We start from the raw sequence: 54,830 nt of genomic DNA on the forward strand, positions 1-54,830 counted from the left end.
GGCTGGCTGGGGGTGCGCAGCGGCGCCGGCCTGACGGGCGCCTTGGCTGCAGGCGGCGGAGATACGGGCGCGGGGGCCTCAGGCTTGGCGGCGCCCGGCGGCCCGGCCTGCTGCAGCCAGATCTCGCCCGGCTGCGGCGGCGAATTGCGGGTGCGCGCCGGCGGCTGCCAGACCGGCTGACGCCGCGCCGATACGGCTTCGATGCCCTTGTGGCGGGGCACGTAATCGGTCGAGCCCGGCACGGCGGTATGCGTGGCGCCGAGGTGGGTGGTCTCCCAGCTGTCCGGCTCGCGCGCGGTGCGGGCGGGCGTGCGCAGGGGCGCCATGTCGGCCTCGTCCGGCTCAGGCAAGCTGGGCTTGCGCAGGAACAGGCTGCGCCAGGTTTCGCCAAACACCATTGGCGCGGCCAGGGCCAGCACGCCCAGCATCAGCAGCAGGCTGGCGCTCCAGCCAAGCATGCCGGAAACCAGGGTGCCCAGCGCGCGCCCGGCGCTGCCGCCCGACGTGCTGCCCGCCATGCCGCCCTCGCCCGCCGCGCCTGTCAGCGCTTCGAGCGAGGCGCTTGCACACAGCACGATCAACGTGCCCAGCCATACCCGCAGCGTGCCGCGTCCACTGAAGAACCGGCGCTCGCCGGCGAGCAGGCGCGCCACCTGGCGCCACACCAGCGGCACAAGCCACAAGGTCGAAAATCCGAACCAGCCAAAACCCATTATCGAAACGCCATCATCAAATACCTCGGGCGACGATTGTAGCGGGTCTGGGCGCGGCGTTTCCGCCCAAGATGGCACGCGCAACGGAATATCGCCTGTTTTCCAGCACCAGGCGCCCTTCCCCGCCACGCGAACCACGCGCGCTGGCGTCGGCATCCGCCCGTACGATGGCGTGCCCGCGGCGCGGCATGTGCGCTAATATGGACGAAGCCTGCCTCGAATCCACTCGGCCGTTCTCATCGGCCGATTTCCATCGCCCCAATCCCGAGCCAACCATGCAGACGCGCTACGCCGGACTGTCCGCCCTGGTGGTCGATGACCACCCGTTCCAGTTGCTGGCGGCGGAACAGTTGCTGACCCAGCTGGGCGTGAGCGACGTGCATTGCGCCGCCGACGGCCGCATCGCGCTGGACCTGCTGGCCGCGCGCAAGGTCGACCTCGTGCTCTGCGATATCGAGATGCCGGGGCTCAACGGGCCCGGCATGATGGACGAGCTGACCCGGCGCAAGGACCACGCCTTCGCCGGCGCCCAGCCCCTGTGGGTATGGGTGTCCGCGCTGCAGGACGACATCATCGATTCCCACGTGAGCCTGGCCGATTCAGTTGGGCTCGCCCATGTGCGCGCGGTGCGCAAGCCGATCTCGGCGGTGGTGCTGGAAGAAATCCTGCAGGATGCGCTGGAGCGCGACCTCACCGCCGAAGCCCCGGCTGCCGCGCCAAGCCAGCCGGACGACCGCGACCTGCTGGCAGCGATGCAGACGCCCGGCGCCATTTTCATCATGCTGCAACCGCAGTTCAGGATCAGCACCGGCGCACTGGCCGGCGCGGAAGCGCTTTGCCGCTGGCGCCATCCGACCATGGGGCTGATCCGGCCCGACCTCTTCATCCCGAGGCTCGAGGCGCTGGGCGAGGCCGATGCCATCTTCCAGTTGGCGGGCCAGCAATGCCTGTCGGTGCAGCGCCAGTTGCTGGCGCGCGGCGTGCGCATCCCGCTGAGCATCAATGCTTCAGCGCAGACGCTGTGCCGGCCCGGCGTGCTCGACGCCTTCGACGCCATGGTGGAAGCTAGCGGCATGCCGCGCCAGTTGCTGAATATCGAATTGACCGAGGGCTACCCGGTAAACGACACCCGTGCCCTGTCGATTGCGCTGAACCGCCTGCGCCTGCTTGGCTACGGCGTGGCCATCGACGATTTCGGGATCGGCATCGCCACCCTCAAGCTGCTGGCGGACCTGCCCTTCACCCAGATCAAGCTCGACCGCTCGTTCGTGGTGGCGGTGCCGGGCAACAGCCAGCGCGCGGCGATCTGCCGCAACGTCATCAACCTCGCGCGCGACCTCAAGCTGGAATGCGTGGCCGAGGGCATTGAAACCCCGGCGCAGCGCGACGCGCTGCAAGCCCTGGGCTGCGACCTTGGCCAGGGTTACCTGTGGTCCCCCGCCCTGCCGCCCGACATGTTTGTGGCCGAAACGCTGGGCCGCTGGACGCCCTGAGGGCGCCCCGCAGCGCTGCGGGCAGCTACGCTAGTTCCACTTGCCATTGATGCCGCCTACGCTCAGGCGCCCCGCGCCCAGCAGTGCGACCGCGATGGCGCCGCCCAGGAACATCGCTTGCAGCTCCAGCGCCCAGCCACCGGTGTCCGCCAGCATAGCTAGCTGCTTCATATGCACCAGGCCCACCGCCACCAGCATATTGACGACCACGATCAGCGCGGCGACCCGGGCCCACAAGCCGAGGATTAGCAGGACCGGCGCCACCACCTCGCCGATGTAGACACCATAGGCCAGCGCCGGAGGCAGTCCGGCCTGCGTCACCACCTGCGTCACGAACCCCGGCCCGGCGATGAGCTTGGAGATCCCGTGCAGCAGGACCAGCACGCCAAGCACGATCCGCAATACCGCCTTGCCCAGGTCCTGCGATGGCTGAGAACCACTCATGGTCGTCACTCCTTGTCCGGATCAGAAAACGAAAGCGCGAATGTGCCGCCTGGAGCCGAAGCGCCTCTGGCTCCACGCGCGACATGCATATTTACCTTAGTGCGCCGCGCCGTGAAGGTAAAGGCACAAGTTGCGCGCACGTCTCAGATCTGGCCGATGGGCCGGTGCATGCCCGGCTGGCGCAGCGGCTGCATGCCCGCCTTCCAAGCCGTTTCGGGCAGGATGTCGGCAAGGAAATCCAGGAAGCGCCGCAGCGCCGGCGGCATGCCCTTGCGCGAGGGAAAGACCGCGTGCAGCGTCCCGACCGGCATGATCCACTGCGGCAGCAGCACCTCCAGCTCCCCGGTCTCGATGGCATCGCGGCAGAACATGCGCGGCAGCATCGCCACGCCCACGCCCGCGATGGCCGCCGCGCGCAGCAAGGCGAATTCGTCGGTGACCAGGCGCGGGTCGTAGGGCACGTAGATCGATTGCCCGGTATTGCAGGTCAGCGTCCAGACATGCTTGCCGTCGTGCGGCTTCTGGTTGACGCCGGGCATGCCGTCCAGCGCCTCGGGCGTGCGCGGGCGGCCGATGCTGTCCAGCAACGCCGGGCTGGCTACCAGCATGAGCGGGCTCTCGCCGTAGGTGCGCACCACCAGCGACGAGTCGTCCATCACCTCGCGCACCCGCAGCGCCAGGTCGAAGCCTTCGGCGATCACGTCCACGCGGCGGTTGGTGGCTTCCAGTTCGATGCGCACGCCGGGGTTGGCCTGCATGAAATGCCCGATGGCGGGCGCCAGCAGGTTCTGGGCAATCGCCACGGGGCAACTCACGCGCAGGGTGCCTCCGGGTTGGTCACGAGCCTGCTCGATCACTTCACGCGCCGCTTCCGCCTCCGCCAGCATGGCGCGGCAGCGCTCGTAGTAGGCCTCGCCGATGGGCGTCACGCGCACCTGCCGGGTGGTCCGGCGCAACAATTGCACCCCCAGGTCGCGCTCCAGCTGGGCAATGCGCCGGCTTAGCCGTGACTTCGGCACGCCACTGGCACGGCTCGCGGCCGAGAAACTGCCGTGCTGGACCACCTGGGCAAACAGCGAAAGGTCGTTCAGGTCTTGCATGGGTCATCCTTGGGGAAAGGAGCGCGCCAGGGTAGCAGCTCGGCTTGCGTTCTGCCCCTGGAACAATAAGTTCTATTTTGCCCCACTACCGGCATCAATGGCAGACCGCTATCTTTCATTCATCCAACCCGAACCCCAGTGGAGATGAACATGAAGATCTTGCAAATCGACTCGAGCGTACTTGGCGGCCATTCCGCTTCCCGTAGCCTGACCGCCAAGGTGGTTGCCGACCTGCGCGCCAAGCACCCTGAAGCCACCCTGACCGTGCGCGACCTGGACCAGGACGCACCGGCGCACCTGTCCGGCGCGCTGCTGCCCGTGCTGGGCGGCCCGAAGGACGGCCTCAACGCCGTGCAGGAGAGCGAGCTGCAACGCACCGAAGCCTTCCTCAAGGAATTCCTCGAAGCCGATGTGCTGGTCGTCGGTGTGCCGCAATACAACTTCGGCATCCCCAGCCAGCTCAAGTCCTGGATCGACCGCATCGCCCAGGCTGGCCGCACCTTCAAGTACACCGAGACCGGCCCGGTCGGCCTGGCCGGCGGCAAGCGCGTGATCGTGGTTTCGTCGCGCGGCGGCGTGCGCCAGGACGCCAACGCCCTGGACCTGCATGAACAGACCGTGGACGTGGTGTTCCGCTTCCTGGGCATGACCGACATCACGTACGTGCGCGCCCACGGCCTGGCAATGGGCCCCGAAGCCCGCGAAGCCAGCCTGGTCGCCGCCAACGGCGCCGTGGCAGCCCTGGCAGCCTGATCGCGGCGCGGCGGCCTCGCGCCGCACCGCCGAAGCGCAAAACGTCCGCCCACAGTCATGCCGGCGGGCGTTTTGCGCTTGAGCCCGCGTGTCTTGCAGCGCCGCGCCCTGCTACGGATTCTTGTAGGCGCGAGCCTGCTATGCCCACCGCGCGATCGGGTCTATGATGGTTCCGAACGCCTTAGCGGTTTCGGTGCATGTCCATCCAGGGGGAAGCCCGCGCGGCCTTGTTGTGCAGGCCTGGGTCGGAACCTGTCCGCAATCCACACGCCACGGCCAGCCGCAGCCCAAAGCGGCATCCGCGGCAGATGCATAGTCCGATCCGGGAGCCCGCATGTCCTCTGCCCTGCTGCCTGCCAGCGCCGTGCATCCGCCGCACGAGCCAGCCCTGCTGTCCAAGTACCGCCACGTACGCGCGGCCACCGAGGCCATGGTCGCCGACATCACCGACGCCGACGCCACGGTGCAGTCCATGGACGACGCCAGCCCCGCCAAATGGCATCTGGCGCATACCACCTGGTTCTTCGAGGAGTTCGTGCTGACGGCGCGTATCCCGGACTACGAGCCGCTGGATCCGCAGTATCGCTACCTGTTCAACTCCTACTACGAATCCGTCGGCGCCCGCCACCCGCGGCCACGCCGCGGCCTGCTGTCGCGGCCGTCGCTCGACGAGATCCTGGCTTACCGCGAGGCCGTCGACGAAACCATGCTGGGGCTGCTGACCAGCGCGCAGACCGATGCCGAGGCGGCGCTGATCGAGCTTGGCCTGAACCACGAGCAACAGCACCAGGAGCTGCTGCTGACCGACATCCTGCATCTGTTCGCACAAAACCCGCTGAAGCCGGCCTTCGCGCCGGAGCTGCTGGCGCCCGTGATCGCCGATCCGCGCCCGGCTGCGGAATGGATCCGCTTTGCCGGCGGCGTGGTCGCCATCGGCCATGACCGCGACGGCTTTGCCTTCGATTGCGAAGGCCCGCGCCACAACGTGCTGCTGCAGCCGTACCAGCTGTGCTCGCACCCGGTCAGCAACCACCAGTGGTTCGAATTTATCGAGGATGGCGCCTACCGTACCGCCGGGCTATGGCTGTCGGATGGATGGCGCTGGGTGTGCGAACAGGGCATCGAGGCGCCGCTGTACTGGGAGGAGCGCGAAGGCACCTGGTGGCAAATGAGCCTGCGCGGCATGCAGCCGGTGGATCCGGACAGCCCGGTCACGCATATCAGCTTCTATGAGGCCGATGCCTTTGCCCGCTGGGCCGAGCGCCGCCTGCCCACCGAGGCGGAATGGGAGCACGCCGTGCGCAACCTGCCGGCTACCGGGAATTTTGTCGAGGGACGCGTGCTTCGGCCCCTGCCCGATCGCCAGAATACGTCCGGCGTGTTGCGGCAGATGTTTGGCGACGTGTGGGAATGGACTGCCAGCCCCTTCCAGCCCTACCCGGGCTTCCGGCCTAGCGCCGGCGCCGTGGGGGAATACAACGGCAAGTTCATGTGCAGCCAGATGGTGCTGCGCGGCGGTTCCTGCGTCACGCCGGAATCGCATATCCGCGCCAGCTACCGCAATTTCTTCTACCCGCACCAGCGCTGGCAGTTCACCGGCGTGCGTCTGGCCGACGACGCTTGAAAGCCTGAACGCGTGGGCGCTTGGGCAAGAACCAAGCAAAAACGCGCCGGGTTTTAGCCCGGCGCGTCAGCTTGATGACAAAGCCGGATCTGCGTTGTCGTGCTCCCCTCTCCCACTTGTGGGAGAGGGGTTGGGGGAGAGGGCGGGCGCTCGTCACGCCTGCGTGCTGGAAAACACCTCGGGCTTCGCTTCAAGTGGCTCCTAGCTAAGCCACCCCTCTCCCCCTGAGGGGAGAGGGAGAAACAGCCGTCGTCATAGCGCGCGGCTTTGGCCCGTTCGGCGGCTTCGGCTAATGCATCAGGTTTGTCAGCAGTCTGACGCGCCGGGTTTTAGCCCGGCGCGTTCTCTTTATCTCAGTTCCAGCCCTTTTGCGGAGGCTGCGAGCTTAACGGCGTCTGCGGATACAGCTTCTGCCAGCGCGACCTCAGTCCGTCCGCGATCTCCTTCTGGTGATAGCGCTCGGCAAAGTCGATCACGGTCATGCCCTGCTGGTTCTTCAGCCGCATGTCGGCGCCTTCTTCAAGCAGCAGCTTGACCGTCTCGATATGCCCGCCGCGCGCCGCCATCATCAGCGGCGTGCTGCCGTTGGGGCTTTCCGCGTCGATATAGGCAGCATGGTCGACCAGGAACTTGACGATCTCATTGTTGCCGTTGGTCGCCGCGTAATGCAGCGGCGTCCAGCCGGTCTTGTTGATCTCGACCTCCATCTGGTCGACCATCAGCTTGACCAGGCCCAGCTCGTTCTGCAGGCTGGCCATCATCAGCGGTGTCTCGCCGGCCGCATTGGCCTTGTCGAAATCGATGTCCTTCGCGCGGATCAGCGCCTCCGCCACCTTCAGCGACTTCTCGCGCAACGCCACCACCAGCATGGGATTGCCCTTGGCATCCACCAGGTTGGGATTGACCCCGCGCGCCAGTATCTTCTGGGCGGCCTTGACGTCATCGAACTCCACCGCATGGCGCATATCGTCGACAGGCGTGGCCCAGGCCATGGTGCCTGCCAGCATGGCGGCGACAGCGGCGAGGTGTCGGACAGATTTCATGTTAAGCATGAGATTTCCTATCTATATGCTTGAAAAGACGGAAGAAATTATCCGATGTACGTTCCGCCAGTTCCTCAACCGGGATGCCGCGCAGGTTGGCGATGAACTCGCCCACGTGGCGCACCCAGGCCGGCTGGTTGGTCTTGCCGCGGTATGGCACGGGCGCCAGGTACGGCGAATCGGTCTCGATCAACATGCGGTCCAGCGGAATCTTGCGCGCGGTTTCCTGCAACTCCACCGCGTTCTTGAAGGTGACGATGCCGGAGAACGAGATGTGGAAACCCTGATCCAGCGATTGCCGGGCGACCTCCCAGTTCTCGGTGAAACAATGCATCACCCCGCCGGCTTCGCCCGCGCTTTCCTCGCGCATCACGCGCAGGGTGTCTTCGGCAGACGAACGGGTATGGATGATCAGGGGCTTGCCAGTCTGCCGCGCGGCGCGGATATGGGTGCGGAAACGCTCCCGCTGCCACTCCATGTCGACGATGCTGCGGCCTTCGAGCCGGTAATAGTCGAGCCCGGTCTCGCCGGTGCCGACCACCCGCGGATGCGCCGACAGCGCCAGCAGGCGCTCCAGCGTGGGCTCCTCGCCCTCCTCGTAGTCGGGATGCACGCCGACGGTGGCATACAGGTGCGGATGCTGCTCGGCGAGTGCCAGCACGCGCGGGAAGTCTTCCAGCGTGACCGAGATGCACAGGGCATGCGTCACCTGGTTGGCGCGCATGTTCTCCAGCAATTCGGGCAGGCGCTCGGCCAGTTCGGGGAAATCTAGATGGCAGTGGGAATCGACAAACATGGGGGCGGTTTCCGGAGAGAGACGCCGCCGCGGGGGGGCGCCACCCGCCATTGTATATGGTCGTGCCAGCGCGCCAGCCGCATGGCCGCGCCTGGCTCGCGTGCGGTCCTACTCAGCCGGCTTCGTCAGATGCCGGCCAAGGATGATCAGGTCGCGCTCGACCCCATCGAGCACGGCCACGCGCGGCAGGTTGCCCCAGCGCTCGAAGCCGAGCGAGGCGAACAGGGCCAGGCTGGGCGCGTTATGGCCAAAGACGAAGCCCAGCAACGTATTGACCCCGATCTGCGGCGCATGCGCGATGGCCTGCTGCAGCAGGTAGCGCCCCAGGCCCTGCCCGCGGCGGGTGGCGTCCAGGTAGATCGAGACTTCGGCGGTGGCGCCGTAGGCCGGGCGTCCGTAGAAGTCGGAAAAACTGAGCCACCCGGCCATGCGCCCTTCACCGTCCTCGGCCACCCACAAGGGACGTCGCTCCGGCTGATGCTCGTCGAACCAGGCCTGGCGCGATTCCACCGCCACGGGCTCGGTGTCCGCCGTGACCATGCGCGAAGCGACGGTGCTGTTGTAGATGGCGACGATGTTGGCCAGGTCGCGCTGCAGCGCGGGACGGACGGTAAAGGCGGTATCACGCATTGTTGAATTTCTTCTAGGACAGACTAAACAAGTCTTGGTAAAAAACCAGCTACATCAATGACTTAAAACACAGAGCCAAGGTCAGCTATAACGTCTGGCTGGGCCGGCCGGACTCAATGGTCTTGCCCAGGATCTCTTCCACCGCGCGGCGCAGGTTGCGGCCGTTGTCGTCATCCGGCAGGTGAATCCCGATGCCGGGCGTCTTGTTGGGCGTGCCAACCGGGGTAATCCATGCCACCTGGCCGGCGATCTGGTACTTCTGCGGCCGGTCCAGCAGCGAGAGCACCAGGAAGACCTGCTCGCCCAGTCGAAAGGGCCGGTTGCTCGGGACAAAGATCCCGCCGCGATGCAGGAAAGGCATGTAGGCCGCGTAGAGGCCCGCCTGGTCCTTGATCGACAACGAAAGCACGTTGGGCCGGGAAGCTGCGCCCGGGACCGTCGGTGCCCCGATGCCGCCGGCGGCGGCCAAGCCTGCGGCCCCGGGAACGCTGGCGCCCCGTGCCCCTGTCACGTCTGTGTTCATCACTGACCCCTTGTTACTGACTTTTGGCCTTCAGGCCATATTGGACTTGTTCAACGAATTCGACTTACTGAAACAACTGCCGGTATTCCAGAAACACGGACTCCATCACCAGGCGAGCCGCCAGCGGATGGTTCTCGCTGCGGCGGTGGCCCACCAGCCGCGTAGAGAACGCCTGCAACCGGTGTGCATCCGTAGCCTGTGCGCAACGCGCCAGGGCAGCCTGCTCGCGCGGAAAATAACGCGGCCCTGGGGTTGCGGCCAAGCGGGCCGACAGCAGATCGTACGTCCAGCGCTGCAGGATGCCAAGCACCGACGGTACCGGCAGCTTCTGCACCTGCTCGGCCGCCGCCAGCGCATCGAAGCCGGCGCCCGCGCCAAGCTGGCTCACCAGCCAGCGCTGCATCGGCTGCTCCTCGGCCTCGGCGGCATGCAGCGCGGTCAGCGGCGAGCCGCCGGCCAGCGCCAGCTGCGCCTCGGCATCCCCCACGCCCTGGCTGCTCAGCCAGCGCATGGCAGCGTCGGCCGTAGGCCGTTGTACGGAAAACTGGCGGCAGCGCGACAGGATGGTGGGCAGCACGCGGTCCAGCCGGTCGGTCACCAGCAGGAACACGGTGGACGGCGGCGGCTCCTCCAGCGTCTTGAGCAAGGCGTTGGCGCCTTCATGCTGCAAGGCGTCGAGCGGATAGACCACCACCAGGCGCCGCCCGGCGCGGTGCGTGCCGATGCCGACCGTTTCGATCAGGGCCCGCACCTGCTCCATGCGGATAACCTTGCTGGGCGCTTTCTTCTTGCCGCTTTCATCCGTCTCCGCGTCGCCCGCCGCCTCCATGGCCTCCGGGCGCACCACGCTGAAGTCCGGATGGTTGCCCTGGCTGAACCAGTGGCAAGCGGAGCATGTGCCACAAGGCTGGCCATCGGGGCGCGGCGTCTCGCACAGCAGCCCCTGGGCAAAATGCAGCGCCAGGTCGCGCTTGCCGATGCCTTGCTGGCCGTGAATGAGCAAGGCATGCGGGAGCCGCTCGCGCAGCGCGTTCAGCCGTTGCCAGTCTTCTTTCTGCCAGGGATAAAGCATGCGGATCAGTGAGTTAGGGTTGAAACTTGGTGTGACTACGCAGGTAGCGCGAGCGACAGGTGACGGCGGGTTCGGCCAGCCCCACCATGATCACGATTCTCGAATAATGCTGCCAATTCAAAGTGTTGCAAGGATTTTCTCAAGCTCTACCTGAATCTCGGGAATGCTCCTGGTGGCGTCGATGACCCGGAAACGCTGCGGGGACTCCGCCGCGCGGCGCAGGTACTCCTGCCGCGTGCGCTCGAAGAAGGCGCGCGATTCGGCCTCGAACTTGTCGGGCTCGCGGGCGCCGGCCAGGCGCGCGCTGGCGGTTTCCAGCGGCACGTCGAACAGCAGCGTGAGATCGGGCTGCAGGCCATCCTGCACCCAGGTTTCCAGCACTTCGAGCCGTGCGCGCGGCAGGCCCCGGCCACCGCCCTGGTAGGCAAAGGTGGCATCGGTGAAGCGGTCGGAAACCACCCAGTCGCCGCGCGTCAGAGCGGGTTCGATGACCTCGGCAATATGTTCGCGGCGGGCGGCGAACATCAGCAAGGCCTCTGTTTCAAGGTGCATCTTGCGATGCAGCAGCAACTGCCGCAGATCCTCGCCAAGCGGGGTGCCGCCGGGCTCGCGGGTGGTGACCACGGGTGCGATGCCCGCCAGGCGGGCGCGCAGGCGCTCCGCCACCCATTCCACGTGGGTGCTCTTGCCGGCACCGTCGATGCCTTCGAATGTGATGAATTTTCCGCGCATGGGGAGACTTATTTACCGCGCTGGTATTTATCTACCGCGCGATTGTGTTCGGGAAGCGAGTTGGAGAAATGGCTGCTGCCGTCGCCGCGCGCCACGAAATACAGTGCGTCGGACGGGGCCGGCGCGGTGGCGGCGGCCAGCGAGGCCAGCCCGGGCAATGCGATCGGGGTGGGCGGCAGGCCGTTGCGTGTGTAGGTATTGTAAGGGGTGTCGGCCTGCAGGTCGCGCTTGCGGATATTGCCCTCGAACGCTTCACCCATGCCGTAGATCACCGTGGGATCGGTCTGCAGCATCATGCCCTTCTTGAGCCGGTTGACGAACACGGCGGCAATCAGCGCTCGCTCGGCCTGCTGGCCGGTTTCCTTCTCCACGATCGAGGCCATGATCAGCGCATCATAAGGCGACTTGTACGGCAGGTCGGGCGCCCTGGCGTTCCAGGCGTCCGTCAGCCGGCGCTGCATGGCGCGATAGGCATGCTTGTACAGTTCGAGATCGCTGCTGCCACGGGCGAACAGGTAGGTGTCGGGGAAGAACAGGCCCTCCGGCCCCGGCTCGGGCGCGCCGATGGCCTTCATCAATTCCGCGTCCGACAGGCTGCGGCTATCGTGCTTGAGCGCCGGGTGCGCATCCACGGCGGCGCGCATCTTGCGGAATTCCCAGCCTTCGATGACGGTCAGCACATAGTGGTTGACCTCGCCCCGGGCGATCTTGCCGATCACCGACAGCGGCGTAGCGCTATTGTCGAACTCGTAGCCGCCAGCCTTGAGGTCGGCGCCGTGGCCGGTAAGCCGCACCAGCAGCGCAAACAGGCGAGGGTCCATCTGCACACCGCCGCGCTGGATCTGGCGGCCAACGCTGGCCACGCTGGAGTTGGGCTTGATCACCACCTCGATGGGCGAGGCAGTCAGCGTGAGCGGACGATTGGCCCACCAGGCAAAGGCGCCGGCGGCGGCAATCGTAAAAATCACGGCGACCAGCACCAGCCGCAGGAAAAGACGTTTCATGTAAAAGAGAGAGTAGCGGCGCACAATGCACCGCGGCAAAGCCGGGCTCACCCAGTGTTGACCAGGGGCATCCCGGCTGAAATGGCGACGGCCTCATATAATACCGGGAGCCTTGCACCTTTAGCCGCTTGTAGCTCCTTGCACCTTCCATCCGGCGCATCCGTGCGCCCCTTGCTTGCGATACCTGCCATGAATGCCCCTGCCCCAGACCGTGCCACCCAGTTCGAAGCCGTGCGTCAAAGCGGAGTCGTCTGCCGCCCCGCGCACCTGGGCCTGATCCGGGTTGCCGGCGAAGACGCTGGCAGTTTCCTGCATACCCAGCTGACCAATGCCGTGGACGACCTGGCCGCCGGCACCGCCCGCCTGGCCGGCTACTGCTCGCCCAAGGGCCGGCTGCTGGCCAGCTTCCTCATATGGCGTGACGAGGAAGGCATCGTCCTGCAGCTGTCCGCCGACCTGCAGCCCGCTATCCAGAAGCGCTTGTCGATGTTCGTGCTGCGCGCCAAGGCCAAGCTGTCCGATCTCACGCCGGCCCGCGCCGTGCTGGGCGTGGCGGGCGCCAGTGGCGCTGCCGCCCTGCAGGCGGCAGGCCTGCCCGCCCCGGCCGAGCCCTGGGACAGCGCCGCGGCTGCCAGCGCCACCGTGATCCGGCTGCCCGACGGCGCCGGCCTGCCGCGCTGGCAGGTGGTGCTGCCGGCCGAACAGGCCGACGAAGTCCAGGCTGCGCTGTCGGCACAACTGGTGCCGGTGGATGCCGTGGTGTGGGACTGGCTGGAAGTACAGGCCGGCGTGCCGCGCATCGCCGTTGCCACGCAGGAGCAGTTCGTGCCACAGATGATCAACCTGGAGCTGGTCGGCGGCGTGAGCTTTCGCAAGGGCTGCTATCCGGGCCAGGAAATCGTCGCGCGCAGCCAGTACCGCGGCACGCTCAAGCGCCGCATGTGGCTGATCCACGGCGAAGGCGAGGTGCCGGCCGCGGCCACCGAGATCTTCCGCCCCGAGGATCCTGAGCAGCCCTGCGGCATGTTGGTCAATGCCGCCGCCGCGCCGCAAGGCGGCTGGGACGGCCTGGCCGAACTGAAGATCGATGCGGCGGGTGGCGCCCTGCACCTGGGCAGCGCTACCGGCAGCCCGGTGCGCGTGGGCGAGCTGCCCTACGCGGTCCCGTTCGGCGACGCCGCCTGAATCCCTGGCAATAGCCATACTGGGAATAGCCATGAGCGACCATCTTTACGTCTATTTCCGGGTACCGGAAGCCCGTGCCGATGAGGCCATTGCGCACTGGCACCGCTGGATGGAGACCGTTGCCGAAGCGAGCGGAATTGGTGGTACGCTCTTACGCAGGCCCGAGGCGCGCGACGGCATGCAGACCTGGATGGAAGCCTACGCCGATGTGCCGCCAGCCTTCGACCAGTTGCTCGATGGGCTTTGGCGGCAGAGCGGGCTGCAGCAGTGGATCAGCGGCGAGCGGCAGGTGGAGCGTTTTGTCGATATCGACCAGCTCTGATGGTGGCCGTGGAACGGCCCCGCCGCAGTGGTCCCCGAATGACGAAACCGACGATCGAATCGCAGACAATGCAGTGAATGTGGCAACCGCAGTGAATGCAGCAAAGGAAGCGCTATGTGCTTGATTCTGGTGGCCTGGCAATCGCACCCGGACTATGCCCTGGTGGTGGCCGGCAACCGCGACGAGTTCTACGCCCGCCCGGCGTCGCCCGTGCATTGGTGGGAAGACGCCCCCCAGGTGCTGGCCGGCCGCGACCTGGCGGAAGTGATCGGAGAGCCGGGCACCTGGATGGGCCTGGCCGGCGACGGCCGCTTTGCCGCCCTGACCAACTACCGCGCCCCTTCCGAAAAACGCACCGATGCCCGCTCGCGCGGCGAGCTGGTGGCCGGGTTCCTGCGTGGCGACAGCGACCCCCAATCCTATCTGTCCGGGCTGACGCCCCGTAGCGGCGTCTACAACGGATTCAACCTGCTGGCGTGTGACCTGCGCGAGCTCTGGTGGTACAGCAACCGTGGCGCATCGCCCTATCCGCAGCGCCTCAAGCCCGGCATCTACGGCCTGTCCAACGCCTTGCTGGATACGCCATGGCCCAAGGTGCGCAGCCGCGTCGGCGCGCTCGCCGAGACTCTGGCCGCCGATACCGGCTTGGCCGGCGCCAGCATCGAGCCCTATCTGGACCTGCTGGCCAACGATCGCCAGGCCTTGGATTGCGAACTCCCGCGCACGGGGGTGACCCCGGAGTGGGAGAAGCTGCTGTCCTCCGCCTTCATCCGCTCGCCCAGCTATGGCACCCGCGCCAGCACCGTGCTGCGCGTGCGCCATGATGGCCGCTTCGAGCTCAGCGAACGCAGCTTCGACGCCAACGGCCGCACCGGCGAGGTGTCCTACCGCGGCCACCTGCGGGTGGCGCGCGACGCCGGCTCGATCCCCACGCCGCGCTAGGGCGGCTGGCTCAATACTGCTGGGCCGCCAAACCGGTCGGGCGCAATGCCACGTTCAGCGCCCGGATCGCGGCGGGGTCATTGCGCACGGCCAGCAGCCATGCATCGTCGAAATGCCCGATCTCCAGCAGTTGCATGCCGTGCGGCGCCAGTTCGCGGTTGACGTGCGCCAGGTAGAGGGCGGCGGGCTCCATATCGAAATTGTTGTCGTCACCGCCTAGCGGAATGCCGTCTTCGTCGTAGAGATCGTCGACGTCGATGGCCGAGACGCCGGCCGCGCGCAGCGTCGCGAGGCGCGCCACGGCTTGCACGCCCAGCGTGCTGAAATCCCGCCAGTCGACTTTCACCAGGCAATGCTCCGCGAGCCAGGGCTGCAGCCATGCGGACAGCAGGTCTTCGCCGGCTGGAGGCTCGCCCGGCGGGGCGCGGTCGAGGTCCAGGGCCGGCGTGGCATCGGCCAGGGCCTGGAGCAGGCGGGAACGGATTTCTGACATGGACGGGATCAACGCGAATAGCGGCGGCAAAAACAAAGACCGCGATGGTACAGCGTAGACGGCTGACCGCAAGCCCCGCGTGCCGCGGCTTCAGGCCGCAGCCGCCAGCCTGGCCGGCAACGCGGCCCGAACCGCCTCGCACACGATGCCTGCCAGCCGGGTGGCAGGCGCCTCCAGCTCAGCATCCTTGCGGTAGAGCGCCAGTGCCAGCGAGGGCAGCTCGGGCAGCCCACCCTCGCCCGGCTCCCAAGCCCTCACGGACGGCGGCAAGCCCATGCCTGTGCGGATGGTCAGCCCCAGCCCGGCCGCCGCCCCGGCCCACAGGCCGCCCAGGCTCGCGCTGCTGAAAGCCACCCGCCAGGCCATGCCGGCGCGGTCCAGCGCGGCGGTGCCGGCCGTGCGGAAACGGCACGGCGCCTCGAACGCCACCAAGGGCAGCGGGCCGCTGCCTTGCCACGGCGCGCGCGCGGCGGCAGGCCCGATCCAGCGCATCGGCAACATCGCCACCTGTTCCACATGCGGCATCCGCACGCCGTCGTCCCACGCCAGCGCCAGGTCCAGCCGGCCGGCGGCCACGCTGTCCAGCAGCTCGGTATTGCGCGCCACGCGTGCCTCGATCTTCACCTTGGGATGCGCACGGGCGAACCGGCCCAGCACCTCGGGCAGCAGCACTTCGCCAAAATCCTGCTGCAAGCCGAACCGCACCCAGCCCTCCAACGCCACGCCGTGCACGGCGGCGGCGGCCTCGTCGTTAAGCTCCAGCAGCCTGCGTGCATAGGCCAGCATGGTCTCGCCCGCCTCCGTCAGCGCCAGTCTCCGCCCGGCTTTGCGAAAGATCGCCGTGCCCGCCTGCTCCTCCAGCTTCTTGAGCTGCGCACTGACCGCCGAGGTGGAGCGGCCCAGCCGGTCGGCGGCCCGCGCATAGCTGCCAAGCTCCATGCCCACCACGAAGCTGCGCAGCACATCGAGGTCGAAGTTCACAGCTGCCATTGCAAACCGTCCTGTTATTTGGGATGTTTAATCAATAATTATCTGATATTCAGGATTATTCTGGAGCGGCAGAATCCGTGCGTCAAGGCCTGCATGTGCCGCTTTCCCAAGGATGATCCCGTGCCCCGCGTTCCCGCCCCGCTCCCGTTTGCCGCTATGCCTGGCCCTGCCGGCGCAGCCCTCGCCCCACGCCACGGCCCGGGTCACCGCTGGAAAGTACTGGCCCTCGGCGTCGCGGCCAATGCCAGCTTTGCCGCCGCGTTCTCGGGCATTCCCACCACCGCGGTGCTGATGCGCGCCAGCTACCGGATCAGCGATGGCGAGCTGGGTTTTTGCCTGGGCATGATGGGGCTTGGCATTGCGGTAAGCGAAGTGCCGTGGGGCTTGCTGACCGACCGCTGGGGCGACCGCCGCGTGCTGCTGACCGGCCTGGTGGCCACCGCGCTGTGGCTGGTGCTGATGGCGGCGTTCGTGGCGCCGCTGCCGGGCCATATCCCGGGCAACGCCGTGCTGGCGCTGGGCTTGCTGATGCTGGGCCTGCTGGGTGGCAGCGTCAACGGCTCCAGCGGCCGCGCCGTGATGGCGTGGTTCCGCGAAGGCGAACGGGGCCTTGCGATGAGCATCCGCCAGACCGCGGTGCCCGCCGGTGGCGGGATTGGCGCGCTGACGCTGCCGATGCTGGCGCAGTCCTTTGGCTTTGCCGCGGTCTACGGCACACTGGCCGTGCTCTGCGGCGTCACCGTCGTATTTGCCTGGCGCTGGATGCACGAGCCGCCGGCCGGCCCGGCGCGCGCCACGTTGCCCGCAAGCGGTGCGCCCGGCAAGGCGAGCCCCGGCCCGTTGAGAAGTGCGCAGGTCTGGAGGCTGGTCAGCGGCATGGGCTTGATGTGCGTGCCGCAAGTGGCCGTGCTGACCTTCGCGACGATCTTCCTGCACGATTTCAGCCACATTGGCATTGCCGCGGCGGGCATGGCCGTGGCGGCGGTCCAGGTAGGCGCCGCCGTCATGCGGGTATGGAGCGGCCGCTGGACGGATCGCCACGGCAACCGCCGCGCCTATATGCGCGCTTGCAGCTTGCTGACCTTGCTTGTGTTCGCCACGCTGGCGGGGCTGACCTGGCTGTGCGCAGCCGCACCGGGCTGGCATGCCGTGCTTACGCCGGTGCTGATGGCTTGCCTGGTGCTGGGCGGCATCTGCACTTCGGCCTGGCATGGCGTGGCCTTCACCGAGCTGGCGACGATCGCAGGTGCCAGCCGCGCGGGTACCGCGCTCGGGCTGGGCAATACCTTTGCGTTCTCGGGCTTCTTCCTGGTGCCGCTGGCGATTCCCGTAGTAGCCGCCGGCTATGGCTGGGCGGCAGTATGGCTGGCGGCCAGCGCAAGCGCGCTATTGGCGCGGCCCTTGTTTGCGCGGCAGGTCCACGCCTGACGACAAGCCGGCCATCGCATTCAACGCAGCGATTTGCGCATCTCTACGTGAGGAATGCCGGCCTCTTCAAACTCGTCGCCGACCTGCTCGAAGCCCACTCGCGCGTAGAACGGGGCCGCATAGCTCTGCGCATTGAGCACCAGCTCGGGGTAGCCAAGCGCCGCAGCCTTGGCCATCAGGGCGTCCAGCACCATGGCGCCGACGCCGCTGCCGCGCGCGGACTTGAGCACCGCCATGCGGCCGATGTGGCCATCCGGCAGCAGGCGGCCGGTGGCCAGCGCGCTGCCGTCCTCGGCCAGCGCCAGGGCGTGCCAGCTCGGCTCATCCCATTCGTCCCATTCCAGCTCCACCGGCACGCCCTGCTCTTCGACGAAGACGGCATAGCGGATGGCGCGCGCGGTTTCGCGTGCTTCGGACCAGGGGGCGAGGCGGATGGTGATTGTCATAGGTGTTCGGTACGAAAGCGCAAAGCGGTGAAAAAAACAGCCAGGGAAGCGACCGTCATGATACTCCGGCCACAACGTGGGCAAGCGATACCAACAATTGCTGCAATGCCGCATAAATGAAGGGATAGGGGTAATTACCGATCGGCATTCCTCCCGGCAAATTTGTATGATGACCATATTACCTAATCACCTGAGGCCTCCCGTGTTCCAGAAAGTCCCGGCCCGAGCCCTGACAGACACCGTTGCTGAACAGCTGCTGGAGAAGATCGAGAACGGCGCCTTCGGCCGTGGCGACAAGCTGCCCACGGAGGCGGTGCTGTCCGAGGAATTCGGCGTCAGCCGCACCGTGATCCGCGAAGCCATCGCGCGGCTGCGCCACGAAGGCGTGGTGGAATCGCGCCAGGGCAGCGGCGTGTTCGTTACCGAGCAGGCCGGCATCCGGCCGCTGCGGATCGACTACACCGATGTGGCCACGCTGGAATCCGTGCTGCACATCGTGGAATTGCGCCGCGCCATCGAGGCTGAGGTGGCGGCCCAGGCGGCGCGCGACCGCACCGATGCCAGCATGATGGCCATCGACGCTGCGCTGGCGCGCATCGACGCCGAGGAAGCCGCCGGCGGCGATGGCGTGGCTGCCGACGTGGCCTTTCACCGGACCATCGCGGAGGCCACCGGCAATCCGTTCTTTCTCAAGACGCTGGCGTTCCTGAGCCAGTACCTGGAAACCGCTACCCGTGTGACCCGTACCAACGAGGCGCGCCGCGCGGATTTCTCGCGCCAGGTGCGCGAGGAACACCAGGCCATCGTGGCCGCCATCCGCGCCGGCGACGCGCTGGCCGCGCGCAACGCGGCCGAGACCCATATGTACAACGCGGCTCGGCGCCTGTCCCATGGCGGGCAGCCCGACACCGCCACCGACCTTGCCGACGCGCCCGCGCGCGGCCTCTCCCACTGATCCACTGATCCACTGATCACCGCCCTCCCGGCAGGAGTCTTCATGAGCAAATCAATTGGCGTCATCGGCCTCGGCGCGATGGGCAACGGCGTAGCGCACAGCCTGCTGCGCGCCGGTTTCAAGGTACATGCCTGCGACCTGCGGCCCGACGTGCTGCAGCGCTTTGCCGATGCGGGCGGCATCCCCTGCGCCAGCCCGGCCGAACTCGGCGGCAAATGCGATGTGGTGGTGACGCTGGTGGTCAACGCCGCGCAGACCGAGGCCGTGCTGTTCGGCGAACAAGGCGCGGCAAGCGGCCTGCGCCCCGGCACCCTGGTGATCGCCAGCGCGACCGTGCCGCCGAGTTTTGCCGAAGCACTGGGCAAGCGGCTGGGCGAGCGCGGCATCCTGCTGCTGGACGCACCGGTTTCCGGCGGCGCCGCTCGCGCCGCCAGCGGCGAAATGACCATGATGACTTCCGGGCCGGCCGAAGCCTATGCGCTGGCCGAGGATGTGCTGGCCGCCATGGCCGGCAAGGTCTACCGCCTGGGCGACGCGCATGGCGCCGGCTCCAAGGTCAAGATCATCAACCAGTTGCTGGCCGGCGTGCATATCGCCGCGGCGGCCGAAGCCATGGCGCTGGGCCTGCGTGAAGGCGTGGATGCCGATGCCCTGTTCGAGGTCATCACCCACAGCGCGGGCAACTCGTGGATGTTCGAGAACCGCGTGCCGCATATCCTGTCGGGCGACTACACGCCGCTGTCCGCGGTCGATATCTTCGTCAAGGACCTCGGCCTGGTGCTCGATACCGCGCGCACCAGCAAATTCCCGTTGCCGCTGTCGGCCGCTGCGCACCAGATGTTCATGATGGCGTCCAGCGCGGGACACGGCGGCGAGGACGATTCCGCGGTGATCAAGATCTTCCCCGGCATCGAACTGCCGGCAAAAAAGGCCGAGTAAGGAAAGCCAGGATGACTGCACAGAACCCTTCCCCGCGCGCCCTGCTCGGCTGCATCGCCGACGACTTTACCGGCGCCACCGACCTGGCCAACACGCTGGTGCGCAACGGCATGCGCACCGTGCAGACCATCGGCGTGCCGGCCGGCGGCGAGGCGCTGCCGGGCGTGGAGCAAGCCGATGCGCTGGTGGTCGCGCTCAAGTCGCGCACCATCCCCGCCGCTGACGCCATCGCGCAATCGCTGGCCGCGCTGCGCTGGCTGCAAGCCCAGGGCTGCCGCCAGTTCTTCTTCAAGTACTGCTCCACCTTCGACTCCACCGATGCCGGCAATATCGGCCCGGTGGCCGAGGCCCTGCTGGCGGCGCTTGGCAGCAACTTCACCATCGCCTGCCCGGCATTCCCGGAGAACGGCCGCACCATCTTCCGCGGCCACCTGTTCGTGGGCGATGTACTGCTCAACGAATCGGGCATGGAGAACCACCCGCTCACGCCGATGCATGACGCCAACCTGGTCCGCGTGCTGCAGCGCCAAAGCCAGGCCAAGGTTGGCCTGCTGCGCTACGACGCCGTGGCGCGCGGCAGCGACGCGGCCCGCCAGGCCATTGCCGCCTTGCGCGGCGATGGCGTGAAACTGGCGATTGCCGATGCCGTGAGCGATGCCGACCTGCATACGCTGGGCGAGGCGTGCGCCGACCTGCCGCTGCTCACCGGCGGCTCCGGCCTGGCACTCGGCCTGCCCGCCAATTTCCGCCGCGCCGGCGTGCTGCCGCAACGCGCGGATGCCGACAGCGTGGCGCCCGTAGCCGGCCCGGCCGTGGTGCTGGCCGGCAGCGCGTCCAAGGCGACCAATGCGCAGGTGGCGCAGTGGCTCGTGGCCAAGCGCCCCGCCCTGCGCATCGACCCGCTCGCGCTGGCGCAAGGCGCGCCCGTGGTTGAGGAGGCGCTCGCCCTGGCGAGTTCCCAGGCGGAGCCGGTGCTGTTCTACGCCACCACCACGCCTGAGGAGGTCAAGTCGGTGCAGGCCGCGCTGGGCGTAGAGCGTGCCGGCCATCTGGTCGAGCAGGCGCTGGCGGACATCGCTGGCGCCTTGAAAGCACGCGGCACGCGCCGCTTCGTGGTGGCCGGCGGCGAAACCTCGGGGGCTGTGGTGCAGGCGCTGGGCGTGCAAGCCTTGCGCATCGGCACGCAGATCGCGCCGGGCGTGCCCGCCACCGTCACGCTGGAAGCACGGCCGCTGGCGCTGGCGCTCAAGTCCGGCAACTTCGGCGGCGTGGACTTTTTTGATGAGGCCCTGCGCCAGCTTGGAGGTGAAGCATGAGCACCGAAGCCAGCCTGCGCGAAGAGATCTGCCGCATCGGCGCCAGCCTCTACCAGCGCGGCTACACCGTCGGCAGCGCCGGCAATATCAGCGCGCGCATGGAGGACGGCTGGCTGATCACGCCGACCGATGCGTGCCTGGGCATGCTGGACCCGGCCGCCATCGCCAAGGTGGACAGTGGCGGCAACTGGGTGGCCGGCGACAAGCCGTCCAAGACGCTGACCCTGCACCGCGCCATCTATGACAACAACCCGCAGGCCAACGGCGTGGTGCACACGCACTCCACCCACCTGGTGGCGCTGAGCCTGGCGGGCGCATGGCAACCGGACGATGTGCTGCCGCCGATCACGCCTTACTACGTGATGAAGGTCGGGCATATCCCGTTGATTCCCTACCATCGCCCGGGCGACCCGGCGGTGGCGGCGCGTGTTGCCCAGCTGGCCGCTGAAGTGCGCGGCGTGCTGCTCGCGCGCCTTGGCCCGGTGGTGTGGGAGGCCACCGTCTCGCGCGCGGCCTTCGCGCTCGAGGAACTCGAAGAAACCGCCAAGCTCTGGCTGATGCTCAAGGACAAGCCTGACCCGCTCGACGAGCAAGCGCTGGCCGAACTGCGCGATACGTTCAAGGCGCGCTGGTAGGGACTCAGGCATGTAGCCAAGACACAGCCCAGAAAAGCAGAAACAAAAGCAAAGCAGAACCGCCCGCCGCACGCCCTCGCTAACGCCTGGGCCGCGGCAAGGGCAGCGTTCGCCCAGGGCTTGCCGCTAACAACGGAAACAAGCCGGAACCAAGCCGAAATACGGAGACAACCATGAATACATCCACCCAGGCCGCGCTAGCCGGCGCCGGCCAAAACATCGACCGCGACATAGAAAAGCGCGCCTACAGCAAGGTGTTCTGGCGCATCATGCCGTTCCTGATGCTGTGCTACGTCATCGCTTACCTGGACCGCGTCAACGTGGGCTTCGCCAAGCTGCAGATGGCGCAGGACCTGGCGTTCTCCGAAACCGTGTTCGGCCTTGGCGCGGGGCTGTTCTTCATCGGCTACTTCCTGTTCGAAGTGCCCAGCAACCTGCTGATGCACAAGATCGGCGCGCGTATCTGGATCGCGCGGATCATGATCACGTGGGGCATCATCTCGGCGCTGTTCGTGTTCGTGAAGACGCCCACCACCTTCTACATCATGCGCTTCCTGCTCGGCCTGGCCGAGGCGGGCTTCTATCCCGGCGTGATCCTCTACCTGACCTACTGGTATCCCGCCAACCGGCGCGCCAAGATGATCGCGCTGTTCATGTCGGGCATCCCCGTGGCCGGCATGTTCGGCAACCCGCTGTCGGGCTGGATCATGGACGCCTTCCATGACTACGGCGGCATGCGTGGCTGGCAATGGATGTTCCTGATCGAAGCCGTGCCCGCGCTGCTGATCGGCATCATCACCGTGTTCGTGCTCAAGAACGGCATCGACCAGGCGCCGTGGCTGGATGCGGACGAGAAGCGCGTGCTCAAGCGCAATATCTCCGAAGACGCGCGCCAGGCCAGCGCCTCGGGCACCGGCCACTCGCTTGGCGCCGTGTTCAAGGACCGCCGCGTCTGGTGGATGTGCCTGATCTACTTCTGCTTTGTCACCGGGCAATATGCGCTGACGTTCTGGATGCCCACCCTGGTCAAGACCAGCGGCGTTACCGGCAACCTCAATATCGGCCTGCTCAGCGCCATCCCGTTTATCTGTGCCATCGTGGTGATGAACTTCCTCGGCCACAGCGCCGACGCCCGCCGCGAGCGCCGCTGGCACCTGATCGTGCCGGCGCTGATGGGCGCCGTGGGCTTTGCCATTGCCGCCTCGTTTACCCACAATACCGTGGTGGCCATCGCCGCGCTGTCCCTGGCCGCCGCCGGCGTGCTGACCTGCGCCCCTCTGTTCTGGTCGCTGCCGACTGCCTTCCTGTCCGGGCTGGCCGCGGCCTCGGGCATTGCGGTGGTGAATTCGGTGGGCAACCTGGCTGGCTTTGTGGCACCGTACATGGTGGGCTACCTGACCGACCTCACCCACAGCACGCAGTCGAGCATGTATGTGCTGTCGGCCATGCTGGTGATCGGCGCCGGGCTGGTCTGGCTGACGCCCGCCAAGCTGGTCAACCGCTGATCCGCCCTTACAAGAACAGCCAAGAACAGCCAACAACAACCTATTCTCCTGGAGCACCGCATGCCGCGTTTTGCCGCCAACCTGTCGATGATGTACACCGAGCACGCCTTCCTGGACCGCTTCGCCGCCGCGGCGGCGGACGGTTTCAAGGCCGTGGAGTACCTCTTCCCGTATGAGCACACTGCTGCCGAAATCCGCGCCCGCCTCGATGCCAATGGCCTGACGCAGGCGCTGTTCAACGCGCCGCCGGGAGACTGGAACGCCGGCGAGCGTGGCATGGCCGCCCTGCCGGGGCGCGAAGCCGAGTTCCGCGATGCCTTCGCCCGTGCGCTGGAATACGCTGCCGTGATCGGCAACAACAAGGTCCACGTGATGGCCGGCCTGGTGCCGGCCGGCGCGGACCACGGGCGTCATCGCGCCTGCTACCTGGAGAACCTGGCGCATGCCGCGCAGGCCGCTGCCGCCCAGGGCGTCACCGTACTGATCGAGCCGATCAATGCGCGCGACATGCCGGGTTACTTCCTCAACCGCCAGGACGACGGACAGGCCATCTGCAAGGAAGTCGGCGCGGCCAACCTGAAGGTGCAGTTCGACTGCTACCACTGCCAGATCGTGGAGGGCGACCTCGCCGTCAAGCTCAAGCGCGATTTTGCCGGCATCGGCCACATCCAGATCGCCGGCGTGCCAGAGCGCCACGAGCCGGACCTGGGCGAGCTGAACTACCCGTACCTGTTCGACGTGATCGACGGCCTGGGCTATGACGGCTGGATCGGCTGCGAATACCGTCCGCGCGCCGGCACCTCGGCGGGTTTGGGCTGGCTCAAGCCTTACCTGAAAGGTTGAAAGGCCGCATCTGCGCCAAGCGAATCCATCAAGCCAAGCGCGCCGCCCACGGCCGCAAAACTGGAAGACGAACATGCAAGTACTGATCACCGGCGGGGCCGGGTTCCTCGGCCTGCAACTGGCCCGCCAACTACTAAAACGCGGCACCCTGGACATCGACGGCAAGCCCGTGGCCATCGCAGGCCTGACGCTGCTCGACGTGGTAGCGCCGCCCCCGCTGGACGACGCGCGCGTGCGCGTGGTCACCGGCGACCTGTCCGATCCCGCGGTACTGGCGCAGGCCATCGATGCGCGCACCGGCGCGGTGTTCCATCTGGCGGCGGTGGTCAGCGGCCAGGCCGAGGCGGATTTTGACCTGGGCATGCGCGTGAACCTGGATGCCGCGCGCGCGTTGCTGGAAACCTGCCGGGCGCTTCACGTGAAACATGGCGTCCGGCCGCGCGTGGTGTTCACCAGTTCGGTAGCCGTGTACGGCGGCATCCTGCCCGCTGTGGTGCAGGACGATACCGCGCTCAATCCGCAATCTTCCTACGGCGCGCAGAAGGCCATCGGCGAGTTGCTGCTGTCGGACTACAGCCGCCGCGGCTTTGTCGACGGCCGCGTGCTGCGGCTGCCGACCATCAGCGTGCGGCCGGGCAAGCCCAATGCCGCCGCATCGTCGTTTGCCAGCGGGATCATCCGCGAGCCGCTGGCAGGCGTTGCCGCCAATTGCCCGGTCTCGCCGGAAACGCCGTTGTGGCTGCTGTCCCCGCGCGGGGCGATTGCCGCGCTGGTGCGGGGCATGGAAATCGATGGCGCCGAATTTGGCCAACGACGCACGGTGAACCTGCCCGGCTTGTCGGTCACGCCTAAGGAAATGGTCGCGGCATTGCGGCGCGTGGCCGGCGACAGCGTGGCGGATCGCGTGAGCTGGGAGCGCGAGGCGCGCATCGAGAATATCGTCGGCACCTGGCCTGCCGCCTGGAATACGGAGCGTGCGCTGGCGCTGGGGTTCCAGGGCGACGCGGATTTCGATGCGGTGATCCGGGCGTATATGGAGGATGCCGGAATAGCGTCGCGTTGAATTTTCAGGCGCATTCGAGCGGCGCTGGCTTGCACGCAGGCCAACGCCGCCGCAGTGAAGGCCTTCAGAAGCCGGGCGGCTCAAGCGTCCGGCTTCACCACTTCATAAGCCGTGATCGTTTCCCGTACCGGCCCCGGAATCGGCGCCGACTTCTGCGTAGCGGGATCCGCGCAGACATAGACGATCTCGCCCGTGACCAGGTGCTCGTCGCCGCGGTACATCTCCACGCGGAACAGCATGCTGGAGCGGCCCAGGCGGGCAATCCGCCCCCGGATCTCCAGCATGTCGTCAAAGCGCGCCGACGCGTGATACTCCAGCGTGGACTTCACCACGAAGATATCCACGCCGTGCGCGTGCAGTACATCCTCCGGATACCGGATCCCCACCGCCCGCCAGTACTCCGTCACGCAGATATCGCAGTAGGTCAGGTAATGCGCATTGAACACGATCGACTGCGGATCCACCTCGGCCCAACGCACCCGCAACGGCATGCTGTGACGGAAATCTTCCTTTGCCATGTCGGCGCTCCCCTTTGATTGCCGCCCAAATATCGGCCCGATATGAAAACGGCGCCGGCCCCGGACAGGGCGGCGCCGGCACTAAGCGGCCAAGCCAGGCTTATTGCGGCTTGTTCAGCCCAAGCTTGTCGATAATGGCCTTCTCTTTCTTGACCGTATCGGCGGCGAAGTGCGCGTATTGCTCGCTGCTCATGTAGAACGGCTCCATGTCGAACTTGGTCAGCGCATCGCGGTAGTTCTGCATTTCCATGGCTTTCTTGAAGCCGTCATGCAGCTTCTTGACGATCTTCGGATCGGTGCCCTTGGGTGCCACCACGCCGAACGGCGAGGTCTGCACGATGCCCAGGCCCAGCTCCTTCAACGTCGGCACATTGGGGAAGCGCGCCGAGCGCTTCTCGCCCCAGGTCGACAGCAGGCGCAGCTTGCCGGACTCCACGTACGGTGCCCAGGCCGGCGTATCCGCCACCGACATCACGTGCCCGCCCAGCAGGGCCTGCATCGATTCCGAGTTGCCCTTGTACGGAATATGCGAGAACTGCACGTTCTGCTTCATGGCCAGTTCTTCCATGGTCAGGTGCAGCGTGGTCATCGAGCCCGGCGAGCCGTAGGTGAGGCGGCCCGGGTTGGCCTTGGCGTAGGCGATGTAGTCCTGCATGGTCTTGATCGGCGAATCCGCCGGGACCACCAGGCCGAACGAGTAGCCGGCCAGGTTGATCACGTAGGACAGGTCCTTGACCGGATCCCAGTTGATCTTGGTGGTGTACGGCAGGCGGTAGACCGGCATGGCTACCTGCGCCAGCGTGTAGCCGTCGGGCTGGGTCGATTGCATCAGCTGGGCGGGCAATACCCCGCCCGCGCCTGGCTTGTTCTCGATGATCACCGGCTGGCCGAGGATCTTGGAGGCGTTTTCCGCCAGCACGCGGAACGGCAGGTCGGTGGAACCGCCCGCGGTGTAGCCGATGATCAGGCGAATCGGCCGTTGCGGGAAATTGTCCGCCTGCGCCAGAGCCGGCGCGCTGGCCAGCCCCAGGGTAGCCGCGGTGGCGGCGAGCGCGCCCGCATGGGCGAGGAAGTGGCGGCGTTGCATGAGTCTGTGTCTCCTATTGCTACTGCTACAAGTAATGCACTACACGTAAAGCCAATGAAATCGGGGGTTCTGCGACCGCTTCGATCCGGCTGCCGGCCCCTGCCGGCGAGCCGCGCTCAGCCGTCGAAGGCAGCGCGCAAGGCGGCGACCGCGTCGCCATGGGCGGCGGCCACCGCCGGGACGAAGCGTCCCAGCTTGAAAAAATCGTGGATCATGCCCGGGTAGTCGGCCACTTGCGCCGGCACCCCCGCAGCGCGCAGCTTGGCCGCGTAGGCCACGCCTTCATCGTGCAGCGGGTCGTAGCCCGCCACGGCGATCCAGGCCGGGCAGCAACCGCGCACGTCGGCACCCGTGCCGCCGCCGTCCAGCGGGGCAAAGCGCCAGTCGTCGCGGCTGGCTTCGCCATCCAGGTATTGCGAGAAGAACCACTGGATCATCGGCGCGGTCAGCAGGTAGCCCTCTGCCAGCGCACGGTGCGACGGCGTGTCCTGGCGCGCGCAGGTGCCGGGATAGATCAGCATTTGCAGGACAGGCCCCAGGCCCAGATCGCGCGCATGCACGGCGCAGGCGCTGGCCAGCGTGCCACCCGCGCTGTCGCCACCCAGGGCGATACGGCTGGCGTCGGCGCCCAGGCGCGACGCCTCGGCGAAGACCCATTCCATGACATCGAACGCGTCGTTCGCCGCATGGGGAAATTTCCACTGCGGACCTAGCCGGTAGTCCACCGACAGCACCATGCAATCCGCTTGCACGCACAGCAGCCGGCTCAGGGGATCATGCGAGTTGACGCTGCCCACGGTGAAACCGCCGCCATGGAAGTACACCAGCAAGGGTAACGGCTCGGCCCAGCTGGCCTCGCGCGGCGCGTACAGCCGCACCGGGATGTCGTAGCCATCGCGCGCGGCCACCGTCAGGTTTTCCACGCTGTGCACGGGCAGCGGTGCAATATCCATGATGGGCGCGCTCTTCTCGTACGCGGTCTTGGCGTCAGCCGGGTCCAGCTCGTGGATGGACGGACGCTTCACGCGCCCGATCAGCTCCAGCAACGCGGCCACCTGCGGGTCGAGCGGCGCCGACGGCATGCCGGGCAAGGCAGGCGCGGGCTGGGCGGGCGCGGCAGTGAAAGCAGGCGGGACAGCGGACATGGACAGTCAGAATCAGTAGCAACGAACCTTCGGCAGCAGCCGAATCTCCAGTGGCGTCAACGCCGCTGGCGTTCGAATTGTGAACGATCGTTCGATTTTAGTATGATTCCAGATGTTTCGGCAGCAAAGCATATGAAATTTCCCTGGGGCTCGTCAGGGCGGCAGGTTTTGCGCGATCATCGACCATCGTCAGAAAAGCCGGAAGCCAGAAGAAATAAAACCCTCATCGACGGAGACAGCATAGATGGCCTTCATTTATTACCTGACCCACATCCACCTGGATTTCGGCACCATCAGCCAGCTCAAGGCAGAGTGCGAGCGCATCGGCATCCGGCGCCCGCTGGTCGTCACCGATAAAGGCGTGGTCGCCGCCGGCGTGGCCCAACAAGCCGTGCAGGCCCTGGGCGGCCTGTCGCACGAGATCTTCGACGAAACCCCCTCGAACCCGACCGAGGCAATGGTCAAGAAGGCCGCGGCGCAATATCGGCAAGGCGGCTGCGACGGGCTGATCGCGGTCGGCGGCGGCTCCTCCATCGACCTGGCCAAGGGCATCGCCATCCTTGCCACCCACCCTGGCGAGCTGACCACCTACGCCACCATCGAAGGCGGCAGCGCCAAGATCACCGAGCGCGCCGCGCCGCTGATCGCCGTGCCGACCACCTCGGGCACGGGCAGCGAAGTGGCGCGCGGTGCCATCATCATCCTGGAAGACGGCCGCAAGCTCGGCTTCCACTCCTGGCACCTGCTGCCGAAGTCCGCCATCTGCGACCCGGGCCTCACGCTCGGCCTGCCGGCCGGCCTGACCGCCGCCACCGGCATGGACGCCATCGCGCATTGCGTGGAAACCTTCCTGGCGCCCGCCTTCAACCCGCCCGCCGACGGCATCGCCCTGGACGGCCTGGAGCGCGGCTGGAAGCACATCGAACGCGCCACCCGCGACGGCCAGGACCGCGACGCACGCCTGAACATGATGAGCGCCTCCATGCAGGGCGCCATGGCCTTCCAGAAAGGACTGGGCTGCGTGCACTCGCTGTCGCACCCGCTCGGCGGCCTCAAGGTGGACGGCAAGACCGGCCTGCACCACGGCACCCTGAACGCGGTGGTGATGCCGGCGGTGCTGCGCTTCAACGCCGACGCGCCCAGCGTGGTGCGCGACAACCGCTACGCCCGCCTGCGCCACGCCATGGGCCTGCCGGAGGGTGCCGACCTGGCCCAGGCCGTGCACGACATGACCGCGCGCCTCGGGCTGCCCACCGGCCTGCGCCAGATGGGCGTCACCGAAGACATGTTCGACAAGGTGATCGCCGGGGCACTGGTCGACCATTGCCACAAGACCAACCCGAAAGAGGCCAGCGCCGCGGATTATCGGCGTATGCTGGCGGAATCCATGTAAGTGCCGCGGCGGGCCGGCAGCACAGGTGCGCGGAACAGCCGGGGCGATCCAGCTTTATCCACCCAGCACGGAGAAGAGGTCATGACAGGGGAACACCTGCAGGTCTTGCACGGAGACATCACCCGCATGGAAGTCGACGCCATCGTCAATGCCGCCAATAGCGGCTTGCTCGGTGGCGGCGGTGTCGACGGCGCCATCCACGGCGCCGGCGGCCCCGCCATCATGGCCGCCTGTCGCGGCATTCGCGAAACCAAGGGCGGCTGCCCCACCGGCCAGGCGGTGATCACCACCGGCGGCCTGCTACCCTCGCCTTACGTCATCCACGCGGTCGGCCCGGTCTGGCAAGGGGGCGACCACGGCGAAGATGCCCTGCTCGCCAGCGCCTACCAGGCCAGCATCGCGCTAGCCGCGCAGCACAAGCTGCGCACCATCGCCTTTCCCAATATCAGCACCGGCATCTACGGTTTCCCGCGCGAGCGCGCCGTGGATATTGCCATCGAAGCGGTACGCAAGGCGCTGGTGGCGGCGCCCACCATCGAGCAGGTCAGTTTTGTCTGCTTTGATGATGAGAACTACCGGCTGTATCGGCAGAGGCTGACTTGAATGGGGGCGGCCTTCGCTGGAGGTATTGCGAAGGCCGCAGCCATGATCGAGGTCGACGGGGAATCGGCATCTTCTTGCGATTTCCCGTTTCTTGTTCATGAAGATCAAGTACTCCGCGCTCAGGCGGCGTCTAATTCGATATGCACACGCCGCCCAAGGGCCGTGGCGATATTCACCAGCGCATCAAGTGAGAACCGGGATACGCGCCCACGCAGCAGGTCATTGATGCGCGGTTGGGTGACCCCCCAATGGCTTGCCGCGTCAGCCTGTTTCCAGTCATTGGACTTGATGATGGCCGCGATCTGCTGCATCAGTTCCGCTCGCGCGCGGAGATTGGCGGCCTGTTGCGGGGTGTCCGCAATGGCGTCCCACACGCTGTCAAACGTTTCGATGTCAGTCATTTGGCACCTCTCATGAGTTCCCCGTATCGGGTCTTGGCCAGATCGATCACGGCATCTTGCTTGGCATCCTCTGGAAACTCTCGCGAGGACTTGAGCGAACCTCCAAGAAATCGGATTGGCGTCATCGCGCAGATATACTGGTTTGGATATAAGAGTGCAAGTCCTTTGCGGCCATGCCTGGGTATGCTGCCTCACCCGCCCTGTTCCGCCCCTGTGCCCGGCCTAATTCCCGACCACCACCCCTTCCAACGCCCACCCCACCGCCGCCTGCGCATGCAACGCCGTGGTATCGAACACCGGCAGCGCCACGTCATCCTGCCCGATCAGCAGCGCAATCTCGGTGCAACCCAGAATCACCCCGCCCACGCCCTGCGCCTGCAAGCCGTCGATAATCCGGCGGTACACCTCGCGCGAGGCGTCACGCACGATGCCGTGGCATAGCTCTTCATAAATGATCCCGTGGACCAGCGCGCGGTCGTCGGCTGCGGGCACCACCACTTCGATGCCGTGCTTGTCCTGCATGCGGCCGCGATAGAAATCCTGCTCCATGGTGAAAGCCGTGCCGAGCAGGCCGACCCGCGGGACGCCGGCGCGGCGCAAGGCCTGCGCGGTGGGATCGACGATGTGGAGGAAGGGAATATCGAGCGCGGCTTCCAGGACCGGGGCCACGCGGTGCATGGTGTTGGTACAGAGCAGCACGAAATCCGCGCCCGCGGCCTGCACTTGCAGGGCGGCCTGCCGCATGGATTCGCCGAGCTCGTCCCAGCGTTGCGCGTGCTGCAGTGCCTTGATCTGCTCGAAGCTGACCGTGACCATGACGCTGCGCCCGTTGTGGTGGCCGCCGAGGCGTTGCTTCATATCCTGGTTGATCAGGCGGTAGTACTCGGCCGAGGATTCCCAGCTCATGCCGCCGATCAGTCCGATCGTCTTCATCTTGACCTTCCTTGCGCACCGGCGCTGTCGAATCAGGTCAATGTAGCAGCAGGCGCCGCCCTGCCCCATGCACAGTGCGGCGGGTTCCGACCGGGCCAGCGCAGGCGCGCGTGCCTGACGCGGCCCGCCATGTCAGATCAAGGCAGGTTCGGGCAGATCAGGGCAAGGCGCTGCGGATCAGCAGGTTGATGCGCTCCGGCTGCTCGTGGATGACCCAGTGCGTGCCGTCCGGGATGCGTTCCAGCCGCATGTCCGGGATGAACTTGTCCAGGCCTTCCAGCAGGCTCTTGGGCAGCGCGGTGTCGCGCTCGCCCCAGATCACCAAGGTCGGCACGCGTACCGTGAAGGCGGCGGGATCCAGCTTGGAGATATCGGGGGGCGTTTCGCCCGGGCCCGGCGGGTGCATGGGCGATGCGCGGTAATAGTTGACGCCGCCGGTCAGCGAGTGAGAGCCGCCAGCGCCGGGCTGCGACCAGGCCGCGTGGTATTTCTCGCGGGTCTCGCCGGTAAACCAGGGCGCGGGCTGCTTGCCCTGTCCATTGAGGAAGCCTTCCAGCTTGGCGAAGCCGTCGGCCGCCAGCGCTTCTTCCGATCCCGGTGCGCGCAGCCAGTTCATATAGGCCGAGGCGGCTTGCTGCTGAGGATCGCTGGTCAGCGCCTTGGCGAATACGTAGGGATGCGGCGAGTTGATGATGACCAGCCGCTCCACCATCTGCGGAAACTGGATGGCCAGGTTCCAGCAGATCGCCCCACCCCAGTCGTGTGCGACCACCACGCAATGCGAGTAGCCCAGCGCGTTGATGAACTGGACGAGGTCCTCCACGATGTGGCGGGGCCGGTAGGCCTCGGCTTCGGCCGGCTTGCTCGACAGGTTGAAGCCGCGCAGGTCCGGCGCCACCGCGAAGTGGGTCTTGCCGAACTCGGCTAGCTGGGCTTCCCACTCATACCAGAACTCGGGGAAGCCATGCACGAACAGCACCAGCGGCTTGCCGCGCTCGCCCGCGCTGGCGTAGTGCAAGCGCGTGCCATTGGGCAAGGTGGCGTACTGCAGATGCCGAATGACTGCAGGTTTGGTCATGAATTCCTCCCTTGCCGCAATGGCTGACTGTCTCTGGTGGACTTGCTGCTGGCCGCCCCAGGGGCGGCTCCCCTCGTTATCCGCGCAAGGCTGCGACGAGCCCGGCGCGCACTTCCGGCTTGTCGGCGAACGGGTCGCTCGGGTTGCGCTGGCTAATGATATCTTCGAAGCGCTGCCGCACGGGATCCAGTTGCTGCGGATGCGAGTAAATATAGAAGCCACCGTCGCGGATGGCGTCGAAGGTGAGCTGCGCGACTTCGGCGGCCGTGACCTTGCCCGAGCTGACCGCTTTGTCCGACATGGCTTGCGACACCAGTTGCGAGCGCGTGGGCGGTGCGTCGTTGGCCAGCCCGGCCGGCCGGTTGCGGCCCGATTGCGTGATGCCGGTCGGCACGAAATACGGGCACAGCACCGAGCAACGCACCTGCTCGCTGACCAGGCTGAGATCCTGGTACAGCGATTCGGACAGGGAAACCACGGCGTGCTTGGAGACGTTGTAGACGCCCATTGCGGGCGGGCTGAGCAAGCCAGCCATGGAGGCCGTATTGACGATATGGCCTTCGAACGACGGGTCCTTGGCCGCGGCCGCCAGCATCAGCGGGGTGAAGATGCGCACGCCATGGATCACGCCGAAGAGGTTGACGCCCAGCACCCATTCCCAGTCGCGCTCGGTGTTTTCCCACATCAGGCCGCCCGCGCCCACGCCGGCGTTGTTGAACAGCAGGTTGACCTGGCCAAAGGCGGCGATGGCGGCATCGGCCAGCGCCTGCACCTGCTCGGCCTTGGACACATCCACGCGCACGCCGATCACCGGCACGCCTTGCGCCTTGAACTCCGCCACGGTGGCGTCCAGTGCATCTTCCTGCACATCGGCCAGCACCAGCTTCATGCCAAGCCCCGCGCCCAGCTTGGCGAATTCCTTGCCGAAGCCCGATGCACCGCCGGTAATCACAGCCACCTTGCCCTGGAATTGCTTCATGTTGTCTGCCTCTCGTTGCTTTCGTTTTATGGGATAGCCTTGCCGCGTGCGGGGCTTAGCCCGCGCGCTGCACTTGATAACCTTGGCGCGGGAAATGCACGTTGACCGCGCCCGCACGCGGATCCTGGCGGCGCAGCGTGGCACGGTGGGCGTCCAGCGCCACCAGCACGCCGGCCACGGGATCGCGCGCGTAGTCCGTTGGCGTCACGGTGACCGCGTCGCCGGCTTCGAAGCCGCTGTCGGCGGCCACCCCGCCCGGCAACGCTGCCGGATCGGCGTGCCGCGCCACCTCCAGCGCCGACTCCGCGCTGACCACCCGCACTGTGCCATGGCCGAAGGCTTTCATGCGCGCATACCAGGCTTGCACCGCCGGATACGCGTCCAGCAGCTTGGCCAGTTCGCTGGCGCGCTGGATAAACCAGACGTTGTGGTATAGCGAAAAATCCGCCACCGACAGCGCGGGGCCGGCCACGTGCGCCACCCCCGCGTTGAACTGCTGCTCGAGCCGACCGAAGGTTTCGTGCAGCAGCGCGATGGCCTCGGGCAAGGGCATGCGCAGCGCATTGGTGTCGCCGCGCATGACCTTGCGGTCCGCGGAGAAAGCCTGGATCTGCGCCGGCGTGAGGTGGCCAAGCATGCTTTGCACGCCGGCCGGCTGGAACAGGTAGGTGACGGCGGCGGTAAACAGCGCGGTGTCGATCCAGCCAGCGACAAGGCGCGTGGTGGCGGCCTGCACGGCGGGATACAGCGGGCACGCGGGCGCCGCGCTGTCGATCACCTCGCAGATCAGGGCGGTGTCGCAATAGATGTCGGCCCCCACCTGCAGGATCGGGGTGCGGCGGTAGCCACCGGTCAGCGCGACCACATCCGGCTTGGGCAGGATCGGCGGGATTTCCACCGCTTGCCACGCCAGGCCCTTGGCGCCCATCAGCAGGCGGATCTTCTCGGAGAACGGCGACGTTGCGTACTGGTGAAGGATTAGGTCTGCCATGGTGTCGGTATCGCTCGTGTTGCCAGCCTGCAGCCAGACTGAAGCCAGACTAAATTCAGCCTGAAATTTTTCTTATGCCTGCTGCCGGTGCGTCGGGCGGATGCCGCCACGCTTCGTAGCAAGGCGCGTGCCTGCAAGTGCTTGTTCCCTACCGCCCCGTTTGCTTCAGCGCCTTGAGCGCCATGTTCTCGACCAGGCGCGGGGCCAGCAGCTTGAGCCACAGGCCAAGCCGGCCCTTGCCGGTCATCACCAGTTCGCGCTTGCGCGCGGCCATGGCCGCCAGCATCTGGCGCGCGCATTCCTGCGCGCTCATGGCGCCGTCCTCGCGCAGCCGGCTCTCGCCCAGCGGGCGACCGTCGGGGCCGAAGCCGTTGATGCGCGTATCGGTCGCCACCACGCCGGGAAACACCACGCATACGTCCACGCCGGAGCCGCGCAGCTCGGCCCGCAGCGCCTCGCAGAACCCCGCCAGCGCGAACTTGCTGGCTGAGTAGGCGGTGCGCCCTGGCACGCCGATCTTGCCGGCCAGGCTTGACACCGCCACCATCAGGCCGCCGCGCTCGCGCAGGTGCGGCAGCGCCTCGCGCGTGCACCACATGGCGCCGAAGTAGTTCACGCGCATGACCTGCTCGTAGTAGCTGTAGTCCGATACTTGCTCAAAGTAGCCGTGGGCGGACACGCCGGCATTGTTGACCAGCACATCGAGCCCGCCGTACTGCGCAACCACCGTGGCCACCAGCCGCCGGCAGTCGAACTCGTCGGACACGTCGACGCGCCACACGCCTACATCGGCTGCCGGGTGCTGGCGGCGGATGCGCTCCGCCAGCGCTTGCAGCATGTCGACACGGCGCGCCGCCAGCGCGAGCCGCGCGCCCTGCTGCGCCAGCAGCAGGGCCAGTTCCGCGCCGATGCCGTCGGAAGCGCCGGTAATCAGCACGACCTTGCCGGTGAATGGTGCAAAGGCGGCCATGACTTCAATCCAGCAGGTCGGGCTGTTCCTTGACGATGCGGGCGTACAGTGGCTGGAACTGGAACCAGCCCGCCTGCGCTGTGCCGACGATCGAGTAAGCCTGGCGTGCGGCAGCGTCGGAGATAACCTTCAGTGGCGCGTTGGTGCGCGCGGCGGCGGCCTCTGCCAGCAGCTGCACCTGGCAAGAGCGCTCCATGGTGATGAACCACCAGGCGGCTTCGTCGACGGTCTTGCCGACCGTCAGCAGGCCATGGTTCTGCAGGATCGCAGCCTTGTTGCTGCCCAGCGCGTTGGCAATGCGCTGGCCTTCGTCGAGCTCCACCACCACGCCACCGAAATCGTCATAGAGGGCATGGTCGTTGTAGAAGGCGCACACGTCCTGTGTCAGCGGATCCAGCGTGCGGCCCAGCGTGGACCAGGCACGGCCATGGGTGCTGTGCGAGTGCGCGGCGGCGACCGCGTCGGCCCGGGTCTGGTGCACGCGCGAATGGATGGCGAAAGCCGCGGCATTGACCGGGTAGTCGCCTTCCACCACGTCGCCGTGGTGGTCGCAGCGAATCAGGTTGGACACCTTGACCTGGCTGAAATGCACGCCGAACGGGTTGACCCAGAACGTATCCGGGAACTCGGGGTCTCGCGCGGTGATGTGGCCAGCCACGCCTTCGTCAAAGCCGAACTTGGAGAACAGGCGGAAGGCCGCGGCCAGCCGCTGCTTGCGGTGCAGGCGCTCCTCGGCCGGCGTATCGAACTTCGGCGGGCGCGGCAGCACGCGGTACTTGGCCTTGACCTCTTCGGACATGCCGGCGGCCATTTCGTCCTGGTCGGCCTGGGGCTTGGTGCTTTCTGCAGGGGCGTTCATGGGGAGTCTCCTATCTCGTAGTTCATACCGCTGGTTTGCTCCCCTCTCCCCCTGAGGGGAGAGGGAGAGGCAGCCGTCGTCATGGCGCGCGGCTCTGGCCCGCTCGGCGGCTTCGGCGCATGCCTCTGGTTAAACCAGCTTGACCAGCTGCTTGCCGAAGTTCTTGCCCTTGAGCAGGCCCATGAAGGCTTCCGGCGCGCTCGCCAGCCCTTGCGCGACGCTCTCGCGGAACTTGAGCTTGCCTTGCGCCACGGCGGTGCCGAGTTCCTGCAGGGCTTGCGGCCACACGTCCATGTGCTCGGACACGATAAAGCCTTCCACGGTCAGGCGCGACACCAGGATCAGCTGTGGGTTCTTCAGAGGCATCGGCTGGCCGTCGTAGCCGGCGATCATGCCGCAGATGGCGATGCGGCCAAACGCGTTCATGCGGGCCAGCACGGTGTCCAGGATCTCGCCGCCGACGTTCTCGAAGTAACCATCCACGCCGTCCGGGGTGGCGTCCTTGAACATCGTGTACAGCGCCTTGCTGTCCTTGGCGGCCTTGTAGTCGATGCAGGCATCGAAGCCAAGCTCATTGACCACGTAGTCGCACTTGTCCTTGCCGCCGGCAAAGCCCACCACGCGGCAGCCCTGGAGCTTGGCCAACTGGCCCACCACGCTGCCGACAGCGCCGGAGGCGGCGCTCACCGCGATGGTCTTGCCGGCCTTCGGCTGGATGATCTTGTTCAGGCCATACCAGGCCGTCACGCCGGGCATGCCGACCGAGCCGAGATAGGCGGACAGCGGGATATGGGTGGTATCGACCTTCTGGATGCCGATGCCGTTGGTGACGCCCATTTCCTGCCAGCCGAACATGCCGACCACCTTGTCGCCGACGGCATACTTGGGGTTCTTGGTCGCCACGATCTCGCCGACCGTGCCGCCGATCATGACTTCGCCCAGCGGCTGCGGCGTGGCGTAGGACTTGCCTTCGTTCATGCGGCCGCGCATATAGGGATCGAGCGACAGGAAGTGGTTGCGGACCAGCACCTCGCCTTCGCCCAGGTCGGGCACGGGCACCTCTTCCAGGCGGAAGTTGTCAGGGGTCACGGCGCCGGTGGGACGCGATGCCAGGACGATGCGCTTGTAGGTGTTCGACATGATGGCTTCCTTACAGTGAAATGGACAAGGACACTCGTCCTTTGTCGTTCGTTGTGGGTGGTTGCTTGTCAGCTAGCTTGTTATTTCATCAACGACAGCGCCAGCGCCCGATACGCGCGATGCGTGACGGGGTCGTTGGCGCCGTTGGCCGCGATGGGATGCGAGGCGTAGCGCACGATGGTGAGCTCCGCCTTGGGATCGACATAAATACGTTGGCCGTGGATGCCCCGTGCCTCGAACACACCATGGTCATCGTTCGAGACCCACCACATCGAGCGATAGCTCCAGCCGGGCAAGGTGGCATAGCCGGCCTTGGCAAACTTGGCAGGATCGCCGCCGCGGCGGATGTCCGCCACCACTTCAGCCGGGATGACCTGCTGGCCGTTGAAGCGTCCGCCGTTGCGCATGGTCTCGCCAAAGCGGGCCAGGTCGCGCAGCGTGGTGTTGAGGCCGCCGCCGCCGGATTCGCTGCCGATGCTGTCCACCATGAAGTAGGCATCGTTCTCCGCGCCCATCTTCTGCCAGACGCGCTCGGAAAGCAGCTTGGCCAGAGACTGCCCGGACACGCGCTTGACGATCCAGGCGAGGACTTCGGCATTGACGGTCTTGTAGGCGAAGGCCTGGTCATGCTCGCCTTCCTTTTTCAAGGTGGCAAGGAATTCGTAGAACGTCTTGGGCCCGGCATAGCCGGGCTCGCGGGGCATCATGCCGCCGGCGCGGCTGTAGTCCCAGACCTCGGCCTTGGGATCGGCGTAGTTTTCCGAGTACTTGACGCCCACCGTCATGTCCATGACTTCGCGCACGGTGGCATCGGAGTAGGCGGTGCCCGCCATCTCCGGCAGGTAGCGCGCGACGGGCGCGGCAGGGTCGAGCTTGCCGTCCGCCACCAGCATGGCGGCCAGCGTGCCGACGAAGGACTTGGTGACCGACATCGCGATGTGCGGGGTATGGTCGTCCAGCGCGCCGAAGTACTTCTCAAAGACCACCCGGCCCTTGTGCATCACCAGGATGCCGTCGGTATAGGTCAGGCCCAGCATGTCGCTGAACGTGCGGCGGGTGCCGTCGGCATCGGTGAAAGGCACGCCGCCGATATCGTGCTCGGCGCGCGGCAAGGCCGACACGGGCCCGCGCCCGTGCCAGACCGACGCGGTCGGGACCAGTTCGCGGATATGCGAAAAGCTCCAGCGGGTGCGCGGAAAGCCGTTGCTGGCAGGGGTGAAGCTGATGATCTTGGCGGCTACGGGGGGGAAGCCCTGCATCCAGCCCGCCGACACGGGATCGGTGGCGGCTGCATCCGGGAACACCGGCGCGGCTGGCGCTGCTACCGGCGCGCTGGCCGAAGGAACAGGTGCATTCTGGGCTTGGCCCGGCTGGTACATGGCAAGGGCTCCTGCGCCGAAGGCGGCAAGCACGGTCAGTTTCAATCGCCGCGTGGCGGCAATCCGTTCAAACAGCATCTTGTCTCCATTTCTTGATTCATAGGTGCTGCGCGCCGCGGGCTCTGGCGGCCCTGCCGGTCTTGGTGGCTAGTATCCCCTCCCTGTCCAGCGCCCCGGCTCAGCCGTCCGCGCCGGTATCCGAAGCGCCGCTCGCCGCCCGCTGCGGCGGCACGCGCTTGACGAACTTGAACGTGCCCGACCCGCGCGACACGGTCTTGCCATCGGCATCGACAATCTCGGCCTCGCAAAAGGCCATCGTGCTGGTGCGGTGCACGCACTGCCCGCGGGCGATGAGCTTGCCGCGGCCAGGGGCCATGAAGGTTGTCTTCATCTCGATGGTCACCACGCCACGGCCGTCGGGATCGGTGGCGCGCCCGGCAATGGCCATGGCCACGTCGAGCAGCGTCATCAGCACGCCGCCGTGGGCCATGTCCCAGCTGTTCTGGTGGCGTGTTTCCAGCGCCAGTTCGATCTCGCTGCCCTCCTTGTCCATGCGCGTGCATTGCACGCCGAGGTCGGCAAGGAAGGGAATCTTGAGGGGAAATCCGTTGGTTTTAGTCATGGTTGCAAATGAGGCGAAGACGGTACGGCTGGCCGGCTGACAAGGAGTAAAGGCCCGCCCTGCAGGGGCCAACCGCATTAGAGCATGGACTTTATACCGCGCTCACGCCGCCATCCACCGCCAGTACCTGGCCGGTGATGTGCTTGCCGGCAGCGCTGGCGAACAGCAGCGCCGCGCCCTTCAGGTCCTCGTCGTCGCCCAGCCGGTGCAGCGGCACCGAGGCGCACATGGCTTCCACGCCCAGGCGGTCCAGCGATCCCTGCGTCATCTTGGAGGGGAAGAAGCCCGGCGCCAGCGCATTCACCGTGATGTTGTGCTCGCCCCACTCGGCCGCCAGCGTGCGGGTGAAGTTCACCACCGCGCCCTTGGAGGTGTTGTAGGCAATGGTTTCCATCGATCCCGGCGGGTTGCCCGCCAGGCCGGCGATGGAGGCCACGTTGATGATGCGGCCGTAGCGGCGCGGGATCATGGACAGCTTGCCGATGCGCTGAGAGAGCAGGAACACGCCGCGGATATTCAGGTTCATCACCTTGTCCCAGGCTTCCACCGGATGGTCCTCGGCGGGCGCGCCCCAGGTGGCCCCGGCGTTGTTGACGAGGATGTCGATGTGGCCGAGCTTGGCCAGGGCCTCGTCGGCCAGGCGCACGATATCCGCGTCGCGGGCGCCGTCGGCGGCGATCCATTCGGCGTCGATGCCAAGCCCCCTCAGGTGGGCTTGCGCCGCTTGCAGCTCGTCGGCCTTGCGCGCCGACAGCACGATGCGCGCGCCCTGCTCGCCAAGCGCTTCGGCGATCTGCAGGCCGAGCCCGCGCGAACCGCCGGTGATCAGTGCGGTCTTGCCCTTCAGGTCGAACAATTGCTGGATGGTGTTCATGGTGTCTCCCGATTTGGTGTGGCGCGCGCAGACAGGTGCGCGCGCCTGATCAACTTGTGCGAGCCGCCGGTCAGAACCAGGCGTCCTGCATGTCCAGCGTAGTGCGGTCGAGCGAGGCCAGCAGGTCAAGCTGCGGACCCACCTTGGGCAGTTCCCAGCGGAAGAAATATTCCGCCGCCGCCAGCTTGCCGCGATAGAAGTCCTGGTCTTCCTGGCTCTTGGCGCCCGCCAGCGCGGCCTGCGCGACCAGTTCCTGCTCCAGCCACGCCCACGACAGCACCACATGGCCGAACGCTTCCAGGTACACCGAGGCGTTGGCCAGCGTCACCTTGGCGTCGCCCGCTGCCCACAGCGCCTGCGTGACTTCCGCCACGCGCTTGACGGCGGCACCCAGCGCCTTTGCGTGGCTGCCCAGCGCGGCATCGCCGCTGGCCAAGGCCCGGCCGATCGTGGCCTGGATCTCCTCGCCAAGAACCTTGAATGCCGCGCCGTCCTTCATCACCACCTTGCGGCCCAGCAGGTCCAGGCCCTGGATGCCATGGGTGCCTTCGTGGATCGGGTTGAGGCGGTTGTCGCGGTAGAACTGCTCGACGTTGTACTCGCGGGTGTAGCCGTAGCCGCCATGCACCTGGATGGCCAGGCTGTTGGCTTCCAGGCACCACTGCGACGGCCAGCTCTTGGCGATGGGCGTGAGGATATCCAGCAGCAGCGCCAGGCGCTCGTGCTCCGCACCCTCGGCGGCACGTTCCTGGTCCACCAGTTGCGCGCAGTACAGGTTGAGCGCCAGCCCGCCTTCCACATAGCTCTTCTGCGCCAGCAGCATGCGGCGGATGTCCGCGTGCTCCACCAGCCGCACTTGCGGGCTGGCCGGATCCTTGCCGCCGGGGCCGATCGGGCGGCCCTGCGGGCGGTTGCGCGCATAGTCCACCGAGTGCAGGTAGCCGGTATAGCCCAGCATCACCGCGCCCAGGCCCACGCCGATGCGGGCCTCGTTCATCATATGGAACATGCAGGCCAGGCCCTTGTGCGGCTCGCCCACCAGGTAGCCGATGGCACCGGCCTTGCCGCCCGGCTTGTACTTCATGCCTTCGCCGAAGTTCAGCAGGCAGTTGGTGGTGCCGCGATAGCCCATCTTGTGGTTCAGGCCGGCCAGTACCACGTCGTTGTGCTCGCCCAGGCTGCCATCGGCATTGACCAGGTACTTGGGCACGATAAACAGCGAGATGCCCTTCACGCCCGGGATCAGCTTGCCGTCCGGGCCTGGGATCTTGGCCAGCACCAGGTGCACGATATTGTCGGACAGCTCATGCTCGCCGGCCGAGATCCACATCTTGTTGCCGCGCAGGCGGTACTGCTGGCCCAGCGGCGATTCGCCCTCGTAGTCGGCGCGCGTGGTGATGTCCGACAGCGACGAGCCGGCCTGCGGCTCGGACAGGCACATGGTGCCGAAGAAGCGCCCTTCCATCTCCGGCTTGACGAAGGTCTCCACCTGCGCCGGCGTGCCGTGCGTGAGCAGCAGGTTGGCGTTGCCGATGGTCAGGAAAGGATAGGAACTGGTGCCGACGTTGGCGCCCTTGAAGTAGGCAAAGCCGGCCTTCTCCACCACCACCGGCAGCTGCATGCCGCCGATGTCGTAGTCCTGCCCGGCCGCCATCAGGCCGGCCTCGCAGAAGGCCTTCAGCGCGGTCTTGACCTCGGGGATGATGGTGACGGTCTCGCCGTCGAAATGCGGCTCGTGCTGGTCGCTCTTCTTGTTGTGCGGCGCGAACAGGTCGGCGGCGATCTTCTCGCAGGTATCGAGCGCGGCGTCGAAGGTCTCGCGGGAATGGTCGGCGTAGCGCGGAATACGGGTCAGCCCTTCGACCTTGAGCCATTCGTACAGCACGAAGTTCAGGTCACGGCGGGAAAGGATCAGCGACATGGCAGGAAACGGCTCCCAGACTGAAAGGGAAAATCAAAGATGCGCGATCCGGCGGCGGCGATGGCGCTATTGGCAGCCTCGCGGCGGGGATCGTCGCTGTCTCCACAACGGCACGCTCGCATGGCGCACCGCACATTCTGTAAATTCTCCAAATGGCGCGGGGAAAGAAAAAGGCGCTCGCGCGCCCGTCTCTTTCCTGCCGTGCTTAGCTACCTTCGCCCAGGCGGGCGATGGTGCCCTGCGCCACCGCGCAGAGCTTTTCCTCGCCATCCTTGACCATGAACACATCGCACCGCACCACCGCTTGCTGGCGGCCGCGGTTGAGGCATTCAGCGCGGGCAATCAGCATGTCGCCAATCGCCGGGCGCAGGTAGTTGATCTTGTACTCGGAGGTCACCACCGGCGCCGCCATGGCCGCGCCGCCCGCATAGGTCAGTGCGTTGTCAGCCAGGTAGCTGACAACGCCGCCATGCAGGAAGCCGTACTGTTGCTGCAGGTCCTGCCGGATAGGCAGGCGCAGCTCGGCGCGGCCGGGCGAGAGCGCGGCCAGCTCGGCGCCGACCAGCACCGAGAAGGGCTGGCTGGCCAGCACCTCCCGGCCATGGGACAGCATCGGGTCGGCTTGATCGCTCACGGTGCGTTGCCGCCGCTCAGAGGACTTCGAACAGGCCGGCAGCACCCTGGCCGCCGCCGATGCACATGGTCACCACCACGTACTTCACGCCACGGCGCTTGCCTTCGATCAGCGCGTGGCCGACCAGGCGAGCACCCGACACGCCGTAAGGGTGGCCCACCGCGATGGCGCCGCCATTGACATTCAGGCGGTCCATGGGGATGCCCAGCGTGTCGGCGCAGTACAGCACCTGCACGGCGAAGGCTTCGTTCAGCTCCCACAGGCCGATGTCGGCAACCGTCAGGCCGGCCTTCTTCAGCAGCTTGGGCACCGCGAACACCGGGCCGATGCCCATTTCGTCAGGCTCGCAACCGGCCACGGCGAAGCCGCGGAACGCGCCCAGCGGCTGCAGGCCCTTGGCCTCGGCCACCTTCGAATCCATGACCACGACCGCCGAAGCGCCGTCGGAGAATTGCGACGCGTTACCTGCCGAAACCACGCCGCCGGGCATGGCGGTGCGGATTTTCGACACAGCTTCCAGCGTGGTGTCGCCACGGATGCCTTCGTCGGCCGAGACCGTGACTTCCTTGGTCATCAGCTGGCCCGTAGCCTTGTCGGCCACGCCGGCGAGCACCGTGATCGGCACGATTTCATCGTTGAACTTGCCGGCTTCGAGCGCGGCGAACGCGCGCTGCTGGCTGCGCACGCCGTATTCGTCCTGGCGCTCGCGCGAGACGTTGTAGCGCTTGGCCACGTTCTCGGCGGTTTGCAGCATGTTCCAGTAAATTTCCGGCTTGTTCTTGGTCAGCCAGCTTTCCTGGATCATGTGGCGGTTCATTTCCTGCTGCACGCAGGAAATGCTTTCCACGCCGCCGGCCACGAAGATGTCGCCTTCATCGGCGATCACGCGTTGCGCGGCCATGGCGATGGTTTGCAGGCCGGACGAGCAGAAACGGTTCACGGTAGCGCCGGGAACGGTCACCGGGCAGCCGGCGCGCAGGGCGATCTGGCGTGCGATGTTGGCGCCGGTGGCGCCTTCCGGGTTGGCACAGCCCATCAGCACGTCTTCCACTTCGCCAGCTTCGATCTTGGCGCGGGCGATGGCGTGCTGGACCGCATGGCCGCCCAGGGTCGCGCCGTGGGTCATGTTGAAACCACCCTTCCAGCTTTTGGCCAGGCCGGTACGTGCGGTGGATACGATGACTGCCTCTTTCATGTCTTGCTCCTCAGTATCTCTGGTATCTGGTGACCTGCGGCGTGCGTTCACGTCCCGCAGTGTCTTGCAATAGGTCTTTGGCCGGGTTCAGTCGTGTTAGCCAGGCTTGGTCAGGCTTAGTCAGGCGATGCGTCAGGTTCAGTACAACAGGCCGGCAGACTGCAGGCGCTGTACGCCCGCGGCTTCCAGGTTTCGCCACGCGTTTGCCAGCGAGCCGTCGAGATCGATGGCGCGACAGGCGTCGTCGACCACAATGGCGTCAAATCCGGCCGTCCGGGCATCGAGCGCGCTCCAGGCAACGCAGTAGTCCGTTGCCAGTCCCACGCAAAACACCCGGCGCACCCCGCGCTCCTGCAAATAGCCTGCAAGCCCGGTGCGGGTGGTGCGATCGGCCTCCATGAAGGCCGAGTAGCTGTCCACCTCGCGGTGATGGCCCTTGCGGATCACCATCTGCGCATGCGGCACCTCCAGCCCGGCATGCAGCGCCGCGCCGTGGCTGCCCTGCACGCAATGCGTGGGCCACAAGACTTGCTGGCCATAGGGCAACACCACGGTCTGGAACGGCTGCGTGCCGGCATGGTTGGCGGCAAACGAAACGTGGCTGGCCGGATGCCAGTCCTGGGTCAGCACCACATGCGCAAACGCCGCCGCGAGGCGGTTGATCACGGGCACGACTTCATCGCCCTGCGCCACGGCAAGCGCGCCGCCGGGCATGAAGTCGTTCTGCACGTCGATGACCAGCAGGCAATCTTCGGGGCCGTATTGCTTGGCCATGCCGCTACTCCTCGCTAGGTGACCGGTTTGCGATCAATGTTGAGAACCCCGCGCGGCCTGACTGCGCCGCGCGAACATCGCCTTGGCCGTACTTAGCCGTTGAAGCCCTTGCCCTCGGCAGCCAGCTTGACCAGCAGCGGGGCTGCTTTCCAGGCTTCGCCGTGGTAGCCCTTGGCATAGCGCGCCATCGACTGCGCCACGTTGAACAGGCCAACCTGGTCCGCGTACAGCATCGGGCCACCACGGAACAGCGGGAAACCGTAGCCGGTCAGGTAGACCATATCGATATCCGAGGCCTTGGAGGCAATGCCTTCTTCCAGGATCTTGGCGCCTTCGTTGACCAGCGCGAACACCAGGCGCTCGACGATCTCCTCATCGGAAATCTTGCGGCGGGTGATGCCCAGGTCCTTGGAGTGCTGCACGATCATGTCGTTGACCTGCTGGTTCGGGTACGGCTTGCGGTCGCCCGCCTTGTAGTCGTACCAGCCCGCGCCGGTCTTCTGGCCGTAGCGGCCCAGTTCGCACAGCAGGTCGGCGGTCTTCGAGTACTGGATTTCAGGCTTGTCGATGGCGCGGCGCTTGCGGATGGCCCAGCCGATGTCGTTGCCGGCCAGGTCGCCCATGCGGAACGGGCCCATGGCAAAGCCGAACTTCTCGATGGCCTTGTCCACTTGCTCCGGCAGCGCGCCTTCGTCCAGCAGGTAGCCAGCCTGGCGGCTGTACTGCTCGATCATGCGGTTGCCGATAAAGCCGTCGCACACGCCAGATACCACGGCAGTCTTCTTGATCTTCTTGGCGACCTGCATGACGGTGGCCAGCACGTCCTTGCCGGTCTTCTCGCCACGCACCACTTCCAGCAGCTTCATCACGTTGGCCGGGCTGAAGAAGTGCATGCCGACCACGTCTTGCGGGCGCTTGGTGAAGGAGGCGATCTTGTTGACGTCCAGCGTGGAGGTGTTCGACGCCAGGATCGCGCCCTGCTTCATCACTTCGTCCAGCTTCTTGAAGACGATTTCCTTGACGCCCATTTCCTCGAACACGGCTTCGATCACCATGTCCGCATCCTTGATGTCGTCATAGGACAGCGTGGTGGTCAGCAGGCCCATGCGCTGCTCTACCTTCTCTTGCGTGAGCTTGCCCTTCTTGGCGCTGTTCTCGTAGTTCTTGCGGATCGTGGCCACGCCGCGGTCCAGCGCTTCCTGCTTGGTTTCCAGCATGATCACCGGGATGCCGGCGTTCAGGAAGTTCATGGTGATGCCGCCGCCCATGGTGCCGGCGCCGATCACGGCAATCTTCTCCAGCTTGCGGGTGGGGGTGCCTTCCGGTACGTCCGGGATCTTGCTGGCGGCACGTTCGCCAAAGAAGGCGTGGCGCAGCGCGCGCGATTCAGGCGTGGTCACCAGGGCCATGAAGCCTTCGCGCTCAGCCTTCAGGCCAGCGTCGAACGGCGTGAGCGAGGCAGCCACGGCGTCCACGCACTTCAGCGGCGCCGGGAAATTCTTGGCGACCGCGGCCACGGTATTGCGGGCAAAGGCGATGAAGCCTTCCGCGTTCTCGTGCTTGACCTTCAGGTCGCGCACCTTGGGGTACGGGCCGGGGTTGGCCGCCACCGTCTTGGCGAAGGCCACGGCCGCGGGCAGCACGTCGCCGTCGACGATTTCGTCGAACAGCTTGGTGCCGGCGAATTTTTCGCTGGGGATGGCATTGCCCGACACGATCATGTTCAGGGCGGCTTCCAGGCCGATCACGCGCGGCAGGCGCTGCGTGCCACCGGCGCCGGGCAGCAGGCCCAGCTTCACTTCCGGCAGGGCGATCTGCGCGCCCTTCGACGCCACGCGGTAGTTACAACCCAGCGCCAGCTCCAGGCCGCCGCCCATGGCGACGGAATGGATCGCCGCCACGACGGGCTTGCTCGACCCTTCCACGACCTTGATCACCGAGTGCAGCGTCGGCTCCTGGGTGGCCTTGGGCGTATTGAATTCACGGATGTCCGCGCCGCCCGAGAAGGCTTTGCCGGCGCCGGTAATGACGATGGCCTTGACGGCCGCATCGTCCAGCGCACGGGTCATGCCTTCGACGATGCCAAGCCGGGTGCTGAGACCCAGGCCGTTGACGGGGGGATTGTCGAGCGTGATGACGGCGACGCCGTCCTGAACCTGATACTGCGCTGTCATGCTGGTTCCTTTGGTAACTAGAAGTTGTCTCGGGATTCGAATTCTCGAATTATGTTTTTCTGCGCGGCCCCAAACCACCGCCCGGCCGCCGGAGAAGCCCGAGGCTTGCACCCCTCGGCCGGCGCCCACCCTATCGCGAGCGGATCAAGCATACACAAAATAGCACGGTCGTTCAATTTCATTTTGGGGCTGGCCGGGCGGTACCATGCGCGTTGTTCATGGCGGATCTCGCCCCCGTGCATTCAGGCTGCCAAAGCCCACTAAAAAGCTAGGGTAAGCCCGGAGCGCAATGGCTCATCCGGCACATTCCCCGCCCCCCTGAGGATTGCCTCTAGTCACAGTAGGCGACTTTCCTGACATAAACCGCCGTAACCCTCGGATTTACCCGGATAACCCGGTAGACTCGCGCGCTTTGCCCGCTCGGGCGCCCCACGAGGCGTTGCCCGCCGAAGTTCCAGTGACCCTGATGTCTTCCCATCCTCACCTTCACCAGCATCCCGTCGTCGAGCACGACGATCTCCAGCGCAAGCTCAAGGCCCGCCACCTGACCATGATCGCCATCGGCGGCGCGGTCGGCACCGGGCTGTTCGTGGCCTCCGGCGCATCGATCTCCCAGGCGGGGCCCGGCGGCGCGCTGCTGATGTATTGCCTGATCGCCCTGATGGTGTATTGCCTGATGACCAGCCTGGGCGAGCTCGCCGTGCATATGCCGGTGGCCGGCTCCTTCGTCACCTACAGCGCGCTCTATGTGGAGGAAGGCTTTGGCTTCGCGCTCGGCTGGAGCTACTGGTTCAGCCTGGCCGTGACGATTGCCGTGGAACTCACGGCGGCGCAGCTGGTGATGCAGTACTGGTTCCCGCACATCTCCGGCGTGATGTGGAGCGCGGCCTTCCTGCTCTTGATGTTCGGGCTCAACGCCTTCTCGGTACGCGGCTTTGGCGAGGCCGAGTACTGGTTCGCGCTGATCAAGGTAGCCACGATCCTGATCTTCCTGGCGGCCGGGCTGATGATGATCTTCGGCATCCTCAAGGGCGGGCCGCAATCGGGCTGGCACAACTTCACGCTTGGCGACGCCCCCTTCGTGGGCGGCATCCCCGCCATGTTCGGCGTGGCCATGATTGCCGGATTCTCCTTCCAGGGCACGGAGACCGTTGGCGTGGCAGCCGGCGAGGCCGCCGACCCGGCGCGCACCATCCCGCGCGCCATCCGCCAGACTTTCTGGCGCATCCTGCTGTTCTACGTGCTGGCGATCCTGATCATCGGCGTGCTGATCCCCTACACCGACCCCAGCCTGCTGCGCAACGACGTCACCGACATCGGCGTGAGCCCCTTCGCGCTGGTGTTCCGCCATGCCGGCCTGGCCTTCGCCGCCGGGCTGATGAACGCGGTGGTGCTGACCGCCCTGCTCTCCGCCGGCACCTCCAGCATGTACGCCTCCACGCGGATCCTGTACGGCCTGGCGGTCAGCGGCCGCGCGCCAAGGGCATTGGCGCGGCTCTCCGCCAACGGCGTGCCATACAACGCCCTGTTCGCCAGCACCGCCGTCGGCGCCCTGTGCTTCCTCAGTTCGTTGTTTGGCGACAAGGCAGTCTACTTGTGGCTGCTGAATACGTCCGGCATGACCGGCTTCATCGCGTGGCTCGGCATCGCCATCAGCCATTACCGCTTCCGCCGGGGACTGGTGTACCAGGGCTACAAGCCGTCCGACCTGGCCTACCGCTCGCCGCTCTATCCCGTCGGCCCCATCTTTGCCATCGTGCTGTGCGTGGTGATCGTGCTCGGCCAGAACTATCAGGCATTCAGCGATGTGCGCGGGCGCTGGCTGGAGATTGTCGGCACCTATATCGGCGTGCCGCTGTTCCTTGTGCTATGGCTGGGGTATCGGCTGGTCAGGAAGACGCGGCTGATCGACTATGAAGACATGCCGTTCAACTGCAAGCGTGCGGGCGAGGCGGAGGCGGTTGGCGTAGGTGCGCCGGGGCGCTGAGCGAGCGGCCTGGCCGCGCACACCTAGCATCACATACTGCCAGTGCCTGTGCCGGAATTTAGTCTCCTGGCACCTGCGTGGTGCGGGGGGCCGAGATATTGAGGTGCGTCGCGGTCTCCGGCGCGGACAGTTCTTCGATATCGCGCAAGATCAGGATTTCCCTGTAATGCGGCGGCAACGCAGCAATCGCCACCACCGGATCATGACGCAGTTGATGCGGCACCGGCACTTGGTACAACGTCTCCTCAAGCGCTTCCGATAGTGGCACCGTCTTTTTAAAGACCGAAAACAGCCGAAAACACTCACGCATCGACGATGCGAAACATCCAAGCTGCTAGTGCCGACAGCTTGTGCAGCGTGTGGATCTTGCTGTGCAGTTTCCACAGTGCGACCTGAACCGCGTCCTCAGCGTCTTCACTGGTGGCGCAAGTGCGGCGGGCGAAGCGCCTGAGGTCCGGCTGCATGGCGATGAGCAACTGGTCGAGCGCGCGGGCGTCACCCTGAAAGGCAGCTTCCACCAACTGAGCATCGAGTCGTCCCATGATCAGTCGGAGCGTTTCAGCTTGCGGCCGAACATGGCACACATCGGGCAGAAGCCGATGAAGCCGGTGCAGGCGAACACAACGCCAGCGGCCACCGCCACCCATTTGATGGTAGGGTCCATCGGCACGACGAAGGAGGCGGCGATTACGATAACCAAGCCGATGCACAAGCGCAGTGCGCGCTCCCATTTCGGAAGATTCTTCTGAAAAAACATATAACCTCTCTTGCGGTTGAAGGACAGCGTTCCTACGGGGTAGGAGGCGGCCAGCGCCGCAAAGGATTCAAAAATTCCTGCTTTTTGTCGCTCCAACTGCCGCCCAATGCACGCGCCAGTTACAGCCTGGTTTCCAGGACTTTGGCCCGGCTTTGCAGCAGATAACTCTCGACCACTAACTACGCTGCGTCGTGGTAGTTACATGGCTTGCGCACCCAGCCGCCTCCAGCGACGCTTGCTGGGTGCGTATCGACACGTTGGCAGCTAGGACTAGAGCTTTAGGCATGGCGACTCTCCTTGTGGAGAGGTGGCCAGCGCGGGATGTCATTTGCCGCCTTCGGGCACCACTCGGTCAACCACCCACAGTGCGTCGCGTCAGCAGCAACGTCAGCGCATAGCTCTTTCGCGAAATCAGGCCATGCTTTCTGGAGACTGCATCGTTTGCTTGACCAGGGCGCCGTGACCGGCGACAAACTCATCGGAGAGTGAATCGGGCTCTTCCTCCGTCCCAAGTTCCCCCTCCCATTTTGCAACCACGGCAGTGGCGATACTGTTGCCCAGGACATTGGTCGCCGTGCGCCCCATGTCAAGGAACTGATCGATTCCCATCACCAGCAGCAGGCCTGCCTCCGGCAAGCCGAACATCGGCAAGATGGCGGCTACCACCACCAGCGAGCCGCGCGGGACCGCGGCCATGCCCTTGCTGCTGACCATCAGGATCAGAAGCATGGTGATCTGGTGCCCGAGCGACATGTCGACATTGAAGGCCTGCGCGATGAAGACCGCCGCAAACGCCTGATACACCATCGAGCCATCGAGGTTGAACGAGTAGCCAAGCGGCAGGACAAATCCGACGAGGCGCTTCTTCACCCCAAAGCGCTGGAGCCGCTCGATCATCTTCGGGTAAGCCGCCTCGCTGCTGGCGGTGGAGAAAGCGATCATCATGGGTTCGCGGATGCCCTTTGCCAGCTCGAACATGCGCCCCTTGAGAACCGCATAGCCTGCGATAAAGAGCACAGCCCACAGCGCCAGCAACGCGAGATAGAACGCGCCGATGAACTTGCCATAGGTCACCAGTACGTCGAGCCCCTGCACGGTGATGGCCGCGGCAAGCGCTGCAAAGATGCCGACCGGCGCGAACAGCATCACCGTATTGGTGATGCGCAACATCACGTTCATCAGTTCGTCAACGGAACGTTTCAGGAACTGGCCGGAATCACCGGTAGCCTTGCCCAGTGCAACGCCGAAGAAGAGCGAGAAGATCAGGATCTGCATGATCTCGTTGGTCGCCATGGCCTCGAAGATGCTCTTCGGGAAGATATGCGTGACGAACTCTTTCAGGTTGAGCGCGCTGGTCTTGAGATTCGTGCTTGCGCCAGCGTCCGGCAGGACCATGTTCAGGCTGACACCGGGTTGCGCCAGGTTCACGAACAGCAATCCGATGCTCAGCGACACGAGCGACGCGACGATGAACCAGGTCAAGGCCTTGGCGCCGATGCGGCCGATTGCCTTGGCGTCGTCCATGCTCGCGATGCCCGAGACCAGCGTCGCAAATACGAGCGGGGCGATGATCATCTTGATCATGCGCAGGAAGATCTCGGTGATGATCGAGAAATTCCCGGCGATCACCTTGGCGGCTGCCGCGTCAGCCGCCATGCGGTGACAGGCATAGCCGACGATGACGCCCAGGACCATGCTGAGCATGATCCAGCGGGTAAGTTTGTTTGTGGTTTTCAAAGCTTTCGCCTCCTGGCCAGTTTCCGATATCGGCGCCCGCGGCTGGTCTGGGCCAAGGGCTGCCTTTCCCGCCTCGCCGACGGCGGGCAGCGCTCCAACCTTGGCGGGCAGACGCCATGCGCCAAGGCCTCGGCCTCGGCCTCGGCGCACAGTGCATCCCGTTCATGTCGATAAGACCGATTATCCAGAATTAGACAAACCGTCAACACGATGAAAACCCGAGGTATTTCGGGAAGACGAGGGCACAGCGCCGGCGGCACGCGCACGAGAGGCCCGCTCGCCCACAATGCGCGCGAGCAAGCCGCGCTGGATGATCGCAAGCGCATGCCTTCGGGCGACGGCCGCAAAGCGGAAACATTGGAGGAGATGGCCAGAGCGAGGCCAGGAATGCAATTGCGATGCCGGGGGACTTCCGGTGAACGCAAACGCCATCGTGTGCGCAGCCTGATGGACAGGCTCACACGGATGACTATCGGTAGAAATGGGCGAATCTGTTCCTGGCGCTGATGCCGCCGGCCCCGGCAATCATGCCGCCGGGGTCAACGTCACCTGCGCCACGCTGCATGGCCAGCCGGTGCCATGCGCACCGGCCGCCCGCACGCGGATCATGCCAATCAGCCAGCAAGCAAGGCCGCGAACCGGTCAATATCGATGTTCCCGCCGCTGATGATGACCCCCACGCGCTTGCCCTTCAGTTCGGCCTTCATCGCGCGCGCGGCCGCAAAGCCGAGGCAGCCGGTGGGCTCCACCACCAGCTTCATGCGCGATGCGAAAAAGCGCATGCAGTCGACCAGTTCCTCGTCGGTCGCGGTCACGATGTCATCGACATCGCGGCGAATGATCTCGAAGGTGTAGTTGCCAAGGTGCTGCGTCTGCGCGCCGTCGGCGATGGTCTTGGGTGTCTCGATATGCACGATCGAGCCGGAGCGGAACGACTGCTGGCCGTCGTTGCCGGCGGCTGGCTCCACGCCGTAGATCTTGCATTGTGGAGCCAGTGCGCGCGCGGACAGCGCGGAACCGGAGAGCAGCCCGCCGCCGCCAAGGCAGACGAACAGGGCATCCAGCTCGCCGGTTTCCTCGAACAGTTCCTTGGCCGCGGTGCCCTGCCCGGCAATGACATCCGGATGGTCATACGGCGGGATCAGGGTCAGGCCGTGCTCCTCGGCCAGCTTGCGGCCGATTGCCTCGCGATCTTCCGTATAGCGGTCATAGATGACCACTTTGGCGCCGTAGCCGCGGGTCGCGGCTACCTTGGCGGCCGGCGCATCATGGGGCATCACGATCGTCGCAGGGATGCCGAGCAATGAGGCCGACAACGCAATGCCTTGCGCATGATTGCCCGAAGAATACGCCACCACCCCTGCCCGCCTCTGGCGCTCGTCGAACTTCGAGAGCGCATTAAAGGCGCCACGAAACTTGAAGGCACCCATGCGCTGCAGGTTCTCGCACTTGAAGAAGAGTTCCGCGCCCACTTCCTTGTCCGCAGTGCGCGAGCGCATGACGGGGGTGCGGTGAGCATGGCCCTCAAGCCGCCGGGCGGCTGCTGACACATCATCAAAAGTGGGTAGATTCAGCATGATCGTAAGTCTCGTTTGAGTAAGAAGGCTACCAGGGCCAGTGAATGCTGGTGCCTGCTTGCGCGGCGGCGGCTCGCCGATGGAGCAGGCGAGCCACCGTCAGGTCCTGCAGCGCCAGGCCCGTCATATCGAAGACGGTAATGTCGGCATCGTGGCGGTCAACTTGCGCCTTGCCGGCCAGCACGTCGCCGATTTCCGTGCAAGGCGTATCCGGCGCCCACTGCGTTTCGCCGATCTGGCGGGCCTGGGCCCGGTCGTCGACAAACAGCCGCGCGCGCGCCAGCAGGCCGTCGGGCAACTCGCGCTTGCCGCGTGTGTCCGCGCCCACGCAGTTCAGGTGCGTTCCGGCCTGCACGGCTTGCAGGTCGAACAGCGCACCGCCGCCAGGCGTTGCGGTGATCACCACGTCGCTGCCCTCCACCGCCGCATTGCGATCGGCGGCATGGGAAATCTCGCAGCGCTTGGCAAAGGCGCGCTCGAACGCGGCGTCGGGCTGGCCCGTCACCGTAACGTATTGAACCTGCTTGAGCGAGGGCAGCAGCGCAAGGGCGAACGTCAACTGGATCCGCGCTTGCACGCCAGTGCCGAACAAGCACAGGCGCTCGCTGTCCTGGCGTGCCAGTAACTGAAGCCCCAGGCCGCCAGCGGCGCCGGTGCGCATCGTGGTGACGGCGTTGCCATCGATCATGCACACTGGCCGGCCGGTTGCCGGATCGATCAGCATGATCGTAGCCTGATGCGGCTCGCCGCCTACCTGGCGGTTGGCCGGCCAGAATCCGGCCGCCTTGAAACCCAACAGGCCCTGCGACTGGACATCGCCGGACTTGATGCCGAACACGCCACCGGTCGCCAGCGGCTCCCGAACCAGCGGAAAGACACGGCCCTCGCCCTGGCTATGCAGGGCAAAGGCTTCGTTCACCGCCTCCAGTGCATCTGCCGGCTGCAGCAGTGACTCGACCTGGTTCTTGTCGAGCAGGAGCAAGCGCGCTTCACTTGGCATAGCTATACACCGTAGCCCGCGACACGCCGAGATGCAGCGCCACGATTTCCATGGCGCGGCGCACCTCCATGAATCCCGCCTCCTTGAGTTCGCGCAGCAACGCGCGCCTGTCTTCGGCCTTGAGGGATCGCGGTGTAGTGGCAAGGCGCGCGGCAAACTGGTCGATGCGGGCCCGAATGGCATCCGCGCCGGCCGGGTCGAGCGACTCCTTCATGGTCGCGCCCGCGTCCACGCTGCCGAACTGGCTCAGCACGTTTTGCAAGCTGCGGAACAACGTCAGGTCGACGTTCATGCACAGGGCGGCCACATAGCCCCCGGTCGAATCCTTGATGCCGATCGACGTGCTCTTGGCCTGCCGCCCGTCGGCGAACTGATTCGCATAGTTGGCGATCACCTGCGGATACTCGGGGTCGGCAATCCGGGCAAGCCCCAACTCGGTTGCGGGGTCTCCCACCTGGCGGCCCGACAGGTTGTTATGGATGGCGAGGATGGCGTGCTTAGGGTCCAGCAGATCGTGGACAACCACCTCGCAAAAGGGCGCGAAGGTCTCGCTCAATCCTTGGGCCACCTGCTTGAGTTGCTCGAGCAGCGCTTGCTGCTCGGGCGTGCGTTCTGGCGTGCGTTTTTTCATACGGACATATTATCCAGATATAGACAATTTGTCAATACAGCGAGTAACCGGGCGACAAGAAGGATCGCGGTTGCAGGAAATTTCTTGAGCGTCCCAACCTGAGACCGATGGCCCTGCCATAAAAGTTATCTACAAGTTACTTAGACCTGGCGCGATCCGACAATGCTGGCGATCAGGTTAGCGCGTGCGGCCGTTGTCAGATCGAGACACTTACCTGTCACGCGGCCGTCACGCCATCATCACGCCACCGTCATGTGGCCCATGCATCGTAGCGGTCTTTCGACACCATTCTTCTCCTACATGCGCATCCTCCCGTCCGCGACCGTCATTGCCGTTATCGCCGTCACCGCTGCGGCCTGGGCTTTACCCGTCGCGGCCCAGGCCATAGCCCCTGCCGCCTACCCCGCCACCCTCGCCGGCCACGCCATCCTGCCCGCGCAGAGCTATATCGCCGCGCCCAAGGATGCGCCGCAGGATCTCCT

At 66.0% G+C, this 54,830-nt stretch carries 57 protein-coding genes (1 of these 57 running past the window's edge); 18 read left to right on the forward strand and 39 right to left on the reverse strand.

The features are described 5' to 3' along the window. On the reverse strand, positions 1-674 hold a 674-nt coding region (locus tag ACGLHR_RS07370), incomplete at its 3' end, for a DNA translocase FtsK 4TM domain-containing protein (RefSeq protein WP_400093081.1). Between the two features lie 314 nt (positions 675-988). Between ACGLHR_RS07370 and ACGLHR_RS07375 the strand changes: the two genes are divergently transcribed. Next, a complete protein-coding gene (locus ACGLHR_RS07375) occupies positions 989-2,206 on the forward strand; it encodes an EAL domain-containing protein (RefSeq protein ID WP_400092969.1) in 1,218 nt (405 codons plus the stop codon). A 30-nt stretch (positions 2,207-2,236) separates the two neighbouring features. Here the strand turns inward: ACGLHR_RS07375 and ACGLHR_RS07380 are convergent, their stop codons facing one another. After that, positions 2,237-2,650 carry a DoxX family protein gene (locus tag ACGLHR_RS07380; RefSeq protein ID WP_400092971.1) on the reverse strand — a complete coding sequence of 138 codons (414 nt, stop codon included), beginning with the start codon at positions 2,648-2,650 and terminating at the stop codon, positions 2,237-2,239. 143 nt (positions 2,651-2,793) lie between these two features. Then, complete coding sequence (locus tag ACGLHR_RS07385) at positions 2,794-3,750, reverse strand: LysR family transcriptional regulator (RefSeq protein ID WP_400092973.1); 957 nt, start codon at positions 3,748-3,750, stop codon at positions 2,794-2,796. 150 nt (positions 3,751-3,900) lie between these two features. Between ACGLHR_RS07385 and ACGLHR_RS07390 the strand changes: the two genes are divergently transcribed. Then, positions 3,901-4,503, forward strand: coding sequence for an NAD(P)H-dependent oxidoreductase (locus ACGLHR_RS07390; RefSeq protein WP_318235376.1), 603 nt, complete (start codon positions 3,901-3,903; stop codon positions 4,501-4,503). 334 nt (positions 4,504-4,837) lie between these two features. Further along, positions 4,838-6,127: an ergothioneine biosynthesis protein EgtB gene (egtB, locus tag ACGLHR_RS07395; protein ID WP_318235377.1), complete on the forward strand. Its 1,290-nt coding sequence runs from the start codon at positions 4,838-4,840 to the stop codon at positions 6,125-6,127. A 353-nt stretch (positions 6,128-6,480) separates the two neighbouring features. Here egtB and ACGLHR_RS07400 read toward each other — a convergent pair whose 3' ends face one another. From ACGLHR_RS07400 to mltG, 7 genes are all read right to left on the reverse strand, one after another. After that, positions 6,481-7,170 (reverse strand): ankyrin repeat domain-containing protein, encoded by a 690-nt coding sequence (locus tag ACGLHR_RS07400; protein ID WP_400092974.1) that lies wholly within the window; start codon positions 7,168-7,170, stop codon positions 6,481-6,483. Position 7,171: 1 nt separating this feature from the next. Next, positions 7,172-7,966, reverse strand: coding sequence for a TatD family hydrolase (locus tag ACGLHR_RS07405; protein ID WP_400092976.1), 795 nt, complete (start codon positions 7,964-7,966; stop codon positions 7,172-7,174). 108 nt (positions 7,967-8,074) lie between these two features. Then, a complete protein-coding gene (locus ACGLHR_RS07410) occupies positions 8,075-8,596 on the reverse strand; it encodes a GNAT family N-acetyltransferase (protein ID WP_318235380.1) in 522 nt (173 codons plus the stop codon). An 85-nt stretch (positions 8,597-8,681) separates the two neighbouring features. After that, entirely contained in the window at positions 8,682-9,119 is a 438-nt protein-coding gene (locus ACGLHR_RS07415; RefSeq protein ID WP_267603067.1) for a PilZ domain-containing protein, read from the reverse strand. A 64-nt stretch (positions 9,120-9,183) separates the two neighbouring features. Beyond that, positions 9,184-10,191, reverse strand: a complete 1,008-nt coding sequence (locus ACGLHR_RS07420; RefSeq protein ID WP_400092978.1) for a DNA polymerase III subunit delta' — start codon at positions 10,189-10,191, stop codon at positions 9,184-9,186. Positions 10,192-10,308: 117 nt separating this feature from the next. Next, on the reverse strand, positions 10,309-10,923 hold the full coding sequence (tmk, locus tag ACGLHR_RS07425; RefSeq protein ID WP_400092979.1) for a dTMP kinase: 615 nt from the start codon (positions 10,921-10,923) through the stop codon (positions 10,309-10,311). Positions 10,924-10,931: 8 nt separating this feature from the next. Beyond that, the gene (gene mltG, locus ACGLHR_RS07430) at positions 10,932-11,927 is read right to left on the reverse strand and encodes an endolytic transglycosylase MltG (RefSeq protein ID WP_400092980.1); all 996 of its coding nucleotides are present in this window, start codon (positions 11,925-11,927) and stop codon (positions 10,932-10,934) included. Positions 11,928-12,116: 189 nt separating this feature from the next. Here mltG and ACGLHR_RS07435 point away from each other — a divergent pair, with 189 nt between their 5' ends. From ACGLHR_RS07435 to ACGLHR_RS07445, 3 genes are all read left to right on the forward strand, one after another. Then, a complete protein-coding gene (locus ACGLHR_RS07435; RefSeq protein WP_267603072.1) occupies positions 12,117-13,112 on the forward strand; it encodes a folate-binding protein YgfZ in 996 nt (331 codons plus the stop codon). A gap of 31 nt (positions 13,113-13,143) precedes the next feature. Continuing rightward, complete coding sequence (locus ACGLHR_RS07440) at positions 13,144-13,434, forward strand: DUF4936 family protein (RefSeq protein ID WP_150990383.1); 291 nt, start codon at positions 13,144-13,146, stop codon at positions 13,432-13,434. Positions 13,435-13,548: 114 nt separating this feature from the next. Then, positions 13,549-14,376 carry an NRDE family protein gene (locus ACGLHR_RS07445; protein WP_400092983.1) on the forward strand — a complete coding sequence of 276 codons (828 nt, stop codon included), beginning with the start codon at positions 13,549-13,551 and terminating at the stop codon, positions 14,374-14,376. Between the two features lie 10 nt (positions 14,377-14,386). On the opposite strand, the gene ACGLHR_RS07450 is transcribed toward ACGLHR_RS07445, so the two are convergent. Both ACGLHR_RS07450 and ACGLHR_RS07455 read right to left on the reverse strand, forming a co-directional pair. Next, positions 14,387-14,869 (reverse strand): hypothetical protein, encoded by a 483-nt coding sequence (locus tag ACGLHR_RS07450; RefSeq protein WP_400092985.1) that lies wholly within the window; start codon positions 14,867-14,869, stop codon positions 14,387-14,389. 90 nt (positions 14,870-14,959) lie between these two features. Beyond that, complete coding sequence (locus ACGLHR_RS07455; protein ID WP_400092986.1) at positions 14,960-15,859, reverse strand: LysR substrate-binding domain-containing protein; 900 nt, start codon at positions 15,857-15,859, stop codon at positions 14,960-14,962. Between the two features lie 156 nt (positions 15,860-16,015). Here ACGLHR_RS07455 and ACGLHR_RS07460 point away from each other — a divergent pair, with 156 nt between their 5' ends. Next, entirely contained in the window at positions 16,016-17,287 is a 1,272-nt protein-coding gene (locus ACGLHR_RS07460; RefSeq protein WP_400093082.1) for an MFS transporter, read from the forward strand. A 20-nt stretch (positions 17,288-17,307) separates the two neighbouring features. Here the strand turns inward: ACGLHR_RS07460 and ACGLHR_RS07465 are convergent, their stop codons facing one another. Further along, positions 17,308-17,733: a GNAT family N-acetyltransferase gene (locus tag ACGLHR_RS07465; RefSeq protein ID WP_400092988.1), complete on the reverse strand. Its 426-nt coding sequence runs from the start codon at positions 17,731-17,733 to the stop codon at positions 17,308-17,310. A 202-nt stretch (positions 17,734-17,935) separates the two neighbouring features. Here ACGLHR_RS07465 and ACGLHR_RS07470 point away from each other — a divergent pair, with 202 nt between their 5' ends. The 7 genes from ACGLHR_RS07470 (at position 17,936) to denD (ending at position 24,989) form a co-directional block, all read left to right on the forward strand. Then, entirely contained in the window at positions 17,936-18,688 is a 753-nt protein-coding gene (locus tag ACGLHR_RS07470; RefSeq protein ID WP_400092990.1) for a FadR/GntR family transcriptional regulator, read from the forward strand. A gap of 42 nt (positions 18,689-18,730) precedes the next feature. Beyond that, complete coding sequence (gene ltnD / locus ACGLHR_RS07475; protein ID WP_267603084.1) at positions 18,731-19,627, forward strand: L-threonate dehydrogenase; 897 nt, start codon at positions 18,731-18,733, stop codon at positions 19,625-19,627. A gap of 11 nt (positions 19,628-19,638) precedes the next feature. Continuing rightward, positions 19,639-20,943 (forward strand): 3-oxo-tetronate kinase, encoded by a 1,305-nt coding sequence (otnK, locus tag ACGLHR_RS07480; protein WP_400092991.1) that lies wholly within the window; start codon positions 19,639-19,641, stop codon positions 20,941-20,943. After that, a complete protein-coding gene (locus ACGLHR_RS07485; protein WP_400092992.1) occupies positions 20,940-21,578 on the forward strand; it encodes an aldolase in 639 nt (212 codons plus the stop codon). Before otnK ends, ACGLHR_RS07485 begins: the two co-directional genes overlap by 4 nt. A gap of 173 nt (positions 21,579-21,751) precedes the next feature. Next, on the forward strand, positions 21,752-23,083 hold the full coding sequence (locus tag ACGLHR_RS07490; protein WP_400092993.1) for an MFS transporter: 1,332 nt from the start codon (positions 21,752-21,754) through the stop codon (positions 23,081-23,083). A gap of 60 nt (positions 23,084-23,143) precedes the next feature. Then, the gene (gene otnI, locus ACGLHR_RS07495) at positions 23,144-23,926 is read left to right on the forward strand and encodes a 2-oxo-tetronate isomerase (protein WP_267603089.1); all 783 of its coding nucleotides are present in this window, start codon (positions 23,144-23,146) and stop codon (positions 23,924-23,926) included. A 73-nt stretch (positions 23,927-23,999) separates the two neighbouring features. Then, positions 24,000-24,989, forward strand: coding sequence for a D-erythronate dehydrogenase (gene denD, locus ACGLHR_RS07500; protein ID WP_400092996.1), 990 nt, complete (start codon positions 24,000-24,002; stop codon positions 24,987-24,989). Between the two features lie 80 nt (positions 24,990-25,069). Here denD and ACGLHR_RS07505 read toward each other — a convergent pair whose 3' ends face one another. The 3 genes from ACGLHR_RS07505 to ACGLHR_RS07515 all read right to left on the reverse strand — a co-directional run bounded on the left by ACGLHR_RS07505 (position 25,070) and on the right by ACGLHR_RS07515 (position 27,676). Beyond that, positions 25,070-25,507, reverse strand: coding sequence for a YbgC/FadM family acyl-CoA thioesterase (locus ACGLHR_RS07505; RefSeq protein WP_150990356.1), 438 nt, complete (start codon positions 25,505-25,507; stop codon positions 25,070-25,072). 100 nt (positions 25,508-25,607) lie between these two features. Then, a complete protein-coding gene (locus ACGLHR_RS07510) occupies positions 25,608-26,594 on the reverse strand; it encodes a tripartite tricarboxylate transporter substrate binding protein (protein ID WP_267603095.1) in 987 nt (328 codons plus the stop codon). Positions 26,595-26,710: 116 nt separating this feature from the next. Then, positions 26,711-27,676 carry an alpha/beta hydrolase gene (locus tag ACGLHR_RS07515; protein WP_400093083.1) on the reverse strand — a complete coding sequence of 322 codons (966 nt, stop codon included), beginning with the start codon at positions 27,674-27,676 and terminating at the stop codon, positions 26,711-26,713. Between the two features lie 307 nt (positions 27,677-27,983). Here ACGLHR_RS07515 and ACGLHR_RS07520 point away from each other — a divergent pair, with 307 nt between their 5' ends. Together ACGLHR_RS07520 and ACGLHR_RS07525 are read left to right on the forward strand one after the other, a co-directional pair. Further along, the gene (locus ACGLHR_RS07520; RefSeq protein WP_400092997.1) at positions 27,984-29,132 is read left to right on the forward strand and encodes an iron-containing alcohol dehydrogenase; all 1,149 of its coding nucleotides are present in this window, start codon (positions 27,984-27,986) and stop codon (positions 29,130-29,132) included. A gap of 81 nt (positions 29,133-29,213) precedes the next feature. Next, a complete protein-coding gene (locus tag ACGLHR_RS07525; protein ID WP_267603097.1) occupies positions 29,214-29,735 on the forward strand; it encodes an O-acetyl-ADP-ribose deacetylase in 522 nt (173 codons plus the stop codon). 119 nt (positions 29,736-29,854) lie between these two features. On the opposite strand, the gene ACGLHR_RS07530 is transcribed toward ACGLHR_RS07525, so the two are convergent. The 16 genes from ACGLHR_RS07530 to ACGLHR_RS07605 form a co-directional block, all read right to left on the reverse strand. Further along, positions 29,855-30,136, reverse strand: a complete 282-nt coding sequence (locus ACGLHR_RS07530) for a helix-turn-helix domain-containing protein (RefSeq protein WP_400092999.1) — start codon at positions 30,134-30,136, stop codon at positions 29,855-29,857. 222 nt (positions 30,137-30,358) lie between these two features. After that, positions 30,359-31,069: an aspartate/glutamate racemase family protein gene (locus ACGLHR_RS07535; protein ID WP_400093001.1), complete on the reverse strand. Its 711-nt coding sequence runs from the start codon at positions 31,067-31,069 to the stop codon at positions 30,359-30,361. Positions 31,070-31,226: 157 nt separating this feature from the next. Then, on the reverse strand, positions 31,227-32,147 hold the full coding sequence (locus ACGLHR_RS07540; RefSeq protein WP_318235395.1) for an alpha/beta hydrolase: 921 nt from the start codon (positions 32,145-32,147) through the stop codon (positions 31,227-31,229). A 76-nt stretch (positions 32,148-32,223) separates the two neighbouring features. Continuing rightward, positions 32,224-33,126, reverse strand: a complete 903-nt coding sequence (locus tag ACGLHR_RS07545; protein WP_267603101.1) for an SDR family oxidoreductase — start codon at positions 33,124-33,126, stop codon at positions 32,224-32,226. Positions 33,127-33,181: 55 nt separating this feature from the next. Then, positions 33,182-34,117 carry a glutathione S-transferase family protein gene (locus tag ACGLHR_RS07550; RefSeq protein ID WP_400093003.1) on the reverse strand — a complete coding sequence of 312 codons (936 nt, stop codon included), beginning with the start codon at positions 34,115-34,117 and terminating at the stop codon, positions 33,182-33,184. A gap of 148 nt (positions 34,118-34,265) precedes the next feature. Next, on the reverse strand, positions 34,266-35,087 hold the full coding sequence (locus tag ACGLHR_RS07555; RefSeq protein WP_400093005.1) for an SDR family oxidoreductase: 822 nt from the start codon (positions 35,085-35,087) through the stop codon (positions 34,266-34,268). A 4-nt stretch (positions 35,088-35,091) separates the two neighbouring features. After that, positions 35,092-35,946 carry a class II aldolase/adducin family protein gene (locus tag ACGLHR_RS07560; RefSeq protein ID WP_267603106.1) on the reverse strand — a complete coding sequence of 285 codons (855 nt, stop codon included), beginning with the start codon at positions 35,944-35,946 and terminating at the stop codon, positions 35,092-35,094. Positions 35,947-36,075: 129 nt separating this feature from the next. Continuing rightward, positions 36,076-37,086, reverse strand: coding sequence for an NADP-dependent oxidoreductase (locus tag ACGLHR_RS07565; RefSeq protein WP_400093006.1), 1,011 nt, complete (start codon positions 37,084-37,086; stop codon positions 36,076-36,078). An 80-nt stretch (positions 37,087-37,166) separates the two neighbouring features. Next, complete coding sequence (locus tag ACGLHR_RS07570) at positions 37,167-38,543, reverse strand: serine hydrolase domain-containing protein (RefSeq protein WP_400093007.1); 1,377 nt, start codon at positions 38,541-38,543, stop codon at positions 37,167-37,169. Positions 38,544-38,643: 100 nt separating this feature from the next. Further along, positions 38,644-39,087, reverse strand: a complete 444-nt coding sequence (locus ACGLHR_RS07575; protein WP_318235399.1) for a PaaI family thioesterase — start codon at positions 39,085-39,087, stop codon at positions 38,644-38,646. A 91-nt stretch (positions 39,088-39,178) separates the two neighbouring features. Next, positions 39,179-39,961, reverse strand: a complete 783-nt coding sequence (locus ACGLHR_RS07580) for an SDR family oxidoreductase (RefSeq protein WP_400093008.1) — start codon at positions 39,959-39,961, stop codon at positions 39,179-39,181. A gap of 70 nt (positions 39,962-40,031) precedes the next feature. Beyond that, positions 40,032-41,882 (reverse strand): acyl-CoA dehydrogenase, encoded by a 1,851-nt coding sequence (locus ACGLHR_RS07585; protein ID WP_400093009.1) that lies wholly within the window; start codon positions 41,880-41,882, stop codon positions 40,032-40,034. 205 nt (positions 41,883-42,087) lie between these two features. Continuing rightward, complete coding sequence (locus tag ACGLHR_RS07590) at positions 42,088-42,495, reverse strand: PaaI family thioesterase (protein ID WP_400093085.1); 408 nt, start codon at positions 42,493-42,495, stop codon at positions 42,088-42,090. 37 nt (positions 42,496-42,532) lie between these two features. Further along, positions 42,533-43,711: an acetyl-CoA C-acyltransferase gene (locus tag ACGLHR_RS07595; protein ID WP_318235402.1), complete on the reverse strand. Its 1,179-nt coding sequence runs from the start codon at positions 43,709-43,711 to the stop codon at positions 42,533-42,535. A 138-nt stretch (positions 43,712-43,849) separates the two neighbouring features. Beyond that, on the reverse strand, positions 43,850-44,485 hold the full coding sequence (gene pncA, locus ACGLHR_RS07600; RefSeq protein ID WP_400093010.1) for a bifunctional nicotinamidase/pyrazinamidase: 636 nt from the start codon (positions 44,483-44,485) through the stop codon (positions 43,850-43,852). 92 nt (positions 44,486-44,577) lie between these two features. After that, positions 44,578-46,659: a 3-hydroxyacyl-CoA dehydrogenase NAD-binding domain-containing protein gene (locus ACGLHR_RS07605; RefSeq protein ID WP_400093011.1), complete on the reverse strand. Its 2,082-nt coding sequence runs from the start codon at positions 46,657-46,659 to the stop codon at positions 44,578-44,580. A 466-nt stretch (positions 46,660-47,125) separates the two neighbouring features. Here ACGLHR_RS07605 and ACGLHR_RS07610 point away from each other — a divergent pair, with 466 nt between their 5' ends. Then, entirely contained in the window at positions 47,126-48,646 is a 1,521-nt protein-coding gene (locus tag ACGLHR_RS07610) for an amino acid permease (RefSeq protein ID WP_400093012.1), read from the forward strand. Positions 48,647-48,704: 58 nt separating this feature from the next. Here the strand turns inward: ACGLHR_RS07610 and ACGLHR_RS07615 are convergent, their stop codons facing one another. From ACGLHR_RS07615 to ACGLHR_RS07645, 7 genes are all read right to left on the reverse strand, one after another. Beyond that, positions 48,705-48,875 (reverse strand): RNA polymerase sigma factor, encoded by a 171-nt coding sequence (locus tag ACGLHR_RS07615; protein ID WP_400093087.1) that lies wholly within the window; start codon positions 48,873-48,875, stop codon positions 48,705-48,707. Positions 48,876-48,948: 73 nt separating this feature from the next. After that, on the reverse strand, positions 48,949-49,188 hold the full coding sequence (locus tag ACGLHR_RS07620; protein ID WP_400093013.1) for an RNA polymerase sigma factor: 240 nt from the start codon (positions 49,186-49,188) through the stop codon (positions 48,949-48,951). 2 nt (positions 49,189-49,190) lie between these two features. After that, positions 49,191-49,499: a DUF2892 domain-containing protein gene (locus ACGLHR_RS07625; protein WP_400093014.1), complete on the reverse strand. Its 309-nt coding sequence runs from the start codon at positions 49,497-49,499 to the stop codon at positions 49,191-49,193. 315 nt (positions 49,500-49,814) lie between these two features. Next, positions 49,815-51,140 carry a dicarboxylate/amino acid:cation symporter gene (locus tag ACGLHR_RS07630; protein ID WP_400093015.1) on the reverse strand — a complete coding sequence of 442 codons (1,326 nt, stop codon included), beginning with the start codon at positions 51,138-51,140 and terminating at the stop codon, positions 49,815-49,817. 614 nt (positions 51,141-51,754) lie between these two features. Beyond that, entirely contained in the window at positions 51,755-52,717 is a 963-nt protein-coding gene (locus ACGLHR_RS07635; RefSeq protein WP_267603122.1) for a threo-3-hydroxy-L-aspartate ammonia-lyase, read from the reverse strand. 28 nt (positions 52,718-52,745) lie between these two features. Then, a complete protein-coding gene (locus tag ACGLHR_RS07640; RefSeq protein WP_400093016.1) occupies positions 52,746-53,717 on the reverse strand; it encodes an ornithine cyclodeaminase family protein in 972 nt (323 codons plus the stop codon). Beyond that, complete coding sequence (locus tag ACGLHR_RS07645) at positions 53,707-54,348, reverse strand: transcriptional regulator (protein ID WP_400093018.1); 642 nt, start codon at positions 54,346-54,348, stop codon at positions 53,707-53,709. Before ACGLHR_RS07645 ends, ACGLHR_RS07640 begins: the two co-directional genes overlap by 11 nt. 300 nt (positions 54,349-54,648) lie before the next feature. Between ACGLHR_RS07645 and ACGLHR_RS07650 the strand changes: the two genes are divergently transcribed. Continuing rightward, positions 54,649-54,830, forward strand: partial view of an esterase-like activity of phytase family protein gene (locus ACGLHR_RS07650; protein ID WP_400093020.1) — the 5' end (the start) only. It continues 1,192 nt past the right edge of the window; only the first 182 of its 1,374 coding nucleotides appear in the window; its start codon is at positions 54,649-54,651; the stop codon falls past the right edge of the window.

Source organism: Cupriavidus sp. CuC1 (assembly GCF_044627735.1).
GTDB lineage: Bacteria > Pseudomonadota > Gammaproteobacteria > Burkholderiales > Burkholderiaceae > Cupriavidus > Cupriavidus ulmosensis.

What these genes read in the sequence shown, in the direction of transcription:
- ACGLHR_RS07375 (WP_400092969.1), top strand. Translation starts at nt 989, where the DNA reads ATGCAGACGCGCTACGCCGGACTGTCCGCCCTGGTGGTCGATGACCAC.
- ACGLHR_RS07380 (WP_400092971.1), bottom strand. Translation starts at nt 2,650, where the DNA reads ATGAGTGGTTCTCAGCCATCGCAGGACCTGGGCAAGGCGGTATTGCGG.
- ACGLHR_RS07385 (WP_400092973.1), bottom strand. Translation starts at nt 3,750, where the DNA reads ATGCAAGACCTGAACGACCTTTCGCTGTTTGCCCAGGTGGTCCAGCAC.
- ACGLHR_RS07390 (WP_318235376.1), top strand. Translation starts at nt 3,901, where the DNA reads ATGAAGATCTTGCAAATCGACTCGAGCGTACTTGGCGGCCATTCCGCT.
- egtB (WP_318235377.1), top strand. Translation starts at nt 4,838, where the DNA reads ATGTCCTCTGCCCTGCTGCCTGCCAGCGCCGTGCATCCGCCGCACGAG.
- ACGLHR_RS07400 (WP_400092974.1), bottom strand. Translation starts at nt 7,170, where the DNA reads ATGAAATCTGTCCGACACCTCGCCGCTGTCGCCGCCATGCTGGCAGGC.
- ACGLHR_RS07405 (WP_400092976.1), bottom strand. Translation starts at nt 7,966, where the DNA reads ATGTTTGTCGATTCCCACTGCCATCTAGATTTCCCCGAACTGGCCGAG.
- ACGLHR_RS07410 (WP_318235380.1), bottom strand. Translation starts at nt 8,596, where the DNA reads ATGCGTGATACCGCCTTTACCGTCCGTCCCGCGCTGCAGCGCGACCTG.
- ACGLHR_RS07415 (WP_267603067.1), bottom strand. Translation starts at nt 9,119, where the DNA reads ATGAACACAGACGTGACAGGGGCACGGGGCGCCAGCGTTCCCGGGGCC.
- ACGLHR_RS07420 (WP_400092978.1), bottom strand. Translation starts at nt 10,191, where the DNA reads ATGCTTTATCCCTGGCAGAAAGAAGACTGGCAACGGCTGAACGCGCTG.
- tmk (WP_400092979.1), bottom strand. Translation starts at nt 10,923, where the DNA reads ATGCGCGGAAAATTCATCACATTCGAAGGCATCGACGGTGCCGGCAAG.
- mltG (WP_400092980.1), bottom strand. Translation starts at nt 11,927, where the DNA reads ATGAAACGTCTTTTCCTGCGGCTGGTGCTGGTCGCCGTGATTTTTACG.
- ACGLHR_RS07435 (WP_267603072.1), top strand. Translation starts at nt 12,117, where the DNA reads ATGAATGCCCCTGCCCCAGACCGTGCCACCCAGTTCGAAGCCGTGCGT.
- ACGLHR_RS07440 (WP_150990383.1), top strand. Translation starts at nt 13,144, where the DNA reads ATGAGCGACCATCTTTACGTCTATTTCCGGGTACCGGAAGCCCGTGCC.
- ACGLHR_RS07445 (WP_400092983.1), top strand. Translation starts at nt 13,549, where the DNA reads ATGTGCTTGATTCTGGTGGCCTGGCAATCGCACCCGGACTATGCCCTG.
- ACGLHR_RS07450 (WP_400092985.1), bottom strand. Translation starts at nt 14,869, where the DNA reads ATGTCAGAAATCCGTTCCCGCCTGCTCCAGGCCCTGGCCGATGCCACG.
- ACGLHR_RS07455 (WP_400092986.1), bottom strand. Translation starts at nt 15,859, where the DNA reads ATGGCAGCTGTGAACTTCGACCTCGATGTGCTGCGCAGCTTCGTGGTG.
- ACGLHR_RS07460 (WP_400093082.1), top strand. Translation starts at nt 16,016, where the DNA reads ATGCCTGGCCCTGCCGGCGCAGCCCTCGCCCCACGCCACGGCCCGGGT.
- ACGLHR_RS07465 (WP_400092988.1), bottom strand. Translation starts at nt 17,733, where the DNA reads ATGACAATCACCATCCGCCTCGCCCCCTGGTCCGAAGCACGCGAAACC.
- ltnD (WP_267603084.1), top strand. Translation starts at nt 18,731, where the DNA reads ATGAGCAAATCAATTGGCGTCATCGGCCTCGGCGCGATGGGCAACGGC.
- otnK (WP_400092991.1), top strand. Translation starts at nt 19,639, where the DNA reads ATGACTGCACAGAACCCTTCCCCGCGCGCCCTGCTCGGCTGCATCGCC.
- ACGLHR_RS07485 (WP_400092992.1), top strand. Translation starts at nt 20,940, where the DNA reads ATGAGCACCGAAGCCAGCCTGCGCGAAGAGATCTGCCGCATCGGCGCC.
- ACGLHR_RS07490 (WP_400092993.1), top strand. Translation starts at nt 21,752, where the DNA reads ATGAATACATCCACCCAGGCCGCGCTAGCCGGCGCCGGCCAAAACATC.
- otnI (WP_267603089.1), top strand. Translation starts at nt 23,144, where the DNA reads ATGCCGCGTTTTGCCGCCAACCTGTCGATGATGTACACCGAGCACGCC.
- denD (WP_400092996.1), top strand. Translation starts at nt 24,000, where the DNA reads ATGCAAGTACTGATCACCGGCGGGGCCGGGTTCCTCGGCCTGCAACTG.
- ACGLHR_RS07505 (WP_150990356.1), bottom strand. Translation starts at nt 25,507, where the DNA reads ATGGCAAAGGAAGATTTCCGTCACAGCATGCCGTTGCGGGTGCGTTGG.
- ACGLHR_RS07510 (WP_267603095.1), bottom strand. Translation starts at nt 26,594, where the DNA reads ATGCAACGCCGCCACTTCCTCGCCCATGCGGGCGCGCTCGCCGCCACC.
- ACGLHR_RS07515 (WP_400093083.1), bottom strand. Translation starts at nt 27,676, where the DNA reads ATGCCGTCGGCGCCGCTCGACCCGCAGGTGGCCGCGTTGCTGGAGCTG.
- ACGLHR_RS07520 (WP_400092997.1), top strand. Translation starts at nt 27,984, where the DNA reads ATGGCCTTCATTTATTACCTGACCCACATCCACCTGGATTTCGGCACC.
- ACGLHR_RS07525 (WP_267603097.1), top strand. Translation starts at nt 29,214, where the DNA reads ATGACAGGGGAACACCTGCAGGTCTTGCACGGAGACATCACCCGCATG.
- ACGLHR_RS07530 (WP_400092999.1), bottom strand. Translation starts at nt 30,136, where the DNA reads ATGACTGACATCGAAACGTTTGACAGCGTGTGGGACGCCATTGCGGAC.
- ACGLHR_RS07535 (WP_400093001.1), bottom strand. Translation starts at nt 31,069, where the DNA reads ATGAAGACGATCGGACTGATCGGCGGCATGAGCTGGGAATCCTCGGCC.
- ACGLHR_RS07540 (WP_318235395.1), bottom strand. Translation starts at nt 32,147, where the DNA reads ATGACCAAACCTGCAGTCATTCGGCATCTGCAGTACGCCACCTTGCCC.
- ACGLHR_RS07545 (WP_267603101.1), bottom strand. Translation starts at nt 33,126, where the DNA reads ATGAAGCAATTCCAGGGCAAGGTGGCTGTGATTACCGGCGGTGCATCG.
- ACGLHR_RS07550 (WP_400093003.1), bottom strand. Translation starts at nt 34,117, where the DNA reads ATGGCAGACCTAATCCTTCACCAGTACGCAACGTCGCCGTTCTCCGAG.
- ACGLHR_RS07555 (WP_400093005.1), bottom strand. Translation starts at nt 35,087, where the DNA reads ATGGCCGCCTTTGCACCATTCACCGGCAAGGTCGTGCTGATTACCGGC.
- ACGLHR_RS07560 (WP_267603106.1), bottom strand. Translation starts at nt 35,946, where the DNA reads ATGAACGCCCCTGCAGAAAGCACCAAGCCCCAGGCCGACCAGGACGAA.
- ACGLHR_RS07565 (WP_400093006.1), bottom strand. Translation starts at nt 37,086, where the DNA reads ATGTCGAACACCTACAAGCGCATCGTCCTGGCATCGCGTCCCACCGGC.
- ACGLHR_RS07570 (WP_400093007.1), bottom strand. Translation starts at nt 38,543, where the DNA reads ATGCTGTTTGAACGGATTGCCGCCACGCGGCGATTGAAACTGACCGTG.
- ACGLHR_RS07575 (WP_318235399.1), bottom strand. Translation starts at nt 39,087, where the DNA reads ATGACTAAAACCAACGGATTTCCCCTCAAGATTCCCTTCCTTGCCGAC.
- ACGLHR_RS07580 (WP_400093008.1), bottom strand. Translation starts at nt 39,961, where the DNA reads ATGAACACCATCCAGCAATTGTTCGACCTGAAGGGCAAGACCGCACTG.
- ACGLHR_RS07585 (WP_400093009.1), bottom strand. Translation starts at nt 41,882, where the DNA reads ATGTCGCTGATCCTTTCCCGCCGTGACCTGAACTTCGTGCTGTACGAA.
- ACGLHR_RS07590 (WP_400093085.1), bottom strand. Translation starts at nt 42,495, where the DNA reads ATGCTGTCCCATGGCCGGGAGGTGCTGGCCAGCCAGCCCTTCTCGGTG.
- ACGLHR_RS07595 (WP_318235402.1), bottom strand. Translation starts at nt 43,711, where the DNA reads ATGAAAGAGGCAGTCATCGTATCCACCGCACGTACCGGCCTGGCCAAA.
- pncA (WP_400093010.1), bottom strand. Translation starts at nt 44,485, where the DNA reads ATGGCCAAGCAATACGGCCCCGAAGATTGCCTGCTGGTCATCGACGTG.
- ACGLHR_RS07605 (WP_400093011.1), bottom strand. Translation starts at nt 46,659, where the DNA reads ATGACAGCGCAGTATCAGGTTCAGGACGGCGTCGCCGTCATCACGCTC.
- ACGLHR_RS07610 (WP_400093012.1), top strand. Translation starts at nt 47,126, where the DNA reads ATGTCTTCCCATCCTCACCTTCACCAGCATCCCGTCGTCGAGCACGAC.
- ACGLHR_RS07620 (WP_400093013.1), bottom strand. Translation starts at nt 49,188, where the DNA reads ATGGGACGACTCGATGCTCAGTTGGTGGAAGCTGCCTTTCAGGGTGAC.
- ACGLHR_RS07635 (WP_267603122.1), bottom strand. Translation starts at nt 52,717, where the DNA reads ATGCTGAATCTACCCACTTTTGATGATGTGTCAGCAGCCGCCCGGCGG.
- ACGLHR_RS07640 (WP_400093016.1), bottom strand. Translation starts at nt 53,717, where the DNA reads ATGCCAAGTGAAGCGCGCTTGCTCCTGCTCGACAAGAACCAGGTCGAG.
- ACGLHR_RS07645 (WP_400093018.1), bottom strand. Translation starts at nt 54,348, where the DNA reads ATGAAAAAACGCACGCCAGAACGCACGCCCGAGCAGCAAGCGCTGCTC.